This window comes from Pseudomonas sp. SG-MS2 (assembly GCF_009933855.1).
Classification (GTDB): Bacteria; Pseudomonadota; Gammaproteobacteria; order Pseudomonadales; family Pseudomonadaceae; genus Aquipseudomonas; species Aquipseudomonas putida_E.
In genome coordinates this window covers 1-57,671 of the sequence record NZ_MOMO01000018.1, presented here as the reverse complement: position 1 = coordinate 57,671, position 57,671 = coordinate 1, and the positions used below count along the sequence as shown (strand labels likewise).

Annotated in this window: 41 protein-coding genes and 1 pseudogene; 17 read left to right on the top strand and 25 right to left on the bottom strand. The window is 63.5% G+C overall.

What is annotated here, in order from left to right:
- Positions 1–83 precede the first annotated feature (83 nt).
- The 7 genes from BLX42_RS01465 (at position 84) to pgm (ending at position 10,732) form a co-directional block, all read left to right on the top strand.
- Positions 84–1,106 carry a zinc-dependent alcohol dehydrogenase family protein gene (locus BLX42_RS01465; protein ID WP_046785949.1) on the top strand — a complete coding sequence of 341 codons (1,023 nt, stop codon included), beginning with the start codon at positions 84–86 and terminating at the stop codon, positions 1,104–1,106.
- Between the two features lie 606 nt (positions 1,107–1,712).
- Positions 1,713–3,098: a hypothetical protein gene (locus tag BLX42_RS01460; RefSeq protein WP_161870993.1), complete on the top strand. Its 1,386-nt coding sequence runs from the start codon at positions 1,713–1,715 to the stop codon at positions 3,096–3,098.
- Positions 3,088–4,434 (top strand): aminotransferase class I/II-fold pyridoxal phosphate-dependent enzyme, encoded by a 1,347-nt coding sequence (locus BLX42_RS01455; RefSeq protein WP_161870992.1) that lies wholly within the window; start codon positions 3,088–3,090, stop codon positions 4,432–4,434. Before BLX42_RS01460 ends, BLX42_RS01455 begins: the two co-directional genes overlap by 11 nt.
- A gap of 62 nt (positions 4,435–4,496) precedes the next feature.
- Positions 4,497–4,988 carry a GNAT family N-acetyltransferase gene (locus tag BLX42_RS01450; RefSeq protein WP_161870991.1) on the top strand — a complete coding sequence of 164 codons (492 nt, stop codon included), beginning with the start codon at positions 4,497–4,499 and terminating at the stop codon, positions 4,986–4,988.
- 112 nt (positions 4,989–5,100) lie between these two features.
- Entirely contained in the window at positions 5,101–6,750 is a 1,650-nt protein-coding gene (locus BLX42_RS01445) for a VRR-NUC domain-containing protein (RefSeq protein ID WP_161870990.1), read from the top strand.
- Positions 6,747–9,008, top strand: coding sequence for an ATP-dependent DNA helicase (locus BLX42_RS01440; protein ID WP_161870989.1), 2,262 nt, complete (start codon positions 6,747–6,749; stop codon positions 9,006–9,008). Before BLX42_RS01445 ends, BLX42_RS01440 begins: the two co-directional genes overlap by 4 nt.
- 86 nt (positions 9,009–9,094) lie before the next feature.
- Positions 9,095–10,732, top strand: a complete 1,638-nt coding sequence (pgm, locus tag BLX42_RS01435) for a phosphoglucomutase (alpha-D-glucose-1,6-bisphosphate-dependent) (RefSeq protein WP_161870988.1) — start codon at positions 9,095–9,097, stop codon at positions 10,730–10,732.
- 39 nt (positions 10,733–10,771) lie between these two features.
- On the opposite strand, the gene BLX42_RS01430 is transcribed toward pgm, so the two are convergent.
- A complete protein-coding gene (locus BLX42_RS01430; RefSeq protein ID WP_115274583.1) occupies positions 10,772–11,470 on the bottom strand; it encodes a pirin family protein in 699 nt (232 codons plus the stop codon).
- A gap of 186 nt (positions 11,471–11,656) precedes the next feature.
- On the opposite strand from BLX42_RS01430, the gene BLX42_RS01425 reads away from it, so the two are divergent.
- The gene (locus tag BLX42_RS01425; protein WP_161870987.1) at positions 11,657–14,161 is read left to right on the top strand and encodes a UvrD-helicase domain-containing protein; all 2,505 of its coding nucleotides are present in this window, start codon (positions 11,657–11,659) and stop codon (positions 14,159–14,161) included.
- A 7-nt stretch (positions 14,162–14,168) separates the two neighbouring features.
- Here the strand turns inward: BLX42_RS01425 and BLX42_RS01420 are convergent, their stop codons facing one another.
- Positions 14,169–19,046 (bottom strand): NEL-type E3 ubiquitin ligase domain-containing protein, encoded by a 4,878-nt coding sequence (locus tag BLX42_RS01420; RefSeq protein ID WP_161870986.1) that lies wholly within the window; start codon positions 19,044–19,046, stop codon positions 14,169–14,171.
- Positions 19,047–19,230: 184 nt separating this feature from the next.
- Here BLX42_RS01420 and BLX42_RS01415 point away from each other — a divergent pair, with 184 nt between their 5' ends.
- Together BLX42_RS01415 and BLX42_RS01410 are read left to right on the top strand one after the other, a co-directional pair.
- Positions 19,231–20,157, top strand: coding sequence for an alpha/beta fold hydrolase (locus BLX42_RS01415; RefSeq protein WP_115274586.1), 927 nt, complete (start codon positions 19,231–19,233; stop codon positions 20,155–20,157).
- Positions 20,158–20,222: 65 nt separating this feature from the next.
- On the top strand, positions 20,223–20,648 hold the full coding sequence (locus tag BLX42_RS01410; RefSeq protein WP_161870985.1) for a VOC family protein: 426 nt from the start codon (positions 20,223–20,225) through the stop codon (positions 20,646–20,648).
- A 125-nt stretch (positions 20,649–20,773) separates the two neighbouring features.
- Here the strand turns inward: BLX42_RS01410 and BLX42_RS01405 are convergent, their stop codons facing one another.
- Positions 20,774–21,343: a hypothetical protein gene (locus BLX42_RS01405; RefSeq protein ID WP_161870984.1), complete on the bottom strand. Its 570-nt coding sequence runs from the start codon at positions 21,341–21,343 to the stop codon at positions 20,774–20,776.
- 76 nt (positions 21,344–21,419) lie between these two features.
- Complete coding sequence (locus BLX42_RS01400) at positions 21,420–21,806, bottom strand: VOC family protein (protein ID WP_046785960.1); 387 nt, start codon at positions 21,804–21,806, stop codon at positions 21,420–21,422.
- 187 nt (positions 21,807–21,993) lie between these two features.
- On the opposite strand from BLX42_RS01400, the gene BLX42_RS01395 reads away from it, so the two are divergent.
- Positions 21,994–22,899 (top strand): LysR family transcriptional regulator, encoded by a 906-nt coding sequence (locus BLX42_RS01395; RefSeq protein WP_039602016.1) that lies wholly within the window; start codon positions 21,994–21,996, stop codon positions 22,897–22,899.
- A 37-nt stretch (positions 22,900–22,936) separates the two neighbouring features.
- On the opposite strand, the gene BLX42_RS01390 is transcribed toward BLX42_RS01395, so the two are convergent.
- The 3 genes from BLX42_RS01390 to BLX42_RS01380 are packed head-to-tail and all read right to left on the bottom strand — an operon-like array spanning position 22,937 to position 24,920.
- Positions 22,937–23,353: a RidA family protein gene (locus BLX42_RS01390; RefSeq protein WP_012314810.1), complete on the bottom strand. Its 417-nt coding sequence runs from the start codon at positions 23,351–23,353 to the stop codon at positions 22,937–22,939.
- Positions 23,353–24,672 carry an NAD(P)/FAD-dependent oxidoreductase gene (locus BLX42_RS01385; RefSeq protein ID WP_046785961.1) on the bottom strand — a complete coding sequence of 440 codons (1,320 nt, stop codon included), beginning with the start codon at positions 24,670–24,672 and terminating at the stop codon, positions 23,353–23,355. Before BLX42_RS01385 ends, BLX42_RS01390 begins: the two co-directional genes overlap by 1 nt.
- A gap of 14 nt (positions 24,673–24,686) precedes the next feature.
- Positions 24,687–24,920 (bottom strand): hypothetical protein, encoded by a 234-nt coding sequence (locus BLX42_RS01380; RefSeq protein ID WP_144415454.1) that lies wholly within the window; start codon positions 24,918–24,920, stop codon positions 24,687–24,689.
- A gap of 54 nt (positions 24,921–24,974) precedes the next feature.
- On the opposite strand from BLX42_RS01380, the gene BLX42_RS01375 reads away from it, so the two are divergent.
- Positions 24,975–25,652 carry a DUF1028 domain-containing protein gene (locus BLX42_RS01375; protein WP_012314808.1) on the top strand — a complete coding sequence of 226 codons (678 nt, stop codon included), beginning with the start codon at positions 24,975–24,977 and terminating at the stop codon, positions 25,650–25,652.
- Complete coding sequence (gene argE / locus BLX42_RS01370; protein WP_115274589.1) at positions 25,645–26,805, top strand: acetylornithine deacetylase; 1,161 nt, start codon at positions 25,645–25,647, stop codon at positions 26,803–26,805. Before BLX42_RS01375 ends, argE begins: the two co-directional genes overlap by 8 nt.
- 28 nt (positions 26,806–26,833) lie before the next feature.
- On the opposite strand, the gene BLX42_RS01365 is transcribed toward argE, so the two are convergent.
- From BLX42_RS01365 to BLX42_RS01320, 11 genes and pseudogenes are all read right to left on the bottom strand, one after another.
- A complete protein-coding gene (locus tag BLX42_RS01365; protein WP_046785963.1) occupies positions 26,834–28,102 on the bottom strand; it encodes a carbohydrate porin in 1,269 nt (422 codons plus the stop codon).
- A gap of 111 nt (positions 28,103–28,213) precedes the next feature.
- Positions 28,214–30,631: a glucose/quinate/shikimate family membrane-bound PQQ-dependent dehydrogenase gene (locus BLX42_RS01360; protein ID WP_046785964.1), complete on the bottom strand. Its 2,418-nt coding sequence runs from the start codon at positions 30,629–30,631 to the stop codon at positions 28,214–28,216.
- A gap of 264 nt (positions 30,632–30,895) precedes the next feature.
- On the bottom strand, positions 30,896–32,341 hold the full coding sequence (locus BLX42_RS01355; protein WP_161870983.1) for a curlin: 1,446 nt from the start codon (positions 32,339–32,341) through the stop codon (positions 30,896–30,898).
- Between the two features lie 16 nt (positions 32,342–32,357).
- Complete coding sequence (locus BLX42_RS01350; RefSeq protein ID WP_046785966.1) at positions 32,358–32,828, bottom strand: curlin; 471 nt, start codon at positions 32,826–32,828, stop codon at positions 32,358–32,360.
- A gap of 15 nt (positions 32,829–32,843) precedes the next feature.
- The gene (locus tag BLX42_RS01345) at positions 32,844–35,075 is read right to left on the bottom strand and encodes an Ig-like domain-containing protein (RefSeq protein ID WP_161870982.1); all 2,232 of its coding nucleotides are present in this window, start codon (positions 35,073–35,075) and stop codon (positions 32,844–32,846) included.
- A gap of 32 nt (positions 35,076–35,107) precedes the next feature.
- Entirely contained in the window at positions 35,108–36,436 is a 1,329-nt protein-coding gene (locus BLX42_RS01340) for a hypothetical protein (protein ID WP_161870981.1), read from the bottom strand.
- Positions 36,437–36,713: 277 nt separating this feature from the next.
- On the bottom strand, positions 36,714–37,277 hold the full coding sequence (gene mobA, locus BLX42_RS26650) for a molybdenum cofactor guanylyltransferase MobA (protein ID WP_177010689.1): 564 nt from the start codon (positions 37,275–37,277) through the stop codon (positions 36,714–36,716).
- 336 nt (positions 37,278–37,613) lie between these two features.
- Positions 37,614–37,919: pseudogene (locus BLX42_RS27060) on the bottom strand (cell filamentation protein Fic); the annotation flags it as partial.
- A gap of 83 nt (positions 37,920–38,002) precedes the next feature.
- Entirely contained in the window at positions 38,003–38,272 is a 270-nt protein-coding gene (locus tag BLX42_RS01330; RefSeq protein ID WP_046785970.1) for a hypothetical protein, read from the bottom strand.
- A gap of 177 nt (positions 38,273–38,449) precedes the next feature.
- A complete protein-coding gene (locus BLX42_RS01325; RefSeq protein ID WP_161870979.1) occupies positions 38,450–41,575 on the bottom strand; it encodes an efflux RND transporter permease subunit in 3,126 nt (1,041 codons plus the stop codon).
- A gap of 11 nt (positions 41,576–41,586) precedes the next feature.
- On the bottom strand, positions 41,587–42,762 hold the full coding sequence (locus BLX42_RS01320; protein ID WP_046785972.1) for an efflux RND transporter periplasmic adaptor subunit: 1,176 nt from the start codon (positions 42,760–42,762) through the stop codon (positions 41,587–41,589).
- Positions 42,763–42,935: 173 nt separating this feature from the next.
- Between BLX42_RS01320 and BLX42_RS01315 the strand changes: the two genes are divergently transcribed.
- On the top strand, positions 42,936–43,637 hold the full coding sequence (locus BLX42_RS01315) for a response regulator transcription factor (protein ID WP_039601547.1): 702 nt from the start codon (positions 42,936–42,938) through the stop codon (positions 43,635–43,637).
- Between the two features lie 6 nt (positions 43,638–43,643).
- Positions 43,644–44,942 (top strand): ATP-binding protein, encoded by a 1,299-nt coding sequence (locus BLX42_RS01310; protein WP_161870978.1) that lies wholly within the window; start codon positions 43,644–43,646, stop codon positions 44,940–44,942.
- 103 nt (positions 44,943–45,045) lie between these two features.
- On the opposite strand, the gene BLX42_RS01305 is transcribed toward BLX42_RS01310, so the two are convergent.
- The 4 genes from BLX42_RS01305 to wecB are packed head-to-tail and all read right to left on the bottom strand — an operon-like array spanning position 45,046 to position 52,209.
- Positions 45,046–45,885, bottom strand: coding sequence for a DUF4434 family protein (locus BLX42_RS01305; protein WP_161870977.1), 840 nt, complete (start codon positions 45,883–45,885; stop codon positions 45,046–45,048).
- Positions 45,885–48,887: a phage receptor gene (locus BLX42_RS01300; protein ID WP_161870976.1), complete on the bottom strand. Its 3,003-nt coding sequence runs from the start codon at positions 48,885–48,887 to the stop codon at positions 45,885–45,887. Before BLX42_RS01300 ends, BLX42_RS01305 begins: the two co-directional genes overlap by 1 nt.
- The gene (gene nrfB / locus BLX42_RS01295) at positions 48,884–51,058 is read right to left on the bottom strand and encodes a cyclic di-3',5'-guanylate-activated glycosyltransferase NrfB (RefSeq protein WP_046785976.1); all 2,175 of its coding nucleotides are present in this window, start codon (positions 51,056–51,058) and stop codon (positions 48,884–48,886) included. Before nrfB ends, BLX42_RS01300 begins: the two co-directional genes overlap by 4 nt.
- Positions 51,055–52,209, bottom strand: coding sequence for a non-hydrolyzing UDP-N-acetylglucosamine 2-epimerase (gene wecB, locus BLX42_RS01290; RefSeq protein WP_125923713.1), 1,155 nt, complete (start codon positions 52,207–52,209; stop codon positions 51,055–51,057). The genes nrfB and wecB overlap by 4 nt, the downstream gene beginning before the upstream one ends.
- Positions 52,210–52,397: 188 nt before the next feature.
- On the opposite strand from wecB, the gene BLX42_RS01285 reads away from it, so the two are divergent.
- Complete coding sequence (locus BLX42_RS01285; RefSeq protein ID WP_115274604.1) at positions 52,398–52,829, top strand: PACE efflux transporter; 432 nt, start codon at positions 52,398–52,400, stop codon at positions 52,827–52,829.
- Between the two features lie 184 nt (positions 52,830–53,013).
- Positions 53,014–54,576 carry a threonine ammonia-lyase, biosynthetic gene (gene ilvA, locus BLX42_RS01280; protein WP_080952106.1) on the top strand — a complete coding sequence of 521 codons (1,563 nt, stop codon included), beginning with the start codon at positions 53,014–53,016 and terminating at the stop codon, positions 54,574–54,576.
- 96 nt (positions 54,577–54,672) lie between these two features.
- Here ilvA and BLX42_RS01275 read toward each other — a convergent pair whose 3' ends face one another.
- The 3 genes from BLX42_RS01275 to BLX42_RS01265 all read right to left on the bottom strand — a co-directional run.
- Positions 54,673–55,860, bottom strand: a complete 1,188-nt coding sequence (locus BLX42_RS01275; RefSeq protein WP_161870975.1) for a hypothetical protein — start codon at positions 55,858–55,860, stop codon at positions 54,673–54,675.
- Positions 55,861–55,911: 51 nt separating this feature from the next.
- Positions 55,912–56,391 carry a VOC family protein gene (locus BLX42_RS01270; RefSeq protein ID WP_046785979.1) on the bottom strand — a complete coding sequence of 160 codons (480 nt, stop codon included), beginning with the start codon at positions 56,389–56,391 and terminating at the stop codon, positions 55,912–55,914.
- A 121-nt stretch (positions 56,392–56,512) separates the two neighbouring features.
- A partial coding sequence (locus BLX42_RS01265) for an aldehyde dehydrogenase family protein (protein ID WP_161870974.1) occupies positions 56,513–57,671 on the bottom strand: 1,159 nt, incomplete at its 5' end.

Sequence of the window (57,671 nt, the reverse complement as noted above, 5' to 3'; positions counted from 1 at the left end):
CTATTAATAGCCACTGATGGTCTAACGGCAAAAGCCCGGATAAAGTCCGTGGTAATACGAGATTCACAAAGGCGAGGTATGCGATGTCCCGCATGATCCGGTTCCACAAGTTCGGCGCTGCCGAAGTGCTCCGCTGCGAGGAGCAGGCCGAACCGTCAGCTGCTGTCGGCGAGGTGCAGATCCGCGTCGAGGCCATTGGCGTGAGCTGGTACGACGTGCTTTGGCGGCAGAACCTGGCGCCGTCCCAGGCCCGCCTGCCAGCGGGTATCGGCCACGAGATGGCCGGCGTGGTGACTGCGGTGGGTGAGGGTGTCGATGACATTGCAGTGGGCGACCGGGTGGCCAGCTTCCCGGCTACCAGCGCCAATGATCACCCGGTATACGGGGATGTGATCGTCCTGCCGCGCACGGCGATTACCCGTTACCCGGACATCCTCACACCGATCGAAGCCAGTGTGCATTACACGCCACTGCTGATCGCCTACTTCGCCTACGTCGACCTGGCCAGGGCCAAGGCCGGGCAGACCGCGCTGGTCACCGATGCCAGCCATTGCGCAGGGCCCGCCTTCGTGCAGTTGGGCAAGGCCTTGGGGCTCAAGGTGTTCGCTGCCACCAAGGAGCCGGAGCAGCGCGACTACCTGCTGGGCCTGGGGGCTGACAAGGTGATCGTCACCGAAGAGCAGGACTTGCTCCTGCAGGTGGGCAAGTACACCGACGGGCGCGGTGTGGACATGGTCCTCGACGGCATGGGTGGCCCGCAGATGTCACTGCTCGGCGATGTACTCGCGCCACGTGGCAGCCTGGTGCTTTATGGCCTGCAGGGTGGTAACCAGACACCATTCCCGGCCTGTGCGGCGTTCCAGAAGAACATCCAGTTCTACGTTCACTGCATCGGTAACTTCACCGGCAAGCCGGAACTGGGCATTAGCCAGGACCAGGTTGCGCTGCAGCGTGCCCTGCGTGATATCAACCAGTTCACGGCAGACCAGTTGCTGACACCGCAGATCATCAAGGTGTATCCGTTTGATCAGGTGGTTGAAGCGCACCGGTATATGGATGAGTGTCCTTGTGGCGGCAGAGTGGTGCTGGACTTGGCGGCGGGCTGATATACGCTGGATCTAAAGGGAACCCGGGCTTGGCTCGGGTTTTTTTTCGAGTGTTCACAGCTTGATGGTGCGCCTCCCTCGCGGCGCTCGATATCCGCAACGCCATAAAATTCAAAGCGTGCACTTACCAATACGTTACCTCCCCGACAATCCGTGAATAGTCTCTTGTTAGGATTTTTCCTACGGTTAAATAGTATCCGTCCTACATAAAAAATTATTGCCACCTCGCGTGCATGCAAATGCCTTGAAAAATCTTTCTCTTTGAAAACTTCCCCGTGTCGAGCGCACCGTGAGTTGCCATTCGGCTGAATGGTTTTTTTACCGGCGTCTGTATCTGTTAATCGTTGAGCAACGCTTGATAATGGCGTAATGATGCTTTACGCAAGGAGCGTGCAATGGAGAAGATCAACCCTGGCTTTTGGTGTTTTGGCGCGGCGGAGGGCTCACGCAGGGGTTCATTTCTCTCAATGGCATGGCGACAGTAATTCGTCACTTCAATTTCTCTTAAAGTTTTGTAGGAAATTTCTTCAGGCTTGATTCGCCGCCTATTGATTCATGAAAAAGTGCATTGTTGGCGGTGGAAAGAATGAAGTAGTGAGGTGACATGTGAGCAATATCCACGACCAAGCTATGCACCATATTTACCAACAGGTGCTGGATCGCGTGTTGGGCCATATGTCCCAGGTCCAGCGCGCCTCTTTGCAGCTGTTGGTCCAGCGTTTGCTGGTAGCCGCAGGTGGCCCGGAATATATCGGTACGTTCAGGTTGCTCGTGCTGCTAGGCGCAGACTGCCATAGCGCCCGGCTGCTGGCGGTCTTGCGTGCGGCCCAGTTGAGCATTGCCCAGCGTGCACCTGTCACCTTTCAGTTGCAGGTGGTGGCGGTGTGCTTACCTGCGGCCAGCAACGCGCTTCTTGAGCAACATGAGCGTGTGTTCAGTACCTTGTTTCTGCATGACGATCCACGGGTGCAGCTCCAGATGCTCGAAGCCGGGCAGGTGGTTTCGTTCAGCCGAAGGCCCTATCTGGCGGTCGAACCCTGGGCGCTGGCGCGCGACGCCTTGCTTGTGTTCGGCCATCTTGTCGATGCGCGGCCCGAAGCACTTTTGGGCAGTCGCATGCACCTGGAACTGGGTGCAGCGCTGTGTCTGGCGCTTGACGGCCAGCCGGCAGTCGATGCAATGGTCACCGCCATGCCTGCGCGACAGCGCCTGCGTTACCTGGCGTGGGCCCGCAGGGGGCTGCGCCAGGCCGGTGACGGAGGGAGGGCGAACCTGCATCAGTGCATGGCGACGCTTGCCGAGCGGTTGAGTCAGTTGCACAACACTGCCGGCACTTCGCTTGGCGAGCCGGAAAAACCGGTTACCGAGCGTCACTCGGACCTTCCGGTCAGGCTGATTACCCTCGACGACCTGTTGCCCCAGCTACTGAGTGAAGGTGAGCTGGACTTGATGATGGAGTGCCACTTCGAGCCTGTGCAGAAGGCCATGCCACTGGCCAGTTTTCTCGACCCGCTGGCGTTGGCCCAGTTGCATGAGCTGCGGTCGCGCTGCAATGCTCCTGTTGAGTCAGGCCCGGCGCCGCGTCTGCATTGCGAAAGGGCGCTAGCACAGGCATCGCAGCAAAGCCGTTTTGCCAAGGCCTATGGCCTTGAGCACACTCAGCTCGTTTGCATGTTCCACAGCCCATTCGCCAACAAGGGGCGCAGGTTGGAGCGCTTTCTGCAATGCTGCCACGCCGATATGCTGGTGGCACTGCCTTATCTGCATCGCGTCATGCAGGGCAAACCTTGTCCCGATCCCGTCAAGGATTGGTTGGTAAACATCAGTGGTTTGTCCCTTGCTCAATTGCGAGCTATTTACGAAGGGCGTTTGCATCACAGCGCCTGGCCCTTGCTGGCAAACCTGGCACGGCGTGATGTGCATCTGGCGCTACTGGCCTGCCGGCCCGCTGCTGGTTTGACTGCCTGTGGGGGCTTACCTGATGGGGCGTGAATTCGCTTACCAGTCGGTGTATCGATATCTGCAAGCGCTTATCGATGAGGCCGCGCGGGGAGGGGAGCGCCGTTTGCCCTCACTGCGTGCCCTGTCGCGGCACCTGCGCGTTTCACTGGCCACTGTACAAACAGCCTACGGGTTGTTGGAACATGAAGGGCGGGTGCTGTCGGTGCCTAAATCCGGGTACTTTGTGCCGGCCGGCGCCATCACCGGCGTGACGGCCACTGCAGAGTCGGACCAGGCCATGCTGGCGCATCCGGCGATGGAGCGTGCGTTGTTCGCTCACGAAAGACGGCTGGCGCGACAGCGTGCACGTTCATTGCCCGGTACCCAGAGCTCGGGAGAAGTTCGCCTGCGGCATGTATTGGCCGAACGTTACACTCGATCGTCCCGGCAATCCTGGCGTGCTGAAGATGTGCACCTGGGGCCCGACATGCAGGCTTTGCTGGAAACGCTGCTCGAAGCATTGGCGTTGCAGGGCAGCACGGTGCTGGTCGCATCGCCGTGCTGCTGGCGTTTGCTGAGGGTTTTGCAGCGCTTTGGCTTGCATGTGCTGGAGATGCCCGTCGACAACCACGGCAGCCCTGACCTCGGCAGCCTGGCTCGCTTGTTGGGGCGTGAGTCGGTGCGCATGATGGTCATGCCGTCATGCCTTGGCATGCCTACGGGACGGTTGATGTCGCAACAGGACCAGCGGCAGATTGCCCATTTGCTGGCCTCGCATCCTATCTGGCTGCTGGAAAACGATCTGGACAGCGAGCACTGTTTCGACACCCCTCCGGGGGCACGTTTGCGTGACTGGGTCGACCAGCGGTGGCTGTTGGTGCTGGGGTCGCTGCAAGCGTTGGTCGGTGCCGAGGCTCCCTATGCGTATGTGCTGGGCCTGCATGGCACCCTTGCCGAAGGGTTTTCCCGACGAGCCTTCCAGCTACCTCCTGTGCGTCAGCATGCCTTGGCGCAGATGCTCAGCAACGGCGAGGTCGACGGACAATTGAACCGGCGTCGGCTGGAGCTGCGCAAGCGTATGGAGCATTTATGCCATCAACTCAGTGTTTGCCTGGGCGGGAAGCTGGCCTTTGACATGCCTGACGGGGGGTATGTCCTGTGGGTGCGCATGCTTGAGCCGATCGCCTTGGATCGGGTTTCAGCAGCTTTGTCTGTTCCGGCCTTGCAAGTACTGGCAGGTGCGCGGTTCAGCGTGCAGGGGCGTTATCAGCACTATCTGGCGCTTACCTGGGCAGGCGACCGGCCAGAAGCGCTGAGCGAGGCGCTCTACCGGTTGAAACAGGTGCTGGCGCCGCGTCGGGGACGGCAGGCTGGCAGCAAAAGCTGATCGCCAGCCCTGGCGTGTCACGTATCATGGCGCCCTGTTCATTCATATTCAGGAGCCTCTGCATGGGCACCCCATATTTTCGCCAACCTGTTCCCCAGGATGCCGAACGCTGCTACGAGATTGAAATTGGCGCGTACGAGGGGGATGAAGCCGCGACCCTTGAAAAGATCCGCACCCGTATCGCGCAGTACCCAGAGGGTTTCCTCCTGCTTGAGGTCGACGGCAAGGTCGTGGGGTTCATCAACAGTGGCTGTGCCCACGAGGTGGTGATGTCCGATGAGGCCTTCAAGGAGCTGGTAGGCCATGACCCGGCGGCCGCGAATGTGGTGATCATGTCCGTCGTGGTGGACCCGGCTTGTCAGGGCAAGGGTTACGCGAAATTGCTGATGAATACGTTCGTGCAGCGGATGGCTGCGCTCGAGAAGCGCACCATCCACCTGATGTGCAAGCAGCAGCACGTCGAGCTGTACCGCAAGATGGGCTACCAGTACGTGAAGCCATCGCCCTCGGACCACGGCGGCATGGCCTGGCATGAGATGGTCATGGCGCTCTGACGTGGCTCAAGCGCCATTGGTCGGTTGTTTGCCAGCCTGACCCACGGGGCTTGCCAGTAGGCGTTATCTGTATGTATAAACAGTGTCCGTTCCTGCTGCCCGACCCCGCCCTGTGATCGCCCATTCCGTCGACGACCCGCTCTACTACCTGCATAACTTCCGCCAGGTACTGCTGTGGGTCGAACACCGCTATGCCGACCTGCTCGATACCCAGGAGCTGGCTTTCATCCATGCTTTTGCCAGGCTCGAAGAGCCAGCCCAGGCGCTGCTGGTGCGCATGGTGATGCGCAAGGGCGAGCTGTTTCGCAGTGACCGGCTGGACTATGCCGAGATCGGCGATACGCGTGCGGCCTTGCAGCCACTGCAGGCGTTGGGCTGGGTGCGTGAACCCGAGCAGTTGAGCCTGGAGCAGTTGTTCGCCCTGCTGCGCAAGGAGGAACTGGCCAGCGGTTTTGCAGGCCTTCTGAGCCGACCGCGTGCGGCCAAAAGCGATCTGCTCGCGCAACTTCAAGCCTTGGAGCTGGCGCCCAGGTCAATGTCCGATTGGTTCGTCAGTGCCCCGGTGGGCATCGTGCAGTGGTGCCTGCAGCCGCTGTGCGATCGCATGCGTCTGCTGTTCTTTGGCAACCTGTACCAGGACTGGTCTGATTTTGTTCTTGCCGACCTGGGCGTGCTGCGTTTCGAGCAAGTGCCATTCAGCCCCGCCTCGCGTGCCTTGCAGCAGCGCAGCGACGTTGATCTGGCTATGGCTTTGCACCAGTGCGCCGAGCGTCTGGAGTTGGCTGAGGCGCCTGCGTCGATCCTTCAGGCGTTGGCGGGCTGGCGCAGCGACAACCCCTGGCTGGCCCGGCGTCACGCGCGCTTGCTGTTTGCCCTGGGCCAGCAGTGCGAGCGCCTTGGCGACTGGGACCTGGCATTGACGGTGTATGCCCAGAGCAGCCATGCCCAAGCGCGCATCCGCCAGGTGCGGGTGCTGGAGCGCAGCGAGCGCTGGCAAGAGGCGCATGCCCTGGCCCTGCACCTGGCCCAAACGCCTGCCAATGCCCTGGAAGTGCAGGCGCTTGAGCGCATGTTGCCGCGCCTGGTGCGCAAACTGGGCGGGCCGGCGCAGCGCCGGCGGCGTGTCACACCCGCGCAGGTGATCGAGCTCGAGCTGCCTCGCGAGCAGGCCGCGTTGGGTGTCGAGGAGGCTGTTCGGCAGCACCTGGCCCAAGCAGGCGGGCAGGTTCACTACGTCGAGAACACGCTGCTCACCAGTTTGTTCGGGCTGTTGTGCTGGGACGCGATCTTCGCCCCGATTCCCGGCGCGTTCTTCAACCCCTTCCAGGCTGCACCGCAAGACCTGCACGACTGCGACTTCCAGCAGCGGCGCGCCGTACAGTTCGATGCTTGTCTGGGCCGGCTCGACGACGGCTCGCATCAGCAGGCCATCCTCGACTGCTATGCCGCCAAGCAAGGGCTGCAATCGCCGTTCGTGTTCTGGCAGATGCTCAACCATGCCTTGCTCGCGCAGGCATTGGCCTGCCTGCCCGCGGCCCACCTCAAGCAGTGTTTCCTGCGCCTGCTGCAAGACGTACGCAACAACCGCACCGGCATGCCTGACCTGATCCAGTTCTGGCCGGAGCAGGGGCGTTACCGCATGGTCGAGGTCAAAGGCCCGGGCGACCGCCTGCAGGACAACCAGTTGCGGTGGCTGGAATTCTGCGCCGAGCAGGGCTTGCCGGTGGCTGTCTGTCATGTGCGCTGGAGCGAGGGCGAGTGAGCTACCGCGTGGCGGTGCGCGCTTTGTGTGAGTTCACTGCCAAGGCCGGTGACCTCGACCTGCGCTTCACGCCGTCGCCCACTGCCCAGGAGGGCATCGAGGGCCATCGCCGGGTAGTGGCCAGGCGGGCCGCCGGGTACGAGGCGGAGGTCGCACTCGAAGGCGCTTTTCAGGGCTTGCAGGTGCGCGGCCGCGCCGACGGTTATGACCCCGCCGCAAACCGTCTTGAAGAGATCAAGACCTACCGTGGTGACCTGGCCCGCCAACCGGCCAATCATCGCCAACTGCACTGGGCGCAGGCCAAGGTCTATGCCTGGCTGCTGTGCCAGGCGCGGCAGTTGCCCGCCATCGAGGTGGCGCTGGTTTACCTGAACGTGGACAACGACGGCCAGACCTTGATCAGCGAGCATTACAGCGCCGTCGAGCTGCAAGCTTTTTTCGAAACCCAATGCCTGCGTTTTCTGGCCTGGGCCCAAGGGCAAACGCAGCGCCTGGCCGAGCGTGACCGCGGGCTGCAGAGCCTGGGCTTTCCTTACCCGCAGTTTCGCCAAGGCCAGCGGCAACTGGCCGAAACCCTGTACAAGGCGGTCAGCACCGGGCGCTGCCTGATGGCCCAGGCCAGCACCGGTATCGGCAAGACCCTCGGCACGCTGTTCCCGTTGCTCAAGGCCATGGTGCCGCAACAACTCGACAAAGTGTTTTTCCTGACCGCCAAGACCCCAGGCCGAGCACTGGCGCTGGATGCCCTGCAACAGATTACCCGGGCCACGCCGCAGCCCGCGCTGCGCACTCTGGAGCTGATTGCCCGCGACAAGGCCTGCGAGCACCCCGACAAAGCCTGCCATGGCGACGCCTGCCCATTGGCCCAAGGCTTCTACGACCGCCTGCCGGCGGCGCGTGAGGCTGCTGCCCGGTTGCCGTTGCTGGACCGCGCGAACCTGCGCGAGGTGGCCCTGCAACACCAGGTCTGCCCGTACTACCTGGGGCAGGAAATGGCGCGCTGGGTCGATGTACTGGTGGCCGACTACAACTATTACTTTGACGCTCATGCCCTGCTGTTCGGCCTGACACAGGCCAACCAATGGCGCGTTGCGGTGCTGGTCGACGAGGCTCATAACCTGGTGGAGCGTGGCCGCGGCATGTACAGCGCCAGCCTCGACCAGGGGCAATTGCTGGCGCTGCGCCAGCGCAAACCGCCAGGGCTGGCCAGCGCGCTGGACCGGCTGAACCGCCAATGGAATGCCCTGTACAAGGCGCAGCGAGCGCCTTATCTGGCCACCGGGCAGTTGCCGGACGCCTTTCTACGTGCGCTGCAGCAATGCATCGGGCTGATCCAGGAGCGCTTGAACGAGTCGCCCGTCGAAGTGGATACACACATCCTGCAGTTCTATTTTCAGGCGCTGCAGTTCAACCGGGTTGCCGAGCTGTTCGATGAGCATTTCCTGTTCGATGTGAGCCTGCGCGAAGGCCCGCGCCAGCGGCGCCTGGCCACCTTGTGCCTGCGCAACGTAACGCCCGCCAAACTGCTCGGCCCGCGCATGCAGGCAGCGCGCAGCGTGACGTTGTTCTCGGCCACGCTCAGCCCCCGGCATTTCTACACCGACCTGCTCGGCATGCCACCGGATACAGCGTGGCTTGAAGTGGCGGCGCCGTTTCGCGCCGAACAGCTCGAAGTGCGCATCGCCAGCCAGGTCTCTACCCGTTATCACGAACGTCAGGCCTCGCTGGCACCGATCGTTGCGCTGATCGCCGAGCAGTACCAGCGCCAACCCGGCAACTACCTGGCGTTCTTCAGCAGTTTCGAATACTTGCAGCAGGTGTATGCGCTGCTGGCCGAGCAGCACCCGGCGATCTCGGCCTGGGCTCAGGCACCAGGCATGGACGAAACAGCACGCCAGGATTTTCTTGCGCGCTTTGCCGCAGACGGCCAGGGCGTCGGGTTTGCCGTGCTGGGCGGTGCCTTTGGCGAAGGTGTCGACCTGCCGGGCAACCGGCTGATCGGTGCATTCGTCGCCACCCTCGGGTTACCCCAGGTCAACCCGGTCAACGAACAGTTCAAACAGCGGCTGGGCCGCCAGTTCGGCGCTGGTTTCGACTACGTCTACCTGTACCCCGGCGTACGCAAGGTGATCCAGGCTGCAGGCCGGGTGATTCGCGGCGATCAGGACCGCGGCGTGCTGGTGTTGATCGATCAGCGCTTCGCCGAGCCGCATGTGCAGCAGATGTTCCCCAGCTGGTGGCAGATAGCCCGCGAATAATCCTCGGCAAGGCCTTCGCACCTCGTTGCAACTCCCAGTACACTGCGTGTTCCAACTCCAACATCCGTTGAACTCGAGGTTTCTGCATGACGCTCAGTCCTTTGGCAGGCAAGCTGGCTCCGGCCAGCGTGCTGGTCGATATTCCCCGCCTGCTCACCGCTTACTACACCGGCCGCCCCGACGCTGCCGTAGCGGCCCAGCGCGTGGCCTTCGGCACCTCGGGCCACCGGGGCAGTTCGTTCGACCTGAGTTTCAACGAAGACCACGTGCTGGCGATCACCCAGGCCATCTGCCTGTACCGCCAGGAAAAGGGCATCGACGGCCCGTTGTTCATCGGTGCCGATACCCACGCGCTGTCCGCGCCGGCAGCCGCCAGTGCCCTGGAAGTGCTGGCCGCCAATGGCGTGCAGGTAATGCTGTCCAAGGACGATGAATACACCCCGACGCCTGCGGTGTCCCACGCCATCCTGTGCTACAACCGTGGCCGCGATGGCGGGCTGGCCGATGGCATCGTCATCACCCCCTCGCACAACCCGCCGCAGAGCGGTGGCTTCAAATACAACCCGCCCAACGGTGGCCCGGCTGACAGCGATGTGACCAAGTGGGTCGAGGCCAAGGCCAACGAACTGCTGGCCGCAGGCCTTGCCGGGGTCAAGCGCATGGACCATGCGCAGGCCCTCCAGGCTCCGACCACCCTGCGCCACGACTATGTCAGCCTTTACGTTGCCGACCTGGAAAACGTCATCGACTTCGATGTCATCCGCAGCGCCAACCTGCGCCTGGGCGTTGACCCGCTGGGTGGGGCAGGGGTGCGTTATTGGTCGGCGATCGCCGAGCACTACAAGCTGAACCTGGAAGTGGTCAACACCGAGGTCGACCCGACCTTCCGCTTCATGACCGTCGACTGGGACGGCCAGATCCGCATGGACCCTTCGTCACCATACGCCATGCAAGGCCTGATCGGCCTGCGCGAGCGCTTCGATGTGGCGTTTGCCTGCGACCCGGACCACGACCGCCATGGGATCGTCACCGCCGATGGCCTGTTGCAGCCAAACAACTACCTGGCCGTGGCCATCGACTACCTGTACCGCCACCGTCCGCAGTGGCGCAGTGACGCTGCCGTGGGCAAGACGGTGGTGTCCAGCGGCCTGATCGACCGTGTTACCGCGCGTCTGGGCCGTGAGTTGTATGAAGTGCCGGTGGGCTTCAAGTACTTTGCCCAGGGGCTGTTCGACGGCTCGTTGGGCTTTGGCGGCGAAGAAAGCGCCGGCGCCTCGTTCCTGCGCAAGGACGGTACGGTCTGGGCTACCGACAAGGATGGCTTGATTCCGGCGCTGCTGGCCGCCGAGATGACTGCACGCACCGGCCGTAATCCAAGCCAGGCCTATGCCGACCTCACGGCGGCGCTGGGCAAGCCGTTCGCTACCCGTGTGGAAGCGAAGGCCGATGCGCGGCAGAAGGCATTGCTGAGCAAGTTGGCGCCGGAGCAGGTCAAGTCGACCGAGCTGGCTGGAGAGCCCATCGAGCAGATCCTTAGCCACGCACCCGGCAATGGCCAAGCCATCGGTGGCCTGAAGGTGATGACCGCCAACGGTTGGTTTGCCGCGCGGCCTTCGGGCACCGAGGACATCTACAAGATCTACGCCGAGAGCTTTATCGACGAGGCGCACCTGCAACGCCTGGTGGCAGAGGCGCAGGTACTGGTGGATGCCGCGATTGCCTGATTGACCTGTGAAGCAGGGCCGCAGCGCGGCCCTGCTTGTTTAAGCCACATCGACCAGCACGATCTCACTGTCCTCGATTGCGGTCACCCGCAGCACGTCTTCCTGCTCGATCGCCACGCCATCGCGGCCTTTGGCCCGCAGCCCATTGACCTCGACCAGGCCCTTGGCCGGCACCAGATACCCTCGACGCCCTGCATCGAAGCGGTACTCGGCCGTTTCGCCTGCCCGCAGGGTTGCCGCTACCAGACGCGCATCGGTGCGGATCTGCAAGCTTTCTTCATCGCCCGCCCGGCCGCTGGCCAGGGTCACGAAGCCTTCACCGCGTTCGCCTTTGGGGAACGGCCTGGTCCCCCATGACGGCGCATCGCCAACGCGTTCCGGCACGATCCAGATCTGGAAAATACGGGTATCGACGTCTTCCAGGTTGTACTCGCTGTGCACGATGCCGGTACCGGCGCTCATGACCTGTACATCGCCGGCTTCGGTGCGGCCTTTGTTGCCCAGGCTGTCCTGGTGGGTGATGGCGCCTTCACGCACATAGGTGATGATTTCCATGTCGCGGTGTGGATGCGGTGGGAACCCGCTGCCGGCGGCGATCAGGTCATCGTTCCATACCCGCAGGTTGCCCCAGTGCATACGCGCCGGGTCATGGTATTCGGCAAACGAGAAATGATGATGGGCATCGAGCCAGCCGTGGTTGGCGTGGCCAAGGCCTTCGAAAGGTCGCAGTTGCAGCATGATCGTGCTCCTTGAATGGGTGGAATGGGCTCATGATGCTTCAAAGAAAGATCGAAAATAAGCGTAAATATCGGCTAATTATCATCGTTTAATTAGATTGTTCTGGACAATGTGAATTGTGCAATTCATCGCCTAATCCACTGATCTGCAAGCATTCGCTGGCGATTTTTTGCCGATGCGGCGAACATGCACGCTGATTCGATTTTCAACGGAGTGACCGTGGCCCACGAGCAACCCCAGGCCCCTGCCGAACTGACCCCGCCCGCACAATTGCCCTGGCTTCGCCGCCTGGCTGCACGGCTTTTGGGCCGTGGGCTGAGCCGCTTGCAGGCGCAACACCGCGACTCCTGGTTCCTGGGCCATGCCACCGGCCAGCGCAGCGGCCACGCTGATGGCGTGCGCGAAGGTTTCGAGCGTGGACGGGTGGAAGGCTACGAGGCGGGGCGCCAGGTACTGGTGATTCGCGATTCACGCCCTGATGCCGCCGCCGTACCCGGTCAGGATGACCGGTTGTTCGACGACTGGCGCCTACCACTGACCACTGAGCTCAAGAAGCGCTTCAAGGCCGATGTAGCCCAGCGCCTGCCCGCCGAGGCACAGCCCAGTGCCGCCCAGTGGAAGCTGATATTCAGTGACACGCCGTCCACTTGCGTGGTGGCCGGGGCCGGGGCTGGCAAGTCAACTTCGCTGGTGCTGCGCATCCTGCTGTTGCGCCATTACCTTGGCTATGAGCTGGACGCGATGACGGTGGTCACCTTCACCCGTGAGTCACGCAAGGACTTCATCAAGCGCCTGGTGCAGGTGTTCTCGCTCTGGCAGCTCGACCTGCCACCGGCGCGTGCGCGCGAGCTGGTACGTACCTTTCACTCGCGCATTCTGCCGCTGGTCCGCAGCCTGCCGGGTTTCGGCCAGGTGCGAGCATTCGAGACCCTGGGCAACGACATGCCAGAGGGGCGTGAGGCGGACGCCGAGAGCAACCCGTTTGACCTGCGCCTGAACGATGCCCAGCGCCAGCAGCTCAACCTTTGCTATCGCGACCTGCTCGCCGAAAATCCGCGCTTTGCCGAAATCATCGCGACCCTGCGACGTGAAGCCCTGCAGCTCAAACCGCTGGACCCGGACCACCCCGATGTGCAGAAGCGCGTGCAGGTGACGCAACTGGCTGCCCAGCGCGACGAAGAGCTGTGCGACGTGATCGAGGACCTGTGGTTCGCGGCGGGCGTTTGGCCGATCAAGGGCATTGAGCCGTGCCGTGAAACGGTCGACATCCGGGGCAGCCGCTTCCATGTGCATGGCCGTCTGGAAGGCCTGGATGCCTGGGTTGTGCTCGGTTTCGACCCGTCGGAAAGCGCACAGTACCAGCGCCCGGGGGCCAAGCTTGCGGTGCGCGCCGAATGGGCGGTCAAGCGCACGTTGCTGCAGGCGTTCTGCGACAGGCCGCTGATCTGGCTGGACAACTATGCCATGGCCCGGCGCCTGGCCGCCTCGCTGGCAGGCGACGCGGTCGCGGGCCCTGGGTTCGAGTACAAGGTCAAGGGCGAGTTGGCCCCGGCACCGTTGCTCGATGCTTTCGTCGGTGCCGCCAACTTCATCGAAAACCTGGGCCTTGAGGTCAACAGCGCCGTGGCGGCGATGAGTTTCCCGTCCGGCGACAGCGATGCCTTGTTCTTCGAGGCCCTGGCACTGTACTGGAAAGCCCTCGAGGCGCACCTGCTCAATCAGTCGCCGCCGGTGATGAGCTACAACCGCATGTTCGCCCTGTTCGGTGAGAACAACCCGGAGAACCTGCAATTGCTGCCAGACCCGATGCTCAGGCCGTTGGCGCATCTGATGATCGACGAATTCCAGGATGTATCGCCGCAGATCGTCAGCTGGCTGCGCGCCAGCCTCGCGGAGATCCGCCGCCGCGGACCGGCCATGCACACCGGCCGCAACGCCCAGTACTCTTCGCTGCTGTGTGTGGGTGACGATTGGCAGTCGATCTATGGCTGGCGTGGCAGTTCGCCCAAGTACTTCATGGAGTTCACCAAGACCTTCCCTTCGCCGGCCAATACCCGGGTGATGCTGGTCGACAACTACCGTTGTCAGCAACTGGTCATCGATGCTGCCGAGCATCTGGTCAAGGGCGCGCCATCGATCACTGGCAAGAAGGCCCGGGCCGCGGGCCCTGCTGCCGAGTTGCCGGTGTCGGCAGTCAAGGTGTGCGAACGTGACGAAGCGGTGCTTGGCCAGACGCTGATCGAGCATTACCAGCGTGGCGAATCGGTGATGATGCTGTACCGCAAGGGCGCCGATAAAGCCTTGATGAGCGAGCATCTGGCCGGCGTGCTGCAAGGCGAAGCGGCATTGCCGCCCGAACAAAGGCGTCTGCGCCAATTGACGTACCACAGCGCCAAGGGGCTGCAGGCCGATGCAGTGTTCATGCTCGGCGACTGCCAGTACCTGACCAGCTCGCCGTACAAGAACCAGGTGTATCGCCAGGCCGGCCTTGGCCGTGCCGGTGATGCCCAGCCGTTCGATACAGCGCAGAAGGAAGAGGTACAGCGCCTGGCCTACGTGGCGGTCACTCGCGCCGCCAGACACTGCTATTGGCATGTCGAGGCGGTCAGCGGCGAAGCGGCCGCTGCGCCACGGGCTTCGAGCCAGGTGGATGGCCGGCAGGCCTTCTTCGAAGACTTGCGCGGCCAATGATCACGGTTTAGCCAGCGAGGGTTTCGGCCTGCCGGGTGAGGCTGAGCAGCAGGCCGTGCTCGACCTTTTGCTGCTCCTCGTTCAAGGCGCGCATGGCGTGGTCGAACTGGCCGTCATTGAGCGGCACACGCCGCAGCAGTCCGTTTTCGTCCAGCGGGTTCTGTGGCAGCACAGGCAGCAGGGCTTCAAGTACCGAGGTGTCCAGGCGGGCTACCGGTTCATGGCTGTCGTCCAGGCAATGGAACAGGTAGTCATGGCCCACTCGCCAGAAATCGGTGAGCAGGCTGAATGCTTCGGCATTGTGACGCTTGAGGTAGTGCACCCAGCCGGCCTGCCCAAGTATCCACGCCTGCCGAGTATCGGTTCTGGCATCCTGGGCAAGCACTGCGCTGTGTACCTTCTCGATGATGGTGCTGTTGATCCTGGCCGTGTCCCGGTAGAGCATGCCGCGGCTGGGTTCCGGGAAGTCCAGCCGGGTTGCAAGGGACTGGCGCAAGGCGAGGCGGATTTCGATATCGTCGACCAGCCCGGTTCCCAGGTCGATATCGGGGAACGCGGTCGGATCATCCAGTGAGTCGTACTGTGGCAGGTCCGCATCGAACGCACCGTCTTGCAGCGCCTGCTTGCGTAATGTCCTTCTCAGGCTGATGCGGTCGGCCAGTTCGTTGACGATGTCCCGGCGATAAAGCTTGCGGTATAGCGCGAGCAGGGTCTTGGCCTGCTCGCCGGTATGGCCTGCGGCTTCGTGCGCCAGCACTTCGATCTCCAGTGCGCTGAAGGCGTCGGCACCTGCGTCACCGCAGGTTGGCGGATACGCATGCGCCACGTCGGCAAGGCGTTCGCGCAGTGCCGTGTCCCGGCCGGCTTTCTCCAGCAGGGCCCAGACTCGGCGGCCCAGGCTGTCTGGCTCACGCCGCGCCTCGGCTGACTGTACCAGGCGTTCGAGAATCCCCAGCAATTCACCGTTTTCCCCTTGGTCGAACAGATCGGTCCAGAGCTGGTCCTGGTGGGTGGAGGCGGTACTGCGCCACAGTGTCTGCCATTCAGGCATATCGGGTGCGTGTTCAAAGACCTGGACGCCGCTGGCGCGCAGTTGCGCACGGGTTTGCGCTTCAAGCGTGTTGTAATTGAGGTGCCAGCGCCGCTCGGGTGCTCGCGCAGCGACGTCCCGGGCGAACGGGGTGCGCAGGATGTCCGCGAGATTGGGCAGGGTGCGAATGCGGTTGAATGACAAGTCCAGGTGACGCAGTTGGTATTGATGCTGGTTCATCAGCCGCGTCAACCCCTCGGGCCATTGCCGCAGGTCGCAGTCGTTCAGGTTCAGGGTGCGCAGGCGGCCCATGTAGCTGACGTCGGGAGCATGGCCCAGTGTGTTGAAGTCCAGTAGCAGTTGCTGGGGATGGATCATGGCCTGGAAGGCCGAGGCCAGGGTTTGATCGAGGGTAATGGCATTCCTGCCCAGGTTCAGTACATCCAGCCGTAGGCCAGCCAGCAAGGCGAGGCTGGCAGCGTCCAGCAGCAGCCGGTTTCTGCGCAGGTTGAGGTTGCGCAGGCCGGGCATGGCCGTCAGGGCCTCATGAGCCAGTGGCGAGAGGGCCGGCAAAGCATTGCCGTTCAGCTTGAGCGTTTGTAGTCCAGGTGCCGATTTCAGTGCCTGGAACAAGGCCTCGGCGTCCATGTCCGGGTTGCCGGCCACCTCGAGTGTGCGCAGGCCAGGAAAGCATGACAGAAAATCCCCTTCCAGGCGCTCGAGCCTGAGCCCTTCCAGTGTAAGGGTGCGAATATGCGGCAAGCGTGCCGTGAGCGTTGGCAGCGTGCGCAACTGCATGCGGTCCAGCATCAGCGTCTCGCGGGCAGCGCCACCTTCGCGGCCCCAGGCGGCCAGCATCCGCTCGGCAACGTGTGAGCGATCGAAGCGCTCGTCCAGCTCATTCGCACCGCCAACCCATCTGTGCAGGTCCTGGCGCAAGGTGCGTTGCTCGGCTTCCAGTCGACTGATCTGAATACCCAGGTTGCCCGCCTGGGCCAGTTCGGATTGCAACGTGCCGAGTTCTCTGTGGTCGAGCTCTGGGTAGAGCGCGCGCAGGCGCTGCGTCGCGCGCCCGGTACCACGGCCGCTGAGCGGGTAGCCGATACGGCCCGCGGCCAGGCGCAACGGTGAACGGTAGCCGGGCCTGATGGGCTGTTGGCCAATCAGCGAGGCGCAGTTTTTGCGATCGGCGAGCGCAAGCTCAAGCAGTTGCGCAGGGGTTGCCTGCGGATGTTGGCTCAACAGGCCCTCGGTCAGTTGCTGGCTGTCGGCGTTGGCCAGATGGGGGCGGTAAAGGCCAATGATGGCGCGGTCCAGGCGTGCACAGGCTTGCAGCTGCCGCGCTTCTTCGGCTACCCGTAGCGGCGCACGGCCAGTTGCCAGCCGTGCGCGTTCGGAATGGCTGGCCGCCTGGATGACCTCTTCCAAGGCACCAGGTGGTACACCGGGGAACTGCCTGCGCAATGGCTGTGTCGCGTCACTTGCAGGCTGGGCATGGTTGCGCAGCATACTGTGGTATATCGCCTCGCGCTGGCTCTGCAGCTGTTCACCCAGCCTGGTGTTCAGGGCCGAGGCCCACAGGTCGGAAGGCAGGTCGCCGAGCATGGCTCGCACGTGTCGCTCGTCCAGCTGCGTTACGACTGCATGGCCCAATTGACCATTCTCCAGATCCGAGCGGGTCATGCTGATTTCAATCTCGCCTGGGGTGTCGAGCGCCCCATACCGCACCGCATCGCCCCACGGTTCGGGGCCGATGAATACCTTGAGCACGTGATCCTGCGGCCAACCTGGCAGGCGCACCAGTTCCGGCAGCGCATAGTTCTTGTAGGCCGCCATTGAGAGGCCGTGCCGCACACGGTGGATCAGGTTCTGCACCTCGTTGTCCAGGCGTATGCGCAGCAGCATGTCCTCCAGCAGAGCCGGCGGGCGCAGCCCTTTGGCATGCATGCGGCGCAGCACACTGGCATCTGTACCCGTACTGCGCATCGCCGTGATCAGCTCGCTGCTGTCGAGCCCCAGGCTTGAGTGGCCAAGCCGCTGCAGCAACTGCGTATCGTCCCACTGCAAAGGCTGCTCATGGGCCAGTTGCCAGCGCCCGTCACCCTGATGGTGTAACAGGGGCGCGTAGGCTGCTGGGGCGCTGGGATGGCGGATGCGCCATTGCTGGTCAGGATCCTGGAACGTTTCATAGGGCGTGCCTTCCAGCACGAGGTAGCGTTTGCCCTCGAGCTCGTAATGCCCAAGTGCATCGGGCTGGCCTTCTATTGGCAGGGTGACCGGACTGGCATAGGGGCCCATGTCCGGATGCCACAGTTGCAGGCGGTCTTCATGCCATACCGCTTGCATGGCATCGACGAAACCTGACGCTTTGATGACCTTGGCTGCGCCGGCAAAACCGGCGATCGCGGCAGCATTGATTACCAACGATTCAACCTGGGCCAGTGCTTGTGCCGTGTCACCTTCTTCCCAGGCCTCAAAGCCGGTAAACACCGAATCCATCAGTTGATAAGCGAAAACGCCGGTCATGACCGCGTTCAGGCCGGGCACGAAGAAGGCGGCGATGTTCAGCATGTTCATGCCCATATCTAGCCAGTACCGCAGGTGCTTCTGATGAACCTCGGCGTCGACATCGGCTGTGGGGACAGCCAGGACCCTGGCGTCGGCCTTGAGGCGGGCAAGGTGGGCGCGGTAAAGGGTTGGCCACAACTCGGTTCTTGTTTGCGATGGCAAGACGTGGAAGCTCGGCGACTTGCGTGGCCGTTGCCTGCCTTGCTCATCGATCTCGAACAGTGCGTCCCGTAGCTTGCCCGCCAGCATGGGCTGGTCGCGTTTATAGGCAAGCCCGATAACGGTTTCGCGGAACGTGCTGTGCAGCAGCCGCTGTCGGAAATGCTTGGCAGCAGCCTGACGGGAGGGGTATTCGCGCACAGGATGTTCTTCGTCGCCCGGGAGGTGGACGATGCAGGGGGTGATTGCATCCGGTATATCGGCGCCGATGAACAGCATCTCGTGCAAGGGGATGTCGAACAGGCGCAAACGCCAGCTATGCAGGGGGTGGCCGTCGTAAGCTGGTTGACGTACGCCGTCGCACAGGTCGTTGATCGCGGCGAGGCCTTTTGCGCTCAGCAGGCCTTTGAGCGAGGCGATGTACGCCTGAACGCGCAGTTCCTCTTGGCTGGCCCGCATCGACAGTTGACTGATTTGCGCCTTGCGCGGGCCTTCATAGATGGCCTGCAGGTGATCCTGATATTGCTGGCCAAGGTCCAGTGTGCGGCAATGCCGCACGAATTGCGCCAGGGACAAGCCGGCCAAGGGCGTGTCGTCGCCGGGCGCGCAGGTCAGCCCGCTGTAAGGCCCGACTTGTTCGATGCCTTCGAAGTTGTGCAGGGCGGCTTCAAGCAAGCTGCGCGACTGACGAGGGCCTACGGGGCGGGTCACAAAGGTCTCTTCCTGCAGGTGCGCACCCAGCGGTACTTCCAGGCTGCCGGTGCCCGGCCCGTAGTTGATGACAGTCTCGAAAGGCTGGAAGTTGTACTGGGCCTTGTCCACGGCCACTTTCATACCCAGCCGGCTGCTCAGCAAAGGGCTGCAGAACGTGGTGAAGTCCTTGAAACCGACAAGGGCGTTGCTCAGTTGGGTAACGCAGCTGTCACGTCGCCCGATGAGCATGCGCAACTGCTCACGATGCTCTGGCTGCGCGGTCGCATACCAGCTGTAAGGCGCGCCATCTTCATCCACGTAGGGCGCGCGTGCGCGTTGCACGATGCCTCTGGCATGCGTGGGATGCAGGGTGCGGGCCCATTCGGGCAGGGCTTGAGTGATCAGGTCTTGGTGCAGGGCAATCGCATTGTGCATGGGATGAGCCTCGTATGAGTGGAGGCGGTAGTCGACACTGCTGGCGAAGCGGGCGTGCGGTAGATAGTTGCCCGCAAGGGTCGGTCTCGTGCATGCATGGGTCGGTAAGAGGCCAGCAAGGCAGGCCTCGCTGCGAGATGGTGGGGTGAAGGCATGGCGCCAGTGTTCAGCGAAGGAGAGTTCGATGCGTTCGCTATGCAGTCCAAAGGATCACCTGCTTGACCTCGACGGTATTGAAATAGCGGTACGCACGTGGGGAGCCGAAGACGGTATACCGGTGCTGGCGTTGCACGGCTGGCTGGACAATGCCGCCTCGTTCGAGCGGCTGGGCCCGTTGCTCGATGGTTGCTTCGTGGTCGCCCCTGACCTGGTCGGTCACGGTCGCTCCGATCACCGGCGCCACGACAGCGGCTACTACCTGTGGGAGCATGCCGAGGACATGCTGGCGGTGGTCGAAAGCCTTGGGCTGGTGCGGTTTCATGTGCTAGCCCATGGCATGGGCACCGGCATTGCCTCGCTGCTGGCTGCCATGACCAGCGGCATCGCCAGTATGACCTTCCTCGACGGCATGGGAGCGCCGTTCACGGTTGCCGAGGATGATCGCGTGCAGCACCTGGCCCGTGCCTATCGGCTCAAGCGTATGGTGCAACGCAGCCAGTTGCACGGCTTTGCCGACGTCGCCGGGAGCCGCTTCGACGATCTGGAAACTGCCCTGGAGCAGCGACGCAAGCGTCTCGATGGCGAACTTGCCGACGACGCCGCACGGTTGCTGGCCATGCGTGACCTGCTGCAGTTGGCGCACGGCTACTGCTGGCGCCATGACCCACGGCTGGTGTTGCCCGAGCCGATGCCACTGACCGAGCGCGAGGCGTGTGACCTTCTCCGGGAAATCCGCTGCCCGCTTTACCTCATGCTGGGCAGGCAGGGGGCGTTTGTTGGCGGTGCCTTCGCGCAGCGCGAGGCTGCATTGCCCAGCCATGCCAGGGTGTCATGGCACCCCGGTGGGCATCACTTCCACTTGGAAGCGCCGGACCGAACAGTGGTCGAGCAGATTCTACGTACCTTGGCCCGCCATGATGCCGGCCTGCTGCAGCGCCTGGTGAACGAGTAGCGGGGCATGCGCTGCTGGGCTATGGTGGCCGGGACCTTTGTGCAATCGCCTCAAGGAGCGCCGGCATGAGACCATTCGCCATCAAGCACATCGACCACCTGGTGCTGCGCGTCAGCGACCTGCAGCGCAGCGTGGCCTTCTACCGTGACCTGCTGGGCTGCACGGTCAGCAGGGAGCGCGAGGACCTGGGGATGGTCCATTTGGCAACCGGTACGGCCATGATCGACCTGGTTACCCTCGATGGCCCGCTTGGGCGCCCCGGTGGTGCTGCGCCGGGGGCAGAAGGGCGTAACCTTCACCACTTCTGTCTGCGTATAGAACCGTTCGATGAGCAAGCACTGACCGCCTACCTGCAAGCGGCCGGCGTGGCGGTGGAGCCTGCCCAGGTGCGCTATGGCGCCGAGGGCGAGGGGCTGTCGCTATACTGCTACGACCCCGATGGCAACCAGGTCGAGCTCAAAGGGCCAGTGCCAATGCAGCAGGGCGCATGACCGGGCTGTGAGGAAATGATATCCGCCGATGCTGAGAACCTGGCTATCCCGTACCAGCCGATTCTGCCTGGAATATTTTGCTGTCACTTTCGCCTTGCTTACCTGCGCTGCAAGCTTGAGAGCAATCAGTCGAAGTAACCACGCAGGGTAAAGGCATACCCGATATCCACGTCCTTGGCCTCACAGCGGCTTGAGCGCTTGGTCAACACGAATTCGAACGCCGGCTCGTACAGCCCCTCACGCACGACCGCGCCGCCCAGTACTTCGACGTCATACCAGCCGTTATCCAGCTCGATGATCGGCCGCCCCGGCACTTGGTAGCGGGCGAGCAGGTCGCCGAGGGTCTTGTTGGTGAAATGCTGGAGGATGCGCCAGGTGTACACCATCACCGCACGGTTCTCGACCTGTAGCACATAACCGTCGCGCCGGTGTTTCAGGCGGCTGCCGGGCTCGAGCAAGGCGGGAGTGTCACCTTCGAGGGTGAAAATGATGTGGTAGGGCAGGTTGTCGATGCCAGCCAAGGGTATGACGATGCCTTCGCGCACGGCCCTGTCGCCGCTGTCGGTGTGGGTGAATTCGCTGGCCAGGTCATCGGGCAAGTCATTGTCGTGCTTGAAGCGGTCGAGCAACTGAATGTCCCCGACCAGAAAGTAATCGATCAGGTCGTTGAGCACTTCGCTGAATTCGTGGCGCATTGTTTTTCCTTGTTTTAGCGCACCGGGAATAGCGGCAACTTTAGCCAATGGCAGCCTGGCCTGCCATGGGCCAGGGTCAATGTTTCTGAGCGATCTGTATCAGGTTGCCGCAGGTATCGTCGAACACCGCAACGGTGACCGGGCCCAGGTCGGTGGGTTGTTTGGTGAACCTGACCCCGGCCTTGCACAAGCGCGTGTACTCGGCCTGAATGTCGCGCACGCCGAACGACGTCGCCGGGATACCGTCCTGGCGAAGCGCTGCCTTGTAGGTCTTGGCCGCTGGGTGGGCATCGGGTTCCAGTACCAGCTGAACACCGTTGGGCTCGTTGGGAGACGTGAGGGTCAGCCAGCGGTACTGGCCCATGGGGATGTCGTCCTTGGGTTCGAAACCCAGTACGTAATGGTAGAAGGCCAAGGCCTTGGCCTGGTCGTCGACGAGGATGCTGGTGACAACGATTTTCATAGGCTCACACCGTTCCTGCGGCTGTTTACCTTCCAGTAAAGACGTTTTGCAGCCGGGCGTGGCAAAGCAAGAATATGTTCAAGCCATAGGCAAATCCTTCATCACCGCGCCGCCCGCCACTGCAACGGCACGGTAAAGTGGCAGGATAATTCAAAAGGGCGCCCCAACCGGCGCCAGAGAGGTGCCTGTGGCTTCCTATACCTTGCGACAACTCAAATACTTCGTCACCACCGTCGAGGCCGGCAGCGTCGCTGAGGCATCGCGCCAGTTGTACATCGCGCAGCCGTCCATTTCCACAGCGATCAAGAGCCTGGAAGAGAGCTTTGGCGTGCAGTTGTTCATCCGCCACCATGCCCAAGGTGTTTCGCTCACCCCCAGCGGCAAACGCTTCTACGCTAAGACCAAATCGTTGCTGCAGATGGCCCACGAGTTCGAGCAGAACGCGCTGGCCGACAACGATACCGTGGCCGGCCAGATCGATATTGGCTGCTTCGAAACCGTGGCCCCGTTGTACCTGCCACGCCTGATTGCCGGTTTTCGCGAACGCTACCCGGGCGTAGACATCCGTTTGCGCGACGGCGAGCAGCAGGAGCTTATCCAGGGCCTGACGGCGGGTACGTTCGACCTGGCGTTTCTCTACGATCATGACCTGGATGGCACCATCGAGGCTGAGCCGCTGATGCCTCCTCAAAAGCCCTACGTGTTGCTTCCTGAAAAGCACCGCTTTGCCGGCCAGTCGCAGGTGTCACTGCGTGACTTGTGCCCGGAGCCGATGATCCTTCTGGATGTGGCGCCGAGCCGTACCTATTTCGTCAGCCTGTTCAACGAGATGGGCCTTACGCCGAACATTGTCTTCAGTTCGCCGTCGATCGAGATGGTGCGCGGGATGGTGGGGCAGGGGTTCGGCTTTTCACTGCTGGTGACCCGGCCGCATTCAGAATGCACGTATGACGGGCAGAAGCTGGTGACGGTGGACATTGCCGAGCCGGTGGCGTTGTCGGGGTTGGCTGCGGCGCGTTTGAAGCGGGTGCAGTTGACCAAGCCGGCGCAGCTTTTCGTGGAGTTTTGCCGGGAAGAACTGGGCAGGATGTAGATGACCGGGGCGCCGCGCGCCCCAGCACCTCACTCAATCAAGCGTGATCCGGCACTACCGCAATCACATCGATTTCCATCAGCCATTCAGGCTGGGCCAGGCCCGCCACTACCAGCCCGGTGGAAATCGGGAACACGCCCTTGAGCCACTTGCCCACTTCTTTGTACACCGGCTCACGGAAGCGCGGGTCGGTGATGTAGGTGGTGGTCTTGACGATATGCGACAGGTCGGAGCCTGCTTCTTCAAGCAGTTGCTTGACGTTCTTCATCGCTTGCTCAGCCTGCGCCCGAGGGTCGCCCAGGCCCACCAGGCGGCCCTCGAAATCGGTGCCGACCTGGCCGCGCACATAGATGGTGTTGCCGGCGCGCACGGCTTGGCACAGGTCGTTGTCCAGGGTCTGGTTAGGGTAGGTGACCTTGGTGTTGAACATGCGGATGCGGGTATGGGTAGGCATCAGTGGGCTCCGAGGGTGCTGACGTTGCTGATCGAGGTAGTTTGCTGCTCATCCGCTTCACGCTGTTCGCGGTCGCGGTAGGCCAGGTAAGTGCGCTGGGTGGCGATGTGGCCGGCGACGTGCTTGGCGTCGTGCCAAACGCCCCAGATGAACGAGGAACCGCGGCGCGACAGCCAGGGCAGGCCGAGGAAGTACACACCCGGTTCGCGGGACACGCCGCGCTGGTGCTGGGGCTTGCCATTGGCATCGAAGGTGTCGACCTGCAGCCAGCTGAAGTCCACGCCGTAGCCGGTGGCCCAGATGATGCTGGTGACATTGGCCTTGGCCAGGTCCAATTCCAGTAGCGGGTTGCTGACGCAAGCCGGGTCCGGCAGGCGCTTGCGTGCTTCGGGCTCTTGCGGCAGGTCCAGGCCGTTGCGTTCGACATAGGCATCGGCAGCGTCCAGCAAGGCCAGGTAGTTTTCGTCGCCGCGGCGGATGTTGTCGGCCAGGTTGTCCTGGAAGCGTGCAACACCGTTGTCGAACGATTGGGTCAGGCCGACCAGGGTCATGCCCTGATGGGCGAGGGCGCGGAAGTCTACGGTGTGGCCGCCACGGGCACCGCTGACGGCGATGGTCACGTGCTCGCGGCCAGGTTTGGCGATCTCGGCATCCCATTCGCCCAGCACGCCCAGCCACCAGCAGAAGTCGCGGTTGCGATAAGCCCGTGGCGGACGATCGTGGGCGCCGACCGACAGGTACACCTGGCGCCCGGCGCGCATCAGCTCTTCGGCGATCTGCACGCCGGAGGAGCCGGCACCTACCACCAGCACTGCGCCCTCAGGCAGTTGCCCGGGGTTGAAATAGGCGGCGGAGTGGATCTGGTGCAGGTGCTCGTCCTTGGGCGCGATGGCCGGGATGACCGGGCGCTGGAACGGGCCGGTGGCGGCCACCACACGGTTGGCCCGGATCACCCCCTCGTTGGTTTCGATGGTGAAGCCGGGGCGGTCGGCATTGCGCACCACCTTCTTCACCTCGATGCCGGTGCGCACCGGCAGGTTGTACTTGCGTACGTATTGCTCGAAGTAGTCGGCAACCTGGTCCTTGCCGGCGAAGGCGTCGGCGTCGAGGTTGAATTCAAGGCCGGGGAAGCGGTCATGCCAGGCCGGGCCATTGGCGACCAGCGAATCCCAGCGGCCAGTGCGCCAGGCCTCGGCGATACGCTTGCGCTCCAGCACCAGGTGCGGCACGCCGAGCTTGCTCAAATGTTCGCTCATGGCCACGCCGGCCTGGCCGGCGCCGACGACGAGGGTGTCGATTTCGATTGTATTCAGTGTCATGTCCGAGCCCTTGTTCAGGCGGTTTTTGTCAGGTCGGTTTGGAGGACCGCCGTTACCTGGGGCCAGACTAGGGATGCACGGAAAATCGCGAAATTAGTATTTAACGAGTACTTGCCGATAAAACGGCGAAGGCCTTGCTGCACAAGGGCTACAGGAAGGGTGGCAGGGGTTTCGGGCTGTTTTGCGTGGCTGTGCGCGGCCTTAGTTTTTTCCTGCTCAAGGCACAGGAAAAAGGTGGTTTCGCTCACTAAAAGGTTCTGCCCAGAATGCCTGCAATCGCCCAGAACAACAGGAGCCTTTTCATGACCTTCTCCATCATCGGACGCTGCCAGGAAACCGGCCAGGTCGGTATCGCCATCAGTTCGTCGAGCATCGCCGTAGGGGCGCGTTGCCCTTGGGTACGTGCAGGCGTCGGCGCCGTTGCCACCCAGAACATCACCTTGCCGGCGCTTGGCCCACAGATCCTCGATGCCTTGGAGCAGGGCCAGCTGCCGCCTGCGGCAGCGCTGGACCGGGTGCTCAGCGCCAATGGCTGGAGCGAGTACCGCCAGGTCACGGTGATCGACAGTAATGGCCAGGTGGCGCTGTTCACCGGCAAGCAGGCGTTGGGTGTGCACAACGCCGTGGCCGGTGAGCAATGCGCGGCGGCCGGTAACCTGTTGTCTTCGGTACAGGTCATCGAAGCCATGGTGCAAGCCTTCGAACAGGCCGGCGGGCACCTGGCTGATCGCCTGCTGGCGGCCATGCATGCGGCAATGGCTGCAGGTGGCGAGGCAGGCCCGGTGCACTCGGCGGCGCTGAAGATCGCGGGCGAGCTGACCTGGCCGCTGGTGGACCTGCGCGTGGACTGGGCCGATGAAAACCCGATCGGCGTGCTCGATGGTCTGTGGCAGGCGTACCGCCCGCAGATGCAGGACTACGTTACCCGCGCGCTGAACCCGACGACTGCACCGAGCTATGGGGTGCCGGGTGATGAGTGAGTTCACCAGCCGCGCCCTGTTGGCCCGGCTGATCGGCTATGCCACGGTCAGCCGCGACTCCAACCTGCAGCTGATCGGCTTCATCCGCGACTATCTGGCCGAACAGGGCGTGGACAGCGAACTGTTCCATAACCCTGAAGGCACCAAGGCCAACCTGTTCGCTACCATCGGCCCCGCTGATGTTGGCGGCGTGGTGCTGTCCGGGCATACCGATGTGGTGCCGGTGGATGGCCAGGCCTGGACGGTCGAACCGTTTGCCCTGAGTGAACGCGATGGGCGCCTGTATGGCCGTGGTACGGCGGACATGAAAGGTTTCATTGCCTCGGTGTTGGCGGCAGTACCCGCATTTCTTGCGCAGCCGCTGCGCATGCCGGTGCATTTGGCGTTTTCCTATGACGAGGAAGTGGGTTGCCTGGGTGTGCGCTCGATGCTCGCCGCGCTCGAACAGCGGCCTGACAAACCGCGGCTTTGCCTGATTGGCGAGCCTACCGAGCTAAAACCGGTGCTCGGCCACAAAGGCAAGCTGGCCATGCGTTGCCAGGTGCACGGCGCGGCGTGCCATTCGGCCTATGCGCCGTATGGTGTGAATGCCATCGAATATGCCGCCAGGCTGATCGGCAAACTGGGCGAGATTGGTGACGCGCTGGCGCTGCCCGAACAGCACGACGAGCGCTTTGATCCGCCGTTCTCGACGGTGCAGACAGGCACCATCAAGGGCGGCAGGGCGCTGAATATCGTGCCCGAAGAATGTGCATTCGACTTTGAGGTGCGCGCTTTGCCAGGCTTTGAAGCGCAGACGGTGGCCGATCAGTTGCAGGCCTATGCCGAGGCCGAATTGTTGCCGCGCATGCGCAGCGTGAACGCGGCCAGTGCCATTCATCTGGCACCTTTGAGTGCATATCCTGGGTTGGCCACACCTGCCGACAGCGAGGCGGCGCGGTTGGTGGCATTACTCAGCGGGTCGGATGAATTCGGTACTGTGGCGTTCGGCACCGAAGGCGGGTTGTTCGATCAGGCAGGCATCCCCACCGTGGTGTGTGGCCCGGGGAGCATGGAGCAAGGGCACAAGCCAGATGAGTTTGTCAGTGTCGAGCAGTTGCAGGGGTGTGATGCGATGCTGTCGAGGCTGGTGGATTACCTCAGGCAGGATTGAAAAGGGGCCGCACAGCGGCCCCGGGGGATCAGAAGGTCGCTTTGACCTGTAGCCCCACCACCAGCGCATTGTCGATGTCCTGGCCGGAGAAGGCACCAGGCTCGATGATGTACTGCACATCCGGGCGCAGGTTCAGCCATGGCGTTGCCTGGTAGCCGTAGCTCAGTTCGATCAATTGCTCGGCGCTGTCGATGTCCGGGAACTGCTGCCCGGCATCGAACGCGGCATCTTCCAGCACGTCACGGCTGCGCGGGTTCGGCACGGCGCGGCCATAACCCAGCGCCACGGTGTCACGCGGGCGGCCTTCGAACGGCTTGTACAGCACCACACCGGCGCCATACCACTTGGTAAATGGCGAGGCTGCCTTGCTCGACGCCGAGTACTGGCCGAAAGCATGCAGGCTGCGCCCCGGCAAACCGGCATCGTTCCACACCGCCTGGTCGATCAGCAGGTAATGGCCGCCACGGCCGGACACTTCGTCGTCACTGCCAATGCGTTTGACGTCGGAGCTGTCGTAGTAGTAGCCCAGCTTGTATTCACCCGGCAATTCGCCCTGCAGCTTGTAGATCAGCTCGACCGGCACCACGGTGCCTGTGGTGTGCTTGGGCCCCAGGTGCCAGGCGCGGCTGGAGTTGCCGTTGCTTTCGGGGTCGACGTTGAACGCCGCCACGCGCAACTGCCAAGATGGCGACAGGTCGTACTTCACGCGCACGCCCAGGTGGGCGTTGGGGTAGTTGGCCCAACCGCTGCCACCCGACATGTTCAGCGGGTGACCGCAGAAGCCGGCGTTCATGAAGTTGCACAGGATGCCGCTGTCCAGGCCGCCGAGGTCGTTGCCCATGGCCATGTAGCCGAGCTTGACGTTGAGCGCCGGGGTGAACAGGGTGCGCTCGTAGCTCAGTTCGGTCAGGCGGGTGTACAGGCCGCCGTAGTTTTCCTGGATCGGCAGGCGGTTGCCCACCAGGTCTTCCGAGGCGCTGTTGCCGCGACGGTCGTTGATGGTCAGCTGGACCTTGCCGCCGTTATCCAGGCCATACAGTTTCGACAGGTCGAACTGCACGCCGAACTTGAGGTTCTGCGAATAGCGCGCCGAGCGGTGCAGGCCACCGTGGGCGTTGTACGCGGTCTCACCGCTGTAGTCGCCGGTGACCTTGATGCCGTCTTCTTCAAGCTGGTGGCGCAGGCCGCCCCAGTCACCGGTCATGGTGCTGCGGGTCATGAGGTCGCCGTCGGCCAGGGCGGTGGTGCTGGCCAGGGCCAGCAGAAGGGGGGAGGTGATGCGAATAGCGGATGGCATTGCGGGGTCTCGAATTGATCTTTCAGGGCCTCATCGCCGGCAAGCCGGCCCCCACAAGGTCTTTCAACGAACCTGTGGGGGCCGGCTTGCCGGCGATGAAAGCGACGCGGTTTACGGCAGTGCGTAAGAAATCACGTAGTCGCCACGGTCAGTCGACTGGCGGGCGCCACCGGCAGTGACCACCACGTACTGCTTGCCAGTCTTGGGCGAGACATAGGTCATCGGGCCACCCTGGCTGCCGACTGGCAGGCGGGCTTTCCAGATCTCGTTACCGTTGCTGCTGTCATAGGCGCGCAGGTAGAAGTCCTGGGTGCCGGCGATGAACACCAGGCCGCCTTGGGTGGACAGCGTGCCGCCCAGGGTTGGCAGGCCGATCTTGATCGGCAGGTGCATGCGGATACCCAGCGGGCCGGTATCTTCGACGGTGCCGACCGGTACCTGCCAGGCCACCTGGCGGGTCTTCATGTCGATGGCGGTCAGGGTGCCGAACGGTGGTGCCTGGCAAGGGATGCCGGCGACCGACAGGAAGCGGTTCTTGTTCACCGCATAAGGGGTGCCTTTGAGCGGTACGGCGCCCATGCCGGTGTTCAGCGCTTCACCACCGCCAGCGGCCTGGCCTTTGTTCTGCGACGGGATCATCTGGATCCACAGGCCCAGGCGCATATCGTTGACGAAGATGAAACCATGGACCGGGTCGGTGGAAATGCTGCCCCAGTTCATGCCACCCAGCGAACCGGGGAAGCTCAGCGACAGGTCGGTGCCCGGTGCGGTGTACAGGCCGTCGTAGCGCATCTTCTTGAAGTCGATACGGCACAGCAGTTGGTCATATGGCGTGGCGCCCCACATGTCCGACTCGGTCAGGGTCTGTGCGCCGATCTGTGGCATGCCCACCGATTTAGGCTGGGTCGGGGAGTACGGCTCGTTCGGGATGTTGCTTGGCTTGACCGGAACTTCGTCAACCTGGGTAAGCGGCTTGCCGGTGGCGCGGTCGAGCACGTAGATCTGCCCGGCCTTGGTGCCGATCACCACCGCAGGTACCGACTTGCCGTCGTCCTTGGTGAAATCGATCAGGCTTGGCTGCATCGGCAGGTCGAAGTCCCACAGGTCGTTGTGCACGGTCTGGAACACCCACTTCTCGTTGCCGGTGGTGGCGTCCAGGGCCAGCACCGAAGCGCCGTAGGTGTGGTCCAGCTTGCTGCGCTCGACACCGTAGATGTCGGTGGACGAGGAGCCCATCGGCAGGAACACGGTGTTCATCGCCGGGTCGTAGGACATCGGCGCCCAGCTGTTCGGGGTGCTGCGCACATAGGTGCTGCCGTCGGCCGGAGCGTTGCGGTCTTGCGGGTTGCCCGGGTCGAACGCCCAGCGCATGGCACCGGTGAACACGTCGAAGCCACGGATCACGCCGCCTGGCATGTCGGTCTGGACGTTGTCGGCGACACGGCCGCCTACCACCACGGTGGTACCGGCCATCAGCGGTGCGGACGACAGCTGGTAGTAGGAGTTTGGCACGTCACCCAGGCCGGCCATCAGGTTGACCTGGCCATTGTTGCCGAAGCCTTGGCAGAACTCACCGGTGTCGGCGTCGACTGCGATCAGCCGGCCGTCGATGGTGTTGGTCAGCAGGCGACGCTGGCAGTTGGCGCCAGCCGGTACGCTACCGACGGTTACCGGCGAGCTGTTTGGCTGAGTTGGCTGGGCCACTGGCGCGGTAGCGTCGAAGTAGGCCATGCCACGGCAACGCTGCCACACTTTGGACTGGGCGTTGATCTCGTTTTTCCACAGCTCTTTGCCAGTGTCGGCATCGAGGGCGATCAGGTTGTTGTGCGGGGTGCAGATGAACACCTTGTTGCCAACCTGCAACGGGGTCAGCTGGTCTTCGGCACCGTTGCCATCGCTGACGGCGACGTCACCGGTGCGGTAGGTCCAGGCGACCTTGAGCTTGTCGACGTTGTCGCGGTTGATCTGGTCCAGTGCAGCGAAGCGGCTGCCACCTTCGGTATTGCCATAGTGGGCCCAGTCCTTCTGCTCCTTGCCGGCTTCGACCGGGGTCATGCCCGGGCCTTTGCCGGTAGGCGCGACGCTTGGATGGGCAACGAACATGTTGCCCGCAGCGATCACCAGCACCACGGCCAGCACGCCAGCGATGCCGTAGGCGCCACGGCCAGTGCTACCGCCATTGGCACGTACCAGCTGCGGGTAGACGAGCGCCACCACCATGCCGATAGCACCGAACATGAACAGGCGCGAGAACAGCGGCCAGAACACCAGGCCGGCGTCGATCAGTGCCCACAGTGCGGTGCCGATCAGGAATGCAGCGTACAGCCAGGCACCGGCTTTCTTGCGTCGGGCAATGAGTACGCCGGCGATGGCCATGGCCAGGCCGCCGATCAGGAAGTACCAGGAGCCGCCAAGGCCCGCGAGCTTGACGCCGCCGGCAGCCAGGAGGAGGCCGAGCAGGGCGATGATCACGCCCAAGCCGACCAGGATGATGTTTGTGGCGCCAGAGGCGCGCGGTGTTTCGTTCATGCCAGGGATCTCAGCAGGTGGAATGTGCGCAGTTTAAGCCCTTAGCAAGCTAATTAACAAGTTGGTACATAATGTTCTGAGTCTGATTGTCGCAGGCTTGAACTTGCTGGGTTGTCGCGAAAAGTCTAGATCAGGCAGCGAAAAGTGCATAAAAGGTTGTTGCAGCCGGCAGTCAAAAACATCCGCGCCCCGATAACGTGCGAAGCACAAAAAAAGGAACCGCAACGCCAGGGAGAGAAGCGCTGCGGTTCAAGAGGGAGCTGCTTAGCGCTGGGTGGCGGTGGCCGTGTTGCCGTTGCCCATCTGGGTGATGGTGGCGGCCTGGTTGGCGCCGCTCTGGTCGACGAACGCCATGTTGCCGGCGCCGCCCTGGGTCACGTAGGCGACGTTGGCGGTATCGGCCTGCTTGATGGTGGCGCTGTTGCCACTGCCGTACAGCTGGGTGGTGAAGCTCTGGTTGGCGTAGCCGGACTGGTCCAGGGTGATGGTGTTGCCGGTGCCGGTGGTGTCGCCGGTGGCATAGTTGTCGATGCCGCGCTGGTCAGCGATCAGGATGTTGTCGGTGCCGTTCTGCTCGAAGTACAGCTCGTTGTTGCTGTCGGCCTGCTTGGTTTCCATCGAGTTGTTGGTGCCTTTCTGGCCCAGGGTGGCCAGTTGCAAGGTACCGTTCTGGGTCAGGTTGACGCTGTTTTCCGTGCCTCTCTGGTTGATTACGGCGGTTTGGTCGCTGCCGAACTGCCCGCCAAGTTTCTCGCCTTTCCAGTTGCTGGCCATGACCTTGTTACCGGTACCTTGAGTGGTCACGGTCAGGCTCTGGTTGTCGCCGGTCTGGTAGGTGAAGTGCAGGTTGCTGGTGCCGGTCTGGGAGATGCTGGTGGTCGAGTTGGTGGTCTCGAACTGATCGGACCAGCTGGCGTTGGACTTGCCTTGTTGATACAGGCTGGCAGTGTTGTCCTGGCCCAGGCTCTGGTCGATGTAGCCTTCGTTGAGCTGGCCATTCTGGTTGACGGTGGCCTGGCTGCCGACTTGAGTGTCCTGCCAGACTTCCACCGAGTTGCCCGTGCCGTTCTGATCGATGCCTATGAGGCCGCCGGTGCCGTCGCGCTGGTCGCCGTAGGCCCAGTTCTGCTTGCCTTGCTGGTAGATCTCGATATTGCCGTCGTTGTGCGTCAGGTGTTCGGCAGCGGCATAGTTGTCCTGGCCGTCCTGGTTCACCAGGCTCTTGTTGTTGCTGCCCCCGAACAGCTGTTCGACGAAGGCTTCGTTGCGCTGGCCGCTCTGCTGGGTAGTGGCCTGGCTGCCCAGCTGGGTATCCTGCCACACGGTCGAGCGGTTCTCGGCGCCTTGTTGCATCTGCAGCGCCTGGTTGTTTTCACCCAACGACTGGCTGGCGAAGGCGTCGTTGTAGGTGCCTTCGGCTTGCTGGGTGATCTGGCTGCCATTTTCGACCAACTGCTCGGCGTAGCCGGCGTTGTACGAGCCATTGGCGGTCTGGTCGATGTAGCTGGTGCTGGTGTCCTGCACCGCCAGGTGGTTGTGGCCCTTGCCGGTCTGGTTCTGGGTGGCGGCGGCGAAGGGCGCGACGGTCTGGCTGACTTCGGCGATGTTCTGGTTGCCGGTCTGCGACTGGGTCGAGGTGCTGTCGTCCGCCATGACCTGGCCGGCCACGGCCAGGAGGATAGCGGCACTTAGGGGAGCGAGCTTGAACATGGTGGTGCCTCCAGGTCTATCGGTATTGAGTGATCTGAACATGCTGGCCATTGCCGGCCTGGGTCACGGAACTGTTCAGGCCCGAGCCGGCTTGCACAATGCTGGCGCTGTTGTCGTTGCCGATCTGCTCGATGCTGGCGTTGTTGCTGGTGCCGCTCTGGCGGATCGACGCGCTGTTGCCATTTCCCTGTTGGCTGATGCTGGCCATCAGGTCACTACCTTCTTGCAGGATGTACGCTTCCTGTGCGCCCCCGGCCTGGACGATGCGGCCCAGCAGGGCCTGGCCGTTCTGGTCGAGGGCGGCGCGGTTGCCCGAACCCAGTTGCTCGATCACCGCCACCTGGCCGGCACCTGCCGGTAACAGGCGGATGATCACCGGGTCACCGAGGTCGCTGCCGGCGGCAAGGTCGGCGTTGTCCATCAGGTCGTCGGCCTGAGCCTGGCCAGCCAGGGCCAGGCTCAGCAGCAGTGGGTGAAGGCGTTTCATGACGTTCTCCTGGCCTTAGCGCACAACGACGTTGATGGTGCGTGTGGTGCCTTGGCTGCTGGTTACGGTTGCCGTAGGCGCGGCAGTCGGGATCATCGTGGTGCTGTTGCCCACTGCCAGGCGCCAGCGTCCGGTTATCGGTACCGTGACGGTGCCGAGGGTCTGCTCACCCGTGGTGGTGGTCACGCGCACGGTAACGGTGTTGCCGGTGGTGACCGACGAGGTGCCGCTGATGTCCCAGTTGAAACGGTTATTGGAGCGCGCCGTGACCGTTGCCGCGGTGACCGCAAAGGTTTCTGCGGCCGGGCGTGGCGACACGTTGACGGTGACGGTGCCGGGGTTGGAAAGCGAACCGAGCGAGTCACGCACCTGGAAGGTGAAGGTGGTGCTGAACGCTGTGGTGACCGTCGCCGGTGGCGTGTAGGTCACCGTGCTGCCGTCGGTGCTGACCGTACCGCGGCCGGCAGCGGGTTGCGTGACGTTGTCGACCACCAGTGGTGCGTTGCCTTCCGGGTCGGCGGCGCCTGCCAGTACGTTGATGCTCAGGGGTACGCCCAGTGTCGCGACGGTCTGGGCAGCCACGGTTGGCGGCTGGTTCGGCGCAACGTTCACGGTCACGGTGGCCGGTGTGGACTTCAGGCCCTTGGCGTCCACCGCCTGATAGCTGAAGGTGGCGACCAGGGGTTGTGTGGCGCCGGCTGGCGGGGTGTAGGTGACCGACGTGGTGCCGTTGAGCACAACACCGCCAAGGCCGGTACCCGGTTGGGTCAGGTCGCTGATGGTCAGCGGTACGTCACCGTCCGGATCGCTGTCGTTCTGCAACAGGTTGAGGGTCAGCGGTACACCGACGCTGGTACTGCCGGAATCGGCCTGGGCCAGCGGCGCCTGGTTTTCGGCTTCGATCGGTGCGTTGCCGACCACGATCACCGGCTCCTCATCGCTGCCGCCATGGGCGGACTTGATGGTGACAGTGGCTGGCGGCTGGCTGAGGTCGTTGACGGTCAGGCTCTGCAGGGTGCCGGATTTGGACAGGCGGCCGTAGCCTTGGGCAACCAGGTCGGGGACTACCACCTCGTCGCTGGAGCGTGCTTCGATCACCAGGCGCTTGTTGGTCCAGTCGTAGCGGGCAGTGTCCACTTTCACCACATCTGTCAGCTTGCTCGACAGTGAAGTAGGGCGGGTGCCGCCGGTAGCCGTGCTGCCGGTGACCACCACTACCGGCGGCGGCGCGGTCTGGCTCAACTGCTGGGTGAAGAACAGCCCGTTGTTATCCGCAAGCAGGCTGAACTGGCAGGGCGAGGGTGGAGTCCCGACCAGGGCCAGGCCATTGCGCATGCATACATCAGCATCGTTCGGCGCTTTGGCGAAGACTTCGACCCGGGTGCCGGCGCCGTTGCGCGAGTAGGTGGCGCGCTCCAGGGTTACCGGCGTTTGCGCACGCTGGTCAAGCACCTTGCCCGACACCGTGAACACATTGGTCTGGATGGCCCCGGCTGGCCCTTCGATGCGCACGAAGTTGGTATTGAACGGGCTACCGGTCACCGCTTCGGTGAGGTTCGGGTCGCCGATGAAGGTTTCGCTGGCACCGGTATCCGGGTTGACTTCGGTATAGGGGCCACCGACCCCGCGCAGCCACGGCCCGAGGTTGCCGTTGAGCGCTCCGCTGAAGTTGCCCGGGGCGCCGATGCCGATGTCGCGGGTGATGTTGATCGCCCGCCGACCGGCTGCCGTCACGTTGACCGTCTCCACACCGTAAGGGTGGGTGATGACATAGGTGCCGGTCGTCGGTACCGAGGCGCGGATGCGGATGCGGGCAAAGCTTTGCTGGTCGCCGTCTACCGGGTTTTCCTCGGCGAAAGCGGCCTCCAGGCCTGCTACGTAGACTTCCAGCTCATAACCACTGTTGCCCACTTCGGGGATTTCGGTTTCTGCCAGGAACCAGAACATCTCTGGCGGCCAGTTGTCTGGGAACACCAACGGTAAGGCGTCGTCATAGACACCCGGCTCAGGCAGCAGGGTGCACATGTAAGCCGGTGCGCCCGGCGCACCAGGGAACCGGGTGCTGGTAGCGCGCGACTGGCACAGCTCCAGGGACAGGTTGTCGGTGTCCTTGTACCACATCGGGTATCCACCGGTGGCAAAGGTGTAGGGGCCCGGATCGACCTCCGACAGTGCGGCCCAGGCCGCGCTGGTCACAGTGAGGGAGAAACCGGCGGCCAACAGCGCACGGCGTTGCCAAGTGTTCATGCTGCCTCCTTGAAGGCGGAGCCTTTGTCTGTTCATGGCACCAGCACCACGTCTTCGCTGTCGCTACCGCCATTGGCACTGGTGACCTGCACCTTGGCCGGCGGGATGGGCGACAGGGAGGTGCTCAACGTTTTCACCGCACCGCTGCCAGCCAGGTCGCCGATCAGCGCGCCGTTGCCGGTGTGGGCGGTGAGGACCGGTGGGCTGGTCTCGTCACTGGTGCTTGCCACCAGGGTCAACTGGCCGCTGGCCAGGCTGAATTCAGCACGGGTGATGGTCACCAGGTCGGTCAACGGCAGGTTGACGGTGGCCAGGCTGCTGGTGGGGATCGCCACACTGTTGTCAGCGGTCAATGTCAACGAGGCCGGCAACAGCGGGTTGAGGACTGACTGGGCATACCAGGCGCCGGTACTGTTGGCTTCGGTCAGGCTCAGGTTTGGCGTCTGGCTGGTCAGGGTGACGGTGGCCGGAGGCGGCGGGGCCATCACGAAGACGTCCTGCTGGGCACGCAGGTCGCCGTCCTCGGTGTGCCGCGAATAGGTACTGCGCAGTGGCATCAACGGGGTTGGCCGGGCAACGTCGGAGAGCTTGCCGGAGATCGAGAACAGCTCGGTGCGCAGGTCGATGCCACCGGGGCCCTCGATACGCACGTAGTTGGTGTTGTACGGGCTGCCGGTGACAGGCTCTTCCAGGTTCGGGTCGCCGATGAAGCGCTCGCTGCCCTCGGTGTAGGGGCCGTTGACGCTGCGCAGGAACGGCCCCACGTCACCTTTGAGCGCGCCGCTGAAGTCACCGGCGCCGGCGATGCCGATATCGCGGGTCATGTTGATCGCCCGATCGCCGGCGGCGGGCACGTCGAACACGTCGACGCCGTAGGGGTGCGTGACGATGTAGGTGCCGGCGGTCGGCACATCGACGCGGATACGAACCCGGGCGAAGCTGACCTGATCGCCTTCGACGGGCTCCTCAGCGGCGAACGCCGCTTCGATGGCCGTGCCGTAACTCAGGTCGATGCCGCGGGCGGCATCGACGATGGCGGCGTCGGCGGTGAACCAGAAGGCTTCGTCAGGGAAGTTGCTGGGGAAAACGATGGGTTGTGTGTCGTCGAATACGCCAGGCGTGGGCAGCAGCGTGCACATGTATGCCGGCGCCCCTGGGGCGCCGCCAACACGTGAGCTGACGGTCTTGGTCAGGCACAGGTCGAGGGTTCGCCCATGCGTGTCCTGGTACCAGGCGGCGAAGTTGCCATTGGCGGGGTCATAGGGACCGGTGTCGACGGCATACAGCGCTGCCTGGGCCGGGAGCTGGAGCATGCTGGCGAAAATCGCCACGGCCAGCGGTGTGGGTATCGGTCGGTGCATGAGTCATTCCTCCTGCAAACGGGCCCATGGACTTGGGGCGTCTGGGAGGACATCGGCAACTGTCGTGCCAAGTGCGTGAGAGTGGGCTGCAGCGCCCGTAACACAAGGGGTCTAGTGCAGCGCGAGGCGCCTGGAGGTGCGAGGTGGGTTGGGTGCTGTTCCCCAGGGTTGGGGGCGATGGGGCTGCTTGGCCTGGAAGATTTGGGTTGAATGAGGCGTGTATGCAGTGTAGAGAGCAATCAGGTCGCTTGCGCATCGCCGGCTCAAGCGGCCTGACTTAGTCCTGCAGTAGATCTGGGCTATTGAAATTGCTCAAGCGTGGGTCACCTTCGGGGCATTCCAGGGCCTGGACCGGCGCCTGCAACAGGGCCTTCTGCAAGCTCCGCTCTCCAGCCGCCCAGGCCTGCTCCAGCAGCGGCAGCAGCCTGCGCGGCAGCACGCTGAACATCGGCTGCCAATACCCACCCTGACGCACCATGGCCGCACTGTCATTGGCCACTGCCAACTGCAGCAAATCCTCGATCAACCCTCGCTCAATCAGTGGTGCATCACAAGCCAGCACCACTACCCATTCATGCCTCGCCGCTGCCAGCCCGGCGATCACCCCGGCCATTGGCCCAGGGAAGTCTGCCACGGCGTCGCACACCAGTTGATCGGCAAACGGCCGATAAAGGTCCTGGTTGCGATTGCAGGAGATCACCACATCGTCACTCAGTGTCCGCACCACTTGCTGTACATGCGCCACAAGCGGTTCGTCTCGCCATCGCACCAGCCCTTTGTCACGACCGCCCATGCGCTGGCCGCGACCGCCGGCGAGGATCAGGATAGATAGGAGAGGCATCGGTACCGCTCGATAAGCTGTGTATAGCTTCTGCACCTCGGGATCATCCAGGCTTTCGTACCTGATGTTTTCCTTGTCCAGGCCATCAAGTCCTTTGATTGTGCCAAGGATTTCTGGCCACTGGCTTCTGTCTGAAACCTCTATCACGAAGGGTTTCAAGTAATGGTCGAGATGGCCTTTGGACGGTTGGTTGATCTCAGCGCTCAAGGCGGCCAGGTATTGCTCTTTGGTCGTTCGAGACCAATCAATGGCGAACCCGGCCCTGTGGCAAAGCTCCATGAACACCAGCAGGATGGCCCGACCATTACCATCCAGAAAAGGGTGGGCATCGGCGAGCAAGCCAAGCACTGCCCCGGGTTGCTGTCTGAACCGCTCGCTATCCTGACCGAGTCTCAAGGCGTGGGAGGCCCAATGCCTGATCTGATCAGGAGGGCAAAACGCTGTGTGGCGTGGGTCGGAGTCGGTTCCCTTGAATACCGCGAGCCTGGGCGCAACTTCGGCGCGGTCCCTGCCGGCCCACGGATAGAAGTCGCAGAACAGCAGTGCATGCAGTTCAAGCAGGGTTTCATAGGTAATGCGCGTGGGCGCAGCGAGCAGGGCAATGGCCTCCTCGAGGCTTGCCTCGAAGGCCAGATGCTCCATTTTCTTGATTTGTTCGGGGTCTTTGAACTTGAAAGCATTACGCAGGTAGCCTGCGGACTCATAGTCATCAAAGGGGTCGAAAATCATGCGCTGAGGTTACGTCCGCTGCCAGAACACGATTGTTCGCGCAGGTAACCGGCTTCCAACTGCAGAATCTGCTGCTTGGTCAAAATGCCTTGCTTCTTGAGGGACACGAGCATTCTTTCGATGGTATCGAGTGCAACGACATCACCAGAGAGCCGGGTAACCGTGCTAGCCAAGTCGCTGAAGCGATCCTTGTCGCCAGTCACGCCATGCTGCTTTGCGAGTTCCTGGATTTGGCTTCTGATACTGATATCGTGAGCTTGTTTCATTTCAGGTCCTCCACCGATGCAAGCGATGCAAGCAATATTAACATAGCGAATTTCAAGCGCATGGGTTGCTTCATTGCAGCGTGCCGTTTAACACCCACGGGTCTGCGAGCCGCGGATAGTGCAAGGTCTGGCCTGACATTGTTACCAGTCCTGCAGGCCAGACCTCGCGGGGTTTTATCACACGACTACATGTTTAGCGTCGACCGCGTTTTGCTTGTGACGGCGCTGCGCCAAACGCATCACCACTACAAAGAACACCGGCACGAACACCACCGCCAATGTGGCGCTGAGCATCCCGCCGATCACCCCGGTGCCAATCGCCTGCTGGCTCGCCGAACTGGCGCCGGTGGCGATGGCCAGTGGCACCACGCCGAGGATGAATGCCAGCGAGGTCATCACGATCGGCCGCAGGCGCAGGCGGGCGGCCTGCACGGCGGCGTCGACGGCATCCACGCCCTGGTCCACCAGGCTTTTGGCGAATTCGATGATGAGGATGGCGTTCTTCGCCGACAAGCCGATCAGGGTGATCAGGCCGACCTTGAAGAACACATCGTTGGGCATGCCGCGCAGGGTCACTGCCAGCACTGCGCCAAGCACGCCGAGCGGTACCACCAGCAGCACTGCAGTGGGGATCGACCAGCTTTCGTACAGCGCCGCCAGGCACAGGAACACTACCAGCAGAGACAGCGCCATCAACAGCGGTGCCTGGCTGCCGGACAGGCGTTCCTGCAGCGACAGGCCGGTCCATTCCAGGCCGGCCCCGGCCGGCAATTGCGCGACCAGACGCTCGACTTCGGCCATGGCCTCGCCCGAGCTATAGCCGGCCGCCGGCTCACCAGAAATCGACACGGCCGGGTAGCCGTTGTAGCGGGTCAGTTGCACCGGGCCACTGACCCATTTGGCCTGTACGAAGGCGCCTAATGGCACCATCTTGCCGCTGCTGTTGCGCACGTGGATCTTCAGCAGGTCCTCAACCTGGCTGCGCTGGTCGCCTTCGGCCTGCACCACCACCCGCTGCATGCGGCCCTGGTTGGGGAAGTCGTTGACGTAGTTGGAGCCCACGGCGGTGTCCAGCACCGCGCCAATGTCGGCGAACGATATGCCCAATGCATTGGCTTGGCGGCGGTCGATTTCCAGCTGTACCTGCGGGCTTTCGGCCAGCGAAGCTTCGCGCACGTTCACCAAGACCTTGCTTTTCCCGGCGCCGGCCAGCAGTTCGTCACGCGCCGCCATCAGCGCGGCATGGCCCATGCCACCGCGGTCCTGCAGGCGGAACTCGAAACCGGTGGACTCCCCCAGCCCGTCGATGGGCGGCGGCAGCACAGAGAACGCTACCGCATCGCGGATCCGGGAAAATGCGGCGCTGGCGCGGTCGGCAATTGACTGGGCGCTGTCGTCGGCGCCACGCTCGGACCAGTCCTTCAGGGTGGTGAAGGTCAGCGCCGCATTCTGCCCGCTGCCGGAGAAGCTGAAACCGAGGATCACCGTGGTGTTGCCCACCCCGGGCTCCTGGGCATTGTGCGCCTCGATCTGTGCGGCTACCTGCTCGGTACGCATGCGGCTGGCACCTGGTGGCAGCTGGATGTCGGTGATGGTGTAGCCCTGGTCTTCAGTGGGCAGGAACGCCGTGGGCAACTGGCTGAAGCCGTAGCCGAGCACCGCCAGCAGCACGCCATACACCAGCAGGTAGCGGCCGCTGCGCTTGAGAGCCTGCACCACCCAGCGCTCATAGCCGTTGCTCATGCGTTCGAAACTGCGGTTGAACCAGCCGAAGAAACCCTTGCGTTCGTGGTGTTCGCCCTTGGCCAGCGGCTTGAGCAGGGTGGCGCACAGGGCAGGGGTCAGGCTCAGGGCCAGAAACGCCGAGAACAGGATCGAAACCGCCATAGACAGCGAGAACTGCTGGTAGATCACCCCGACAGAGCCTTTCATGAAGGCCATGGGCAGGAACACCGCCACCAGCACCAGAGTGATACCGATGATGGCGCCGCTGATCTGGCCCATCGCCTTGCGCGTTGCTTCCTTCGGCGGCAAGCCTTCCTCGGCCATGATCCGCTCGACGTTCTCCACCACCACGATGGCATCGTCGACCAGGATGCCGATGGCCAGGACCATGCCGAACAGTGTCAGCACGTTGACCGAGAAGCCCAGCGCCAGCATCACGGCGAAGGTACCCATCAGCGCCACCGGCACCACCAGGGTCGGGATCAGCGTATAGCGCAGGTTCTGCAGGAACAGGAACATCACGGCGAACACCAGCAGCATGGCTTCGAACAGGGTGCTGATGACCTGCTGGATGGAGACCTTGACGAACGGTGATGTGTCATAGGGGATGTCGTACTTGACTCCCTCCGGGAAATAAACCGACAGCTCCTGCATCTTCGCCCGTACCAGGGTGGCGGTTTCCATGGCGTTGGCGCCCGGCGCCAGCTGCACGCTGAAGGCGCTGGCCGGCTTGCCGTTCAGGCGTGTGCCGTACTGGTATTCCTGGGCGCCGATCTCGACCCGCGCCACATCGCCGATGGTCACCGTCGAGCCGTCGGGGTTGGCCCGCAGCACAATGGCGGCAAATTCTTCCGGGGTGCTCAGCTGGCCCTTGACCACCACATTGGCGGTGATTTCCTGGGTGCTGCGGGCAGGCAGGTCGCCGATGCTGCCGGGCGCCACCTGGGCGTTCTTTGCGGCGATGGCGTTGGCAACATCGTTGGGCGTAAGGCTGATACCGATCAGCTTGCCCGGGTCGATCCAGATCCGCATGGCACGCTCGGAACCGTACAGCTGGGCTTTGCCGACGCCCTTGAGGCGGCGGATTTCGTTCATCACGTTGCGGGCAAGGATGTCCGACAGGGCGGTTTCATCGAGGCTGCCGTCTTCAGAGGTCAGGGTGCCGAGCAGCAGAAAACCGGTGGACACTTTTTCCACCTGCAGGCCCTGCTGGGTCACCGGGCGCGGCAAGCGCGACTCGACCACCTTGAGGCGGTTCTGCACGTCGACCTGGGCCAGGTCCGGGTGCGTCCCCGGCTCGAAGGTGGCGGTAATGGTGGCGCTGCCCAGGCTGCTCTGCGACTCGAAGTACAGCAGGTTGTCGGCGCCGTTGAGCTCCTGCTCGATCAGGCTGACCACGCTCTCGTCCATGGTGGCTGCGGACGCCCCCGGGTACACGGCATAGATTTCCACCTGCGGCGGGGCTACGTTGGGGTACTGGGCCACCGGCAGTTGCGGGATGGCCAGGGCGCCGGCCAGCAGGATGAACAGTGCGACCACCCAGGCGAATACCGGGCGGTCGATGAAGAATTGCGGCATGGGTCAGGCCCTCACTGGCCGTTGTGCTGGGCGATGGGTTGGCTGCCCTGGGCCGTGTCGACCTGGACCTGGTCACCGGCCTTGACGTGTTGCAGGCCCTCGATGACCACACGCTCGCCGGCGGCCAGGCCTTCACTGACGATCCAGCGGTCGCTTTGGGCGTTGCCCAGTACCACTTGGCGCTCGCTGATGCGTGCCTGCGCGTCGACCACCAGCACCTTCGGCACCCCGGCGCTGTCACGCAGGATGGCGCGCTGCGGCACGCTGATGCCTTTGGGCTGTACGGCCTGCTCCAGGCGCACGCGCACGTAGCTGCCGGGCAGCAGGTCCAGGTCAGGGTTGGGGAACTCGCTGCGCAGGGTGATCTGGTTGGTGCTTGGGTCCACGCTGATGTCCGAGAACAGCAGTTTGCCGGGCAACGGGTAGGCACTGCCGTCATCCTGGATCAACGTGGCGCTTGCCTCCCCATTGCCTGCCTGCTGCAACTCGCCAGCACGCAGCGCACGGCGCAGGGTATTGAGCTCGCGGGTCGACTGGGTGACGTCGGCGTGGATCGGGTCCAGCTGCTGGATGGTCGCCAGTGGCGTGGTCTCGTTCTGCCCCACCAGCGCGCCTTCCGTTACCAGGGCGCGGCCGATGCGCCCGGAGATCGGTGCGGTAACCGTGGCGTAGCCCAGGTTCAGGCGCGCCCGTTCGAGCGCTGCCTTGGCAGCGGCCACTTCGGCGTCGGCCTGAAGGAACGCCGCGCGGGCATTGTCGTACTCCTGGCGGCTGACGGCCTTGTCGTCGACCAGTTCGCGGTAGCGCTGCTCCTGCAAGCGGGCCTGGTACAGGTTGGCCTGGGCCTTGGCCAGTGTAGCGCGGGCGCTATCGTGGTCGGCCTTGAACGGTGCCGGGTCGATCAGGAACAGCACGTCGCCTTGCTTGACGTCGCTGCCTTCGCGGTAGACCCGCTTGAGCACCACGCCCGCCACCCGCGCGCGCACCTCTGCGGTACGCGGGGCGAGAAGGCGCCCGCTGAGTTCCGTGCTGATGGCCAGGGGCTGGAGCTGCAGGGTTTCTACCCGGACCTGGGGTACGGGGGGCTTGGCGTCCTGCTCTTCGGTGTCGTTGCACCCGGCAACGGACAGGGCCAGAAGCGCCACGAGCGCCACGGGGCGCAGGCGATGGATAAGGATGATAGGCATACGGATCTTCCGATGATGACCGGCCGTATGCTAAGGCAGGCAGGGCACGGGTGCCTGTTAATACCTGTAGGACGTGTGTGAAAAAGTGTGAAGAAAAATCCTGCACTGGTGGGGATTCTATATTCTTGCCGCTACATGCCTGTATTGGCCTCCCTCAGCTCGTACCAAGCCCTATGCCAAACATTCTTCTGGTAGAAGACGACAGCGCCCTGTCTGAATTGATTGCCAGCTATCTGCAACGCAACGACTTCCATGTGCGGGTGATCGCCCGGGGCGACCATGTGCTGGACGCGTTCCGGCAAGACAAACCCGACCTGGTCATCCTTGACCTGATGCTACCGGGTATCGACGGCCTGCAGGTGTGCCGCCTGCTGCGCCAGGAATCCCAAAGCCTGCCGATCCTGATGCTGACGGCCCGCGACGACAGCCACGACCAGGTACTGGGACTGGAGATGGGCGCCGACGACTACGTCACCAAGCCGTGTGAGCCGCGGGTGCTGCTGGCGCGGGTGCGAACCTTGCTGCGCCGCAGCAGCGTCCATGAGCCGCGGCTGGACAGTGAGCAGATCCTGATCGGTGGCTTGCGCATCGACCTGGCCGAGCGCCTGGTCTGTTGGCGCGGCGAAGAGGTGGAACTGTCCAGCGGTGAATACAACCTGCTGGTGGTGCTGGCGCGCAACGCCGGGGAAGTGCTGAGCCGTGACCGCATCCTTCAGCAACTGCGCGGTATCGAGTTCAACGGCACCGACCGCTCGGTGGATGTGGCCATTTCCAAGCTGCGGCGCAAATTCGATGACAGTGCCGGCGAAGCGCGCAAGATCAAGACCGTGTGGGGCAAGGGTTACCTGTTCAGCCGCGTCGAATGGGAGTGCTGAAGCGACATGCTGAAGATTCTGGTGCGCCTTTACCTGGTGATCATCGTCGCCTACGCCGGTGCGCTGCTGTTGATTCCTGACGCCATCGTCGGCCTGTTCCATGACCGCTTCGTGGCCTACAACCTGGACCAGGCCAAAGGCGTGCAGTCACTGATCGTGCGCCAGTTCCGCCAGGCCCCGCGCGAGCAATGGCCTGCGGTGGAACAGGAGCTGGCCGAGGCGTTCGCGCCGCTGCAGGTGACCCTGTTGCGTACCGATCAGGCCAGCTTGAGCGCGCCGGAGCAGGCGCGTCTGGCGCATGGCCTGTACGCAGTGCGCATCGGCGAGTGGGGCTATTACGAAACGGTGCTGGCGCCGCTGGAAGAGGGCTGGCTGGTGAGCCTGCACTCGCCACCGGACCCGCTGGACATCAACGTACTGTCCTGGGGCGTGACTGTGCTGATCGGCGCCGCCATGCTTGGCTGCCTGCTGTTGTGGGTGTGGCCGCACTGGCGCGACCTTGAGCGGCTCAAGGAAACGGCCAGGCGTCTGGGCCAGGGGCAGATGGCCGAGCGTACGCACATTTCCCCGCATTCGAACATCGGTGAACTGGCCGGTGTATTCGACACCATGGCCGGCGACCTGGAGCGCCACGTCAATCAGCAGCGTGAGCTGCTCAACGCCGTGTCCCATGAGTTGCGCACGCCGCTCACTCGCCTGGACTTCGGCCTGGTGCTGTTGTTCGACGAAGTGCCGCCCACCAGCCGCAAGCGCCTGCTGGAACTGGTCGGGCACGTGCGCGAGCTGGACGAACTGGTGCTCGAACTGCTGTCCTACAGCCGGCTGTACAACGCCGACCAGGCCCGTGAGCGGGTCGAGGTGTCGTTGCTTGAGCTGGTCGACAGTGTGCTCGGCGGCTTTGCCGAAGAGCTCGACAGCCGTGGCATTGAGTGGGAGGTACGCGCCGAAGGTTCTCTGCCGCGCTTCGTGCTTGACCCGCGCCTGACGGCCCGCGCGGTGCAGAACCTGGTGCGCAATGGCATGCGCTATTGCGATCAGAGCCTGCTGCTGCGTTTGCGTCTGGAAGAGAGCGGTGCTTGCCTGTTGACGGTAGAGGATGACGGTATCGGCATTCCGGTCGAAGAGCGTGAGCGCATCTTCCAGCCGTTCTACCGCTTGGACCGCAGCCGTGATCGCAATACCGGCGGGTTCGGCCTGGGGTTGGCGATCAGCCGGCGAGCCATCGAGGGGCAGGGTGGTACGCTGACGGTGGCGCAGTCAGCCCTGGGTGGTGCACAGTTCATGATTCGCTTGCCATCAGGTTAATCCATGGCACCGGCTTCGCCGATGATCGCCGGCAAGCCGGCTCTCACTGGGTTTGCGCTGAGCTTGAGAGCAGCGGGGTACTTGTGGGCCGGTGCAGACAGTATCAATTCTGCGTCAGAACACCCCGCGCCCAGGGCCGGTAGCGCAGGGCAAACACCGCCTCGGCATGGCATCCGCCGGTCAGATTCGGTTGCGCAGCCTGCGCCTTGAAAGCCTGCCCCGGCCCACTCACCTGGCGAAATGCTTCACGCACCACGCCCACGCGGCAAGGCAAGGCCTGTTCATAGCTTTGGCGCACCAGCGCCGGCAGCCGCCCGGTGCCAGCGCCGTCCTGCCACCAGACGCTCACGCCCAGGCCTGCGAGCTGGTCCAGCCAGGCGCCGTTGACCCGCGGCGCCAGCTTGCCGGCACTGAAGGCACTGATATGCAGCGGTTTGTCCAACTGCCGGCTGAACGCCTGCAACTGGCTGTACAGCGCCTGGCGACGGGCCGCGTCGCGAAAGTGCAGGTCGTCCAGTTCCATTGGCAGGTACCAGCCAGCCACCTCTATTTGCCAGTGCTGGCGCACCTGTCGGTGCTGGCTCAGGGATCTCCCCAGCTGGGCTTTCCAGTAGCTGCTCAGCCCATCACCGTCGAGTGCCTCGATGCGCTGATAATAGGCCGGGTCCATGTACAGCCCGAGTACCAGCTGCAGGCCTTGGGCATGCGCCTCGCGCAGGCTGTTGGCCAGCCAGCCTTGGGCACCACCGAAATCGCTGTCGCCATAGGCGCTCCACTGCACGATCACGATCTTGCCGCCCTGGGCCACGGTGGTACGCCACAGTTGCTGCCATTGGGCGGGGCTGACGCTGGCGTCGCGGTTCAGCGGTTGATAGAACAGGCGCTGGTCGGCCACAGCCGGCAGGCTCAACGCAAACAGGCAGATGGCCAGAAAGGTACGCATCAGAAGTTCATCTCCGCGCCGACCAGCACACCATTGGCGCGCTGGTAAAGGTTGCCACCCAACGACTGCTGATACTCGGCGCGTACTTTCAACGAGCCGCGGTAGGCGTTGTAGCGGTCATCGTCGAACCACCATTGCCAGCGCACGCCCACGCCGGCGCGGGCATCCTGGCGCCAGTCGTTGCTGGGGTCCTGGCTGGAAAACTCGAAGAAGCCATAGGGCATCAGGGTTTGCGGCGAAGTGCCGGGCAATTTCCAGGCATGGCCCTGCTGGTAACGGGACAGCCAGGCATGGTCACCGGCACGGGTCCACCAGGCAGCGTCGAGGTAGAGGAAACGCTCGTTCCAGTCGTCCTCGTCTACCCGCCAGTCGTTGCGCCAGTCGCCTTGGTCGAGAAACGAGGCAGTGGCGCGCAGCAGCAGGTCGTTGCTCGACTCGGCGTTGTGGCGCAGGTCACCCCAGTTTCCACCGACCTTGGCCGGGCTGAGCAGCTCACCCAGGCTCAGGCCGCTGTAGTGCTCGGTGTCGATCTGCCGTTGGTGGTAGAGCTCGGCGTACAGGTTGAGGTTGGCCTGGCCTATCGGTTTGTAACGCAGGCCGACACCGGTGCCCATGCTTTGCGCGTAGTCGCTACGGCTTTGCCCGCCGAACAGCACGCGGCCGTAAACCGACAGCGTGCTGCCATTGCGGCTGGGCTCTTCGCCCAAGGCATGGTCCCACATGGCCAGTTGCACGTTCTGCGACTGTGCCCGGCGCGAGCTGCCGCTGCGCACGCCGTCGTCGAGGAACCTGTCGTTGGTCGAGATGCCGGCTGGCGACCAGGTGCTGGCCAGTGTCACGGTGTCACGCCGCGCCAAGGTTTCGTGGGCGCGCCGCTGGCGGTATTTACGGGCATCGAGGCTGCCGTATTCATCATCGCCGTCGACAAGGTCCTGCTCCACATCGATCACCCGGCGCAGCTCGCGGCGCGCCGAGGCACTGTTTTCGGCTTCGTCGTAGCGCACGGCCAGGGTTTCGCCGAGGCGGTAGTCCTCGGGGAAATCGCGGGTGGCGCGCTGCAGATACGGGATCGCCTGGCGGCGGTCGGTCTTGTCTGGCGAGCTGGCCAGGCGCATGCCGTAGTCGGCGCGATAGCGTGGCTGGTTGGGGGCCAGGCGCACCGCTTCGGCCAGCCAGGCAGTGCTCTGGGCGCTGTCGCCGGCCTGTTGTGCGGTGTTGGCGGCTGCGTAGTAGTGGTCGGCGCGCGGGTTGTGTGCCAGTGCCTGGCGCTGAAAGCCAAGGGCGGCCTGCAGGTCACCCTGGCGCTGGGCGATGGCGGTGCCCAGTGCCCAGTCATCAGCGCGGGTGTGCGCAGCGGCGTCCCAGTAGCGGCGGGCGGCTTGCGGGTCGCCCGCGTTCAGCGCGCCGGCGGCGGCGGTCAGGCGGGCGTTGTCGTTCCAGGCGCTGTCCGGCAGGCTGCGCCAGATGGGCAGGGCTGCGGTAGAGTCACCTGCAGCTTCCAGGGCATAGGCCAGTGACAGGCGGTTGCCACTGTCGCCCAGGCGCTCGGCGGCCTGGTAATAGACCACCGCTTCACCCGGCTGTTCAGGCATGGCGCAGCGCCCCAGTGCACGGTATTGCCCGGCTTCGCTGGGGCTTGCCGGTACGGCCTGGCGCACGGTGTCGCATTGCCCGGCCTCGGCCAAGCGGCCGAGCAGTTGGGCACGGCTATTGGCATCCACCTGGGGGATCAGGCTGAGCATTCTGCGGCTGTCCAGCTGGCCGTCCTGGCGAGCATAAAGATTGCCCAGGCGCTGCAGCAGTGAGGGTGTCAGCCGTCCTTGACGCCGGTCGTAGGCCTGTTCCAACAAGGTTCGGGCGCGCTCGTCGTGGCCTTGGCGCACCAGCAGGAAGGTCGCTTGCTCAAGTGCGGCCAGCTCGCCCGTGCGCCGGTAACGGTGCTCCCACCCGGCGGCGGTGCGCGGTTGTGGCGGCGCTGCCGGGTCGCCGTAAAGGCGCTGCTTGAGTATTGCGTAGGCGCGTGGTTCGGCGCCTGCAGAGCAGTCCTTGAACTGTTCTCGGGCAATGTTCGGGTCGTGCCGTGAAAGCCAGTCGACCGTCTCCAGGCAGGGCCGCTGCAGCTCGTTGCTCAGGCGCCTGAGCAACGGCGCATCGTTGCCCTCGCGGGCCAGCTCCCAGAGCTGCTGGCGCTGTTCGGGCTGTTGCAACTGCTCGGTGGGCAGCGTTTGCAGCCAGCGCTGGGCCTGCTTGCTGTAGCCCATTGCGATGGCGCGGTTGGCCATGGCCAGCCGGGTCTGGGTGGCCATCTCGGGGGAAGGCGCGCTTTGCAGCAATCGGGTCAGGCCTTTTTCATCGACCTGCTGGACGTAGGCGTTGGCCAGGCGCTGCCAGGCATCCACCGGCAATTGCCCCTTGTCGGCCAGAGGCTGCAGCTGATCGATGGTGGCGTTCCAGTTGCGCAGTTGTTCGGCGAAATTGGCCCTGGCCAGGCGCAGCACCTGGCCATCGCCGCGTGGTGGCAATTGGTTCAGCCAGTCCAGGGCCCTGCCGGCGCCGCCGAATTTGGCCAGGCTCAGGCTGTAGGCCTGCCACAGGCGTACCCGGTGTGCGCCGTCAGCTGTGGCCAACCAGCCCTCCACTTGGCTGGCCGCGGGTGGGTCCTGCTCGATCCAGGTCAGGCGCAGTTCAAGCAGGGCGCCGGCATGCTCCGTGCCGCTGCCAAGCTGCTCGGCCAGTGCTTCTGCTTCCTTGTAGCGGCGCTGGTGGGCCAGGGCCTCGACCAGCAGCGCGCGCGCTTCGTCGTTGTTCGGCACCCGCCCGAGTACATGGCGGGTCAGGCGCTCGACTTCGGCCCAATTGTCCTTTTTTGCTTCGCGGTAACCGCGCTCCATGAACGGGTAGCTGGTGAACCGCTGGAAATCGGTCATGGGCGCGGCCAGGGCAGGCAGGGCGGTGGTGCACAACAACAGGCCGGTGAGTGTGAGGGTAACGCGCGGCTTCATGCCACCTCCCTGATCAGGTCAAAGGCGGCCTGCTGTTCGCTGGCCTGTTCTTCGAGCGCCTGTTGCAACACGAGCTCGGTGATGATGCCGCGCGCGATCAGGTGTTCGCCAAGGCTCTGCCGCTCGGGATCAAAATCGATCAGGGCCTGGTTGAACAGGGTCACCGGGACCATGCCGCGCACCTGCAGCAACGCACCGAGCATGACCTGGTGGATACTCACCTGCTCGATCAGTTCGGCGTTGTCCTGGTGCCGTTCGAGCACGTCGAGCATCTGCCGGGTCTGGTCTGTCTGCCAGGGGCTGGGGTAGTGGTAGCGCAGGCCCAGGGTCACCCGGCCTTGGGGTGCCAGGCGGCAGCTTACCGGGCGTTTGAGCTGGCGGCTGATCACCCCCAGCGAGACCTGGCTGACCGGGCTCTCGCTGGCCAGCACCAGCGTATTGCCGTCTTCGGCCACCGGCAGCACGCCGTAGTGCGTAGCCAGCCGGCGCGGCAGCAGGGCGATCAGTTGCGGGTCGAGTTTGAACGGGTTGAGCGGTGCCCATGGCAGGTCGAGTTGCTCGGCCAGGGTCTGCACCAGCTGTTCGCTGGTCAGCCAGCCACGCAGCAGCAGCTCGCGGCCCAGGCGCCGCCGCACCGGGCTGGTGATGGCCTGTTCGAGCTGCGCTTCGCTGATGTAGCCTTTGGCGACAAGGCGGTGGCCCAGCGGAGTGCGGGCCGGTGAGGCGATGGCGGGGAACTCGTGGGTGGTCTTGTCCCAGGCCACCCGGCGTGAATCGCCCATCTCCATCACTTGGCGCAGGGCGCGCAGGTTGGCAAAGAAGTTGACGAAGTTGCTCCACATCATCCGGGGGGCCGACAGCAGCCCCTCGCCGATGCCGTAATAGCGGGTGACGAACCAGCCGCGCTGGAACAGGCGGTTGATCAGCATCAGGCCGTTGAGCCAGAGCAGTGTGGTCAGCAGTTGGCTGTCGCTGAGGATCGACATGAAGCGCCAGGACTGCGGCGCAATCACCGTAACCAGCCACATGGCCAGCAGCACCAGCAGCAACAGGTTGACCAAAAAGCCCAGCAGGTAGGCGAACAGGCCCCGGCGGTCCCGCCAGAGGAAGTAGTTGAGCGCACCTGTTCGGCTCCAGCCCAGGTTGCTGGTGCCCTGGAACACGATGCCGACGATCCACCGGGACTTTTGCCGGATGGCATGCTGCCAGTCACGCGGGAAGTGCTCGCGCACGCAGATCACCTGGGCGAACTCGCGGCTCATGCCGGGGCGCCACTCGTGCTTGAGGGCCAGTGCAGGGTCGGTGACCGAGTAGCGGGCAAATATGCACTTCATGCCTTTTTGCTTCAGGCGAAAGCCGATGTCGTAATCCTCGGTCAGGCTCTGCACGTCGAAGGCGATGCCGTCACCGTCTTCGAGCAGGGCGCTGATGGCGCGGCGGCTGAAACAGGTGCCGACACCGGCACTGGGCACCTGGCCGGTCAGCGCTTCGCGGACGATGACGTCCTTGCCGTGGTTCTCGGCGAACTCGTCCACGTAGTGCCCGGCGGTGAAGCCTTTCCACTCCGGCGCATAGGGGTACACCGGGATCTGGATCATGTCCTTGGCGGGCAGCAGGTAGTTGAACAGCCTCAGCTCCATGGGCGAGATAACGTCCTCGGCGTCATGCAGGATGAAGCCTGCGAACTCGATACGTGCGTCGTCCTGGAAGCGCAGGATGGCATCGATGATGTTGTTCAGGCAGTCAGCCTTGCTGGTGGGGCCGGGGCGGGCGCAGACCACCTTGTGCACGTTGGGGTAGTGCAGGCACACGGCATCGACGTCAGCCTGGGTTTGCGGGTCGTTGGGGTAGGTGCCGACAAAGATCTGGTAGTTTTCGTAGTCGATGGTCGAGGCCGCCAGGCGCGCCATTTCACCCACCACGCCCACTTCGTTCCAGGCCGGGACCATGATCGCCAGGGGTTTTTCCGGCACCTCGAACAGACGCTTCTCGTCGGCCCTGGCGTACTTGTCATAGATACGCAAATGGCGGAACAGCTTGCGGCACCAGTAGCACAGGTCGATGAACAGGTCGTCCAAGCCGAGCAGGAACATCAGTGCGGCGAGGATGATCGCCAGGATCTTGAGGCCAAACAGTACGTAAGTAACGAAATCGATGAAAGCCAGGCTCATGCGTCATCCCGTTTGGTTACGCTTTCCTCGAACCAGCGGCTCAGGCGCTCGGCGATGATTTCGCTGGCGTGGCCGTCACCGAAGGGGGTGAATACGCGGGCCATGCGCGCGTAGGCTTGGCCATCGTCCAGCAATTGGCTGGTTTCCTTGACGATGCGCTCGGTCTGTGTGCCGACCAGCTTCACCGTGCCGCCTTCGAGCACCGACGGCCGTTCGGTGACCTTGCGCAGCACCAGCACCGGCTTACCCAGTGCCGGGGCTTCTTCCTGGATGCCACCGGAGTCGGTGAGGATGATGTGGGCGCGGTTCATCAGCCATACGAAGTGCTGATAGTCCTGCGGGGCTATCAGGTGGATGTTGTCACGCCCCGAGAGCAGGCCGTAGACCGCTTTCTGCACTTGCGGGTTGAGGTGAACGGGGTAGACGAACTGCACATCGGGGTAGCGCAGTGCCAGTTCGGCCAGGGCCAGGCAGATACGTTCGAAACCGGCGCCGAAATTTTCCCGACGATGGCCGGTGATCAACACCATGCGCTGATCGTCGTGCAGTTTGTGCAGGGGGGAGTCGGCGGCGGGCTGCCACGCGGTTTCCATCAGGTATTCGCGCATCCACAGCAGGGCGTCGATGACGGTGTTGCCGGTGACCTCGATCTGTTCCAGCGGCACGCCTTCGCGCAGCAGGTTGTCGCGGGCCTTGGTGGTGGGCGCAAAGTGCAGGTCGGCGATCACCCCGGTCAGGCGCCGGTTGGCTTCCTCAGGCCAGGGTTGCTGCAGGTTGCCGGTGCGCAGCCCGGCCTCGACGTGGCCGATGGGGATGTGCCGGTGGAAGGCGGCAAGGCCGGCGATGAAGCTGGTGGTGGTGTCGCCATGGACCAGCACGATCTCTGGCCTGACCCGTTCATAGGCCTTGTCGATCGAGTCCAGCAGGTCACGGGCAAGGCCGTTCAGGGTCTGATTCTGAGTCATTACCTTCAGGTCCTGATCGACGCTCAGGCCAAAGGCGGTCAGCACTTGTTCAAGCATCTCGCGGTGCTGGCCGGTGGAACAGATGTGCAGGTCGATGTCGGGCCACTCACGCAGGACCCTGGCCAGTGGGGCCATCTTGATCGCTTCTGGGCGGGTACCGAATACCATCATGACGGTGTTGGCCATCGTGTTGTTCCTCGTACGATTCCCTGGACGAAGGTGTACGACCTCGCGCCACTTGCAATGGGTAGATACAAGCAGTCAGGTGCCGGGTTGTCCAATGCACGGTTGTGCGTGGCCGGGCCAGGTATTCAGGCTTTTGCTTGCCAGCGGCTTCTAGTAACGTGGTAGGCCTTTTCGACAGGGAGCTGAAGATGCAAGGCAAGGCACGCAAGATCGTCCAGGCCATCCTCTACGAAGCCATCGCCGTGGCCTGTGTGGCGCCGGCACTGGAACTGGCGTTCGGTGCCGGCATGGCCCAGTCGACCGTGCTGTCAGTGTTGATGTCGGGCATTGCGATGAGCTGGAACATGGGCTTCAACTGGGCTTTCGAGCGCTGGGAGGCGCGCCAGCACCAGCGTGAACGTACCTTCATGCGCCGGCTGCTGCATGCCTTGGGCTTCGAAGGCGGGCTGGTGGTGATCCTGCTGCCGCTGGTGGCGTACTGGCTGGATGTCAGCCTGTGGGCAGCGTTGCTCACCAACATGGCGTTGTTCGTGTTCTTCTTCGTCTATGCCTTCGTGTTCCAGTGGGGTTTCGACAAGGTGTTCGATGTGCCGCTCTCGGCACAGCAAGCCAAGTGTTGACACGCCAAGGTACAGCGGGATAAGTTCCCTCCCCATGAACACTTTCCCGCATGTGAACGCCATTATTATTACCGCCATTATCAGTTTGGCGGGCTAGCGCGTACGTGCACCGAACCCGCCCTGGAGGCGGGTTTCTACTCTTCGACTCCTGGGCAACGTGAAAACAGCCAAGGAGTTGCACCCGATGACCAGCCTCAACGTCAGCCCCCGTACCCCGCTTACCCCTCAGCAGCTGCTGTCGGAGCAGGTGCGGCGCATCTTGTCTGCGCCGGTGTACGACCTGGCCATCGAGACCCCACTGCAAGCGGCGCCGGCGTTGTCCGCCAGCCTGGGCAACCAGGTATTGCTCAAGCGCGAAGACCTGCAGCCCACGTTCTCGTTCAAGATCCGCGGTGCCTACACCCGGCTGGCGCGCCTGACCCCCGCTCAGCGCGAGCGTGGGGTGATCACCGCATCGGCAGGCAACCACGCCCAGGGTGTGGCGCTGGCGGCCTCCCATCTGGGCATCAAGGCGACCATCGTCATGCCGACCACCACGCCTTCGCTGAAAATCGAAGGTGTACGTTCGCGGGGTGGGCATGTGGTGCTGCACGGTGAAAGCTTCCCCCACGCCCTGGCCCATGCACTGACCCTGGCCGACAGCGAAGGCGCTACCTTCGTGCCACCTTACGATGACCCCGACGTGATCGCCGGGCAGGGCACGGTCGGCATGGAGATCCTCCGCCAGCAGCCGGGTGCGCTGGATGCCATCTTCGTGCCGGTCGGGGGCGGTGGCCTGGTGGCAGGGATCGCCGCGTACGTGAAGTACCTGCGCCCCGAGGTCAAGGTGATCGGTGTCGAGCCGGAAGACTCCAATTGCCTGCAGGCCGCCATGGTTGCGGGGGAGCGGGTTATCCTGCCGCAGGTAGGTACCTTCGCCGATGGCGTGGCGGTCGCCCAGGTCGGTGCGCACTGTTTTGAACTGTGCCGGCATTTCGTCGATGAGGTGGTGACCGTCAGCAGCGATGAGCTGTGTGCGGCAATCAAGGACATCTATGACGATACCCGTTCGATCACCGAGCCGTCCGGCGCGCTGGCGGTCGCTGGCATCAAGAAGTACGTGGCCCGCGAAGGCGCACGGGGGCAGACGCTGGTGGCGATCGACTCCGGTGCCAACGTCAACTTCGACCGCCTGCGCCATGTGGCCGAACGTGCCGAGCTGGGTGAGCAGCGCGAGGCGATCATTGCCGTGACCATCCCCGAGCAGCCAGGCAGCTTCCGGGCCTTCTGCCAGGCGCTGGGCAAGCGCCAGATCACCGAGTTCAACTATCGCTACTACCCCGGCAAGGAAGCGCGCCTGTTTGTCGGGGTGCAAACGCACCCGCTGCACGACCCCCGGGAGAAACTGCTGGCACACCTCGCCGAGCAGGGTTACAGCGTGCTCGACCTGACCGACAACGAGCTGGCCAAGCTGCATGTGCGCCATACCGTGGGTGGCCATGCGGCGCCGGGAGCCGATGAGCGGGTGCTGCGCTTCGAGTTCCCGGAGCGTCCGGGAGCGTTGTTGGGCTTCCTGGAGCGGCTGGGCAAGCGCTGGAACATCAGCCTGTTCCATTACCGCAACCACGGCGCGGCCGAAGCCCGGGTGTTTGCCGCGCTGGAGGTGCCCGAGGATGAGCAGGCAGGGCTGCCGCTGGCGCTGGATGAGATGGGCTATCGGTACTGGGATGAGACCGAGAATCCTGCTTACAAGCTGTTTCTTGGGTGATCGGGCGCTGTTGAGATCGAGCGCCGCGCGGGCCGCGCTCGATCGCAACAGCCCAGCAACATCCTGGCCATTGGCCGGCCCGCCTCGAGTGCTACCTCAGCGCTCGCGCATGAAGAACCCGGCCACAAACTTGCGGAATGTCTCCAGGCTCTTGAAATCGGCGTACCGCTTGAAATTCTCGGCATCCGGTTCCGGCCCGACCGGCTGCTCCAGCAGCGACACCGACAGCACGCGGTCCTGGTCGGAGGTCAGCACCAGTTCATCCATCACCTGGCCACCGATCACGGGCCTTCGCATCTGCACCTTGACCCCCTTGCTGGCCATCCAGTCGATCAACGACACCAAGGCCTTGAGCGGTTCACGCTCCTCGTCGCGGTAAACCGGGAACAGGTGAGCGCGCGACAACACTGGCACGCTGGCCACGTGGATCAGCTCGTAGAAGTGACTGCCTGCGCTGGTGGGCGAGTACAGGATCAGCGCCAGCAGCGGCCCTGACACCCGGCTGCCACCCCAGTACAGGTGATGCCCCTGAAAGTCGAAGCCATCCTCACTGCGGTTGTTGAACAGCTTGCGCCCCTTGATCTGCTCGACGCAGTCCAGCAACAGGCCATGGCGGCGATGGTTGCCGAACACGGTGGCTTCGCGCAGGCGGGCCTTGAGCATCATCATGTGCTTCATGTCCAGCCGGGTTTCAAGGTAGTTGCTGGCGGGCACGCGTTCGAGCAGGGGGTAACGGCTGGCGACACTGCGCAGCTCGGCAAACTGCGCGGTGAGGTCCTTTTTCAGGTGCGTGGCATACAGGTTCAGGCCGCTGGTTTCGATCCAGGTCAGCAGCAGCGAGAGCAGGCGCTGCTGCTCGCGGCGTTCGTTGCCATCCTGGGCAGCGCCACTGTTTTCGCTGGCCTTGCGAAAATCACCGAGCAGGCGCAGTGCAGTGTCAGGGGCCAGCCAGGCGGCGGGCGGGGCGGGGTCTTGCTCGCGTTCGGCGGCCTCACGCTCGTCTTTGCTGAACGGGCAGCCGGGTGCATGCTCGGCGGTGCCGGGGTTGTTCTTGAGAAACAGTGTGCCGGTGTTGCCATTGAGGGTGACATTGAGCACCGGCAGGGCGTCCTTGCGGCAATCGCAGGCCAGCCACTGGTTGGCGCTGCGCACCTTCATCAGTAGCTGGTTGGCCTGTAACAGGCCGGGGCCAATGAGAGTGCCTGTGGCGAATGCCTGCAGCAGTTCCTCTTCGGCCGGGGTCAGGCTACGTACCTGCGCGGCGGTTTTGTCGATGATTCGCATGAAGCAGCTCCAAGCTACGAGCCACAAGCTTCAGGCAAAGTCGCGCCGCTTTCAACCAGTCGCTTGGTTGCCTGCGAACAGTTTGGCGGCGCGGGCGCGGATTTCGTCGGGGCTGAGGTCTTCTTTGTGGGTAGAGACGAACCACATGTTGCCGAACGGGTCTTTCAACGTGCCGCTGCGGTCGCCGTAGAACTGGTCCTTTACCTCATGCAACGGGGTGGCCCCGGCGGCAATGGCCTGGGCGTAGACCTTGTCACAGTCCTCCACGTACAAGTGCAGGCCAATGGCGACACCGCTGAGTGACTGGCTGGAGGTCAGGCCGCCCGCCATGTCGCAAGGGTCGGCGAGCATCAGCGACGAATCGCCGATCTTCAGCTCTGCGTGCCCCACGCGGCCGTCCGGGCCTTCGAGGCGGAACATTTCGACCGCGCCGAAGGCTTGCTTGTAGAAGTCGATGGCCTTGGCGGCATCCTTGATGCCCAAATACGGGGTAATGCTGTGCTGGCCTTCGGGAATGGGGCGGGCTGCCATGTTCGACACTCCTCTGAAATGAATGCGAAAGGGGCAGGTTGCGCCCCTGTTGCATAAAGTCGGTCAGGCAGCTCGAAAATCGACAGCTCAGGTAGATCGTTTGTCTATAAGCAGGGCCCGTTCAGAAGATGTAATCGGTGGTGAGGAACGTCGACTGCCGATTACGGATGATCTCGCTGATCAGTTCCTTGTTGGCTTCCTGGAAGCGGGTCGCGACCAAGGTGCGTATCGAGAACACGCGCAGGGCGTCATGCACCGACAAGGTACCCTCGGCGCTGTTCTTGCGACCATTGAAGGGGTAGGTGTCCGGCCCGCGCTGGCACTGGGCATTGAGGTTGATACGGCCCACCTGGTTGGCAAAGATGTCGACCAGGCTGCCGATGGTCTTGGGGTCGTTGCCGAACAGGCTCAACTGCTGGCCGAAGTCGGAATCGAGCACGTAGTCGATCACCGTCTGCAGGTCGCGGTAGGGCACCACCGGTACCACGGGGCCGAATTGCTCTTCGTGGTACACCCGCATGTCACCGGTTACCGGGTAGAGCAGGGCAGGGTAGAAGAACGAACCGCGACTGTTCCCGCCACCCTCGTTGACCACCCGCGCGCCTTTGGCCGTGGCATCGGCCACCAGGGCGTCGAGGTAATCGACCTTGCCCTGTTCCGGTAGCGGCGTCAGGGCCACATCCGGCTCCCAGGGCATGCCAGGCTTGAGCGCGGCGAGCTTGCGCTGGAACTTGTCGAGAAACGGTTCGACCACGTCTTCATGGACGAACAGGATTTTCAGTGCGGTGCAACGCTGGCCGTTGAACGACAGCGCGCCGGTGACCGCTTCTTCGACCGCATTGTCCAGGTCTACCTGGGGCAGCACGATGCCGGGGTTTTTGGCATCGAGCCCTAGAGCGGCGCGCAGGCGGTGCGGGCGCGGATGGAGCTTTTTCAGGTCGCTGGCGGCCTTGTGCGTGCCAATGAAGGCGAACACGTCGACCTTGCCGCTGGCCATCAAGGCACTGACCGTTTCGCGGCCGCGGCCATAAATGACGTTGATCACCCCCGGCGGGAAGCTGTCACGGAACGCCTCGAGCAGCGGGCGAATCAACAGCACGCCGAATTTGGCCGGTTTGAACACCACGGTGTTGCCCATGATCAGCGCGGGGATCAACGTGGTGAAGGTTTCATTGAGCGGGTAGTTGTAAGGCCCCATGCACAAGGCCACGCCAAGCGGTGCGCGGCGGATCTGGCCGAGGGTGCCCTGTTCGAGTTCGAAGCGGCTGGAGCGGCGGTCG

What these genes read in the sequence shown, in the direction of transcription:
- BLX42_RS01275 (WP_161870975.1), bottom strand. Translation starts at nt 55,860, where the DNA reads ATGCGAATCATCGACAAAACCGCCGCGCAGGTACGTAGCCTGACCCCG.
- pgm (WP_161870988.1), top strand. Translation starts at nt 9,095, where the DNA reads ATGACGCTCAGTCCTTTGGCAGGCAAGCTGGCTCCGGCCAGCGTGCTG.
- BLX42_RS01405 (WP_161870984.1), bottom strand. Translation starts at nt 21,343, where the DNA reads ATGCGCCACGAATTCAGCGAAGTGCTCAACGACCTGATCGATTACTTT.
- nrfB (WP_046785976.1), bottom strand. Translation starts at nt 51,058, where the DNA reads ATGAGCCTGGCTTTCATCGATTTCGTTACTTACGTACTGTTTGGCCTC.
- BLX42_RS01375 (WP_012314808.1), top strand. Translation starts at nt 24,975, where the DNA reads ATGACCTTCTCCATCATCGGACGCTGCCAGGAAACCGGCCAGGTCGGT.
- BLX42_RS01450 (WP_161870991.1), top strand. Translation starts at nt 4,497, where the DNA reads ATGGGCACCCCATATTTTCGCCAACCTGTTCCCCAGGATGCCGAACGC.
- BLX42_RS01365 (WP_046785963.1), bottom strand. Translation starts at nt 28,102, where the DNA reads ATGCCATCCGCTATTCGCATCACCTCCCCCCTTCTGCTGGCCCTGGCC.
- BLX42_RS01385 (WP_046785961.1), bottom strand. Translation starts at nt 24,672, where the DNA reads ATGACACTGAATACAATCGAAATCGACACCCTCGTCGTCGGCGCCGGC.
- BLX42_RS01425 (WP_161870987.1), top strand. Translation starts at nt 11,657, where the DNA reads ATGCACGCTGATTCGATTTTCAACGGAGTGACCGTGGCCCACGAGCAA.
- argE (WP_115274589.1), top strand. Translation starts at nt 25,645, where the DNA reads ATGAGTGAGTTCACCAGCCGCGCCCTGTTGGCCCGGCTGATCGGCTAT.
- BLX42_RS01420 (WP_161870986.1), bottom strand. Translation starts at nt 19,046, where the DNA reads ATGCACAATGCGATTGCCCTGCACCAAGACCTGATCACTCAAGCCCTG.
- BLX42_RS01415 (WP_115274586.1), top strand. Translation starts at nt 19,231, where the DNA reads ATGCGTTCGCTATGCAGTCCAAAGGATCACCTGCTTGACCTCGACGGT.
- BLX42_RS01315 (WP_039601547.1), top strand. Translation starts at nt 42,936, where the DNA reads ATGCCAAACATTCTTCTGGTAGAAGACGACAGCGCCCTGTCTGAATTG.
- BLX42_RS01325 (WP_161870979.1), bottom strand. Translation starts at nt 41,575, where the DNA reads ATGCCGCAATTCTTCATCGACCGCCCGGTATTCGCCTGGGTGGTCGCA.
- BLX42_RS01320 (WP_046785972.1), bottom strand. Translation starts at nt 42,762, where the DNA reads ATGCCTATCATCCTTATCCATCGCCTGCGCCCCGTGGCGCTCGTGGCG.
- BLX42_RS01410 (WP_161870985.1), top strand. Translation starts at nt 20,223, where the DNA reads ATGAGACCATTCGCCATCAAGCACATCGACCACCTGGTGCTGCGCGTC.
- BLX42_RS01455 (WP_161870992.1), top strand. Translation starts at nt 3,088, where the DNA reads ATGGGGCGTGAATTCGCTTACCAGTCGGTGTATCGATATCTGCAAGCG.
- BLX42_RS01400 (WP_046785960.1), bottom strand. Translation starts at nt 21,806, where the DNA reads ATGAAAATCGTTGTCACCAGCATCCTCGTCGACGACCAGGCCAAGGCC.
- BLX42_RS01305 (WP_161870977.1), bottom strand. Translation starts at nt 45,885, where the DNA reads ATGCGTACCTTTCTGGCCATCTGCCTGTTTGCGTTGAGCCTGCCGGCT.
- ilvA (WP_080952106.1), top strand. Translation starts at nt 53,014, where the DNA reads ATGACCAGCCTCAACGTCAGCCCCCGTACCCCGCTTACCCCTCAGCAG.
- wecB (WP_125923713.1), bottom strand. Translation starts at nt 52,209, where the DNA reads ATGGCCAACACCGTCATGATGGTATTCGGTACCCGCCCAGAAGCGATC.
- BLX42_RS01310 (WP_161870978.1), top strand. Translation starts at nt 43,644, where the DNA reads ATGCTGAAGATTCTGGTGCGCCTTTACCTGGTGATCATCGTCGCCTAC.
- BLX42_RS01300 (WP_161870976.1), bottom strand. Translation starts at nt 48,887, where the DNA reads ATGAAGCCGCGCGTTACCCTCACACTCACCGGCCTGTTGTTGTGCACC.
- BLX42_RS01350 (WP_046785966.1), bottom strand. Translation starts at nt 32,828, where the DNA reads ATGAAACGCCTTCACCCACTGCTGCTGAGCCTGGCCCTGGCTGGCCAG.
- BLX42_RS01345 (WP_161870982.1), bottom strand. Translation starts at nt 35,075, where the DNA reads ATGAACACTTGGCAACGCCGTGCGCTGTTGGCCGCCGGTTTCTCCCTC.
- BLX42_RS01340 (WP_161870981.1), bottom strand. Translation starts at nt 36,436, where the DNA reads ATGCACCGACCGATACCCACACCGCTGGCCGTGGCGATTTTCGCCAGC.
- BLX42_RS01360 (WP_046785964.1), bottom strand. Translation starts at nt 30,631, where the DNA reads ATGAACGAAACACCGCGCGCCTCTGGCGCCACAAACATCATCCTGGTC.
- BLX42_RS01355 (WP_161870983.1), bottom strand. Translation starts at nt 32,341, where the DNA reads ATGTTCAAGCTCGCTCCCCTAAGTGCCGCTATCCTCCTGGCCGTGGCC.
- BLX42_RS01430 (WP_115274583.1), bottom strand. Translation starts at nt 11,470, where the DNA reads ATGCTGCAACTGCGACCTTTCGAAGGCCTTGGCCACGCCAACCACGGC.
- BLX42_RS01270 (WP_046785979.1), bottom strand. Translation starts at nt 56,391, where the DNA reads ATGGCAGCCCGCCCCATTCCCGAAGGCCAGCACAGCATTACCCCGTAT.
- BLX42_RS01465 (WP_046785949.1), top strand. Translation starts at nt 84, where the DNA reads ATGTCCCGCATGATCCGGTTCCACAAGTTCGGCGCTGCCGAAGTGCTC.
- BLX42_RS01330 (WP_046785970.1), bottom strand. Translation starts at nt 38,272, where the DNA reads ATGAAACAAGCTCACGATATCAGTATCAGAAGCCAAATCCAGGAACTC.
- mobA (WP_177010689.1), bottom strand. Translation starts at nt 37,277, where the DNA reads ATGCCTCTCCTATCTATCCTGATCCTCGCCGGCGGTCGCGGCCAGCGC.
- BLX42_RS01285 (WP_115274604.1), top strand. Translation starts at nt 52,398, where the DNA reads ATGCAAGGCAAGGCACGCAAGATCGTCCAGGCCATCCTCTACGAAGCC.
- BLX42_RS01390 (WP_012314810.1), bottom strand. Translation starts at nt 23,353, where the DNA reads ATGCCTACCCATACCCGCATCCGCATGTTCAACACCAAGGTCACCTAC.